The organism is Rhodococcus sp. Eu-32 (assembly GCF_003336925.1).
Lineage (GTDB): Bacteria > Actinomycetota > Actinomycetes > Mycobacteriales > Mycobacteriaceae > Rhodococcoides > Rhodococcoides kyotonensis_B.
This window is the reverse complement of sequence record NZ_QGNK01000001.1, coordinates 575,117-632,645: the sequence shown is the minus strand read 5'-3', so window position 1 is coordinate 632,645 and position 57,529 is coordinate 575,117. Positions and strand designations below refer to the sequence as shown.

The window sequence follows — 57,529 nt, the reverse complement described above, 5'->3', positions numbered from 1 at the left end:
CCTACTTCGCCCGTTTCCCCGATTACCCGCGTGGCATCACGGTGCCCGCGATCGTCGAGATCTCGACCGGCCAGGTCGTCACGAACAACTACCCGCAGATCACGTTGGACTTCTCCACCGAATGGACGCAGTACCACCGCGACGGTGCACCCGATCTGTACCCCGAGGCGCTGCGCAGCGAGATCGACGACGTGGCCCAGCGCGTGTTCACCGAGGTCAACAACGGTGTCTACCGGTGCGGCTTCGCCGGATCGCAGGAGGCGTACGACAAGGCATACGACCGCCTGTTCGACGCCCTGGACTGGCTCGCAGGCCGCCTCAGCGACCAGCGATACCTCGTCGGCGACACGATCACCGAAGCAGACGTACGTCTGTTCACGACACTCGTGCGTTTCGACGCCGTCTACCACGGTCACTTCAAGTGCAATCGCAGCAAGCTCAGCGAGATCCCGACGCTGTGGAACTACGCCCGCGACCTGTTCCAGACCCCGGGCTTCGGTGACACCGTCGACTTCGACCACATCAAGCGGCACTACTACGTCGTGCACAGCGACATCAATCCCACCGGCGTCGTACCGAAGGGGCCCGAGCTGCACGGGTGGCTCGAGCCCCACGGCCGCGAATCACTCGGCGGACGCCCGTTCGGCGACGGCACCGCGCCGCATCCGCCAAGCAAGGACGAGCAGGTCCCGGCGGATCACTGGGTGCCGGCGTAGGTGCCGAAGCTCCACGTGATGCCCTCGGGATCACGACACGTGAATCCGCGGCTGCCGTAATCCTCTTCTTTCATCGGACGGGTCACCCGGGCACCGGCTCGGGTGACCCGTTCGAGTACGGCGTCGGGGTCGGCCGTGACGACGTAGACGTTCCCGACGCCCGGATCGAGCGGGGAGTCGTCGCGTGCGCTTCCGAGCATGACGCCGCCGCCTTCCGGCCACCTGAGCTCGGCATGCTCGACGACGTCACCGTCGCCGTACACGGCCGCCTCGGTGAAGCCGAACACGTCGACGAGGAAGCGGATGGCGGCACGCGCGTCCGCGTAGGCGAAGCACGGCCAGATTGCGGTTGCGGTACCTGTTTCCTGTGTCATGACTGCGATCCTTCCCCGGTCACCCGTCCTCGTCTTGGACGAATGAGAACGACACGGCATTCATGCGTTCAGGGTAGAACCGACACCGAACGGGTACCAGCGGTTCGGTGCCGACAACCGGCACCGAAGGGATCGAACGGAGCGGGGCGTGGCGAGCAAGAAGAACGACCAGGTCGACGTCATCAAGGAGGGCGGACGCGTCGAGAAGGCCCTCGTCGGCATCCTCGACAACGCCAGCCGCCTCCAGGGACCGGCCGTCGAGAAGTACGTGGCGCACATGCGTCGTCAACACCCGAACGACACCCCCGCGCAGCTGATCGAACGCCTCGAGAACCGTTTCCTGCTCGCGGTGACCGGCAGCGGCAGTGCCGTCGGCGGCGCGGCGGCAGTTCCGGCGATCGGCACGATCGCATCGCTGACAGCGGTAGGTGCGGAGACGGCGTTCTTCATCGAGTCGTCGGCGCTGCTCACCCTGTCGGTCGCGTCGGTGCACGGCATTCCCGTCCACGACCACCAGCAACGACGCGCCCTCGTGCTCGCGGTCGCGCTGGGCGAATCCGGAATGCAGATCGTGCAGAAGACCGTCGGCACGTCGGCGAAGAACTGGGGAACGCTTGTCACGTCTCGCATTCCGGGTGGCGCGATGGCGAACATGAACCGGTCGCTCGTGAAGAAGTTCGTCTCGAAGTACCTCGCGAAACGGAGTGCCCTGCTGTTCGGCAAGCTGCTTCCCGCCGGAATAGGGGCGGTCATCGGCGGCGCAGGCAATCGTGCGATCGGCAAGGGCGTCATTCGCAATGCTCGGGACGCGTTCGGTCCCCCGCCTGCCGCCTGGCCTGAAAGCCGCATCATCGAGCCCGACTGAAATGTTTCGACCCGAAGCGAACGTTGGAGGGAACATGACGATCACCGACACACCCGCACTCGGCAGGCTCGGCATCTGGAGGCACTTCTCGGGGATACCGCCTGAGCTCGCCAAGCAGATCGAAAGCAACGGTTACGGCACGATCTGGCTCGGGGGCTCGCCTCCCGCCGATCTCGAGTCGGCCGAAGAGGTGCTCGACGCGACCGAGTCCATCGTCGTCGCGACCGGCATCGTCAACATCTGGTCGGCCGACGCAGCCGAGGTGGCCGAGTCGTATCAGCGCATCGAGAAGAAGCACCCCGGACGGTTCCTGCTCGGCATCGGCGCGGGACATCCCGAGGCAACGCAGGAGTACACGAAGCCGTACGACGCTCTCGTGACGTACCTCGACACGCTCGACGAGGGCGGCGTCCCGGAGAGCCGACGCGTTCTCGCAGCGCTCGGACCGAAGGTGCTGAAGCTGTCCGCCGACCGGGCCGCGGGCGCACACCCCTATCTGACGCCACCCGAACACACCGCCGAGGCACGCGCGATCCTCGGACCGGACAAGGTGCTGGCACCGGAACACAAAGTCGTCCTGGAGACGGACCCGGTGAAGGGCCGCGAGATCGGTCGGCCGCCGGTGAACAACCCGTACCTGCAGCTGCGGAACTACGTCAACAATCTGAAGCGCCTCGGGTACACGGACGAGGAAATCGGTGACGGTGGAAGCGATCGACTGATCGACGCCCTCGTCGCGCACGGTGACGCCGCGTCCATTGCCCGACGTCTGCACGAGCACATCGACGCAGGGGCATCGCACGTCACCGTGCACGCGCTGCCGGACCACGCGGACCCGGCGGTCACCTACCGCGAGGTAGCGGCGGCGTTCCTGGGCTGACACCCATCCGTCGGAACGAAGCCGTACTGTCTTGACGCATGACGTACGGCTTCGCTGTCAGTGCGCTCGAAGCGCAGGGTCTGACCAAGTTCTTCGGGGCGGTCCGCGCGGTGTCGGACCTCAGCTTCTCCGTGCCGCGCGGATCGATCACCGGGTTCCTCGGGCCCAACGGTTCGGGCAAGACGACGACCCTGCGCATGCTGCTCGGTCTCGTACGGCCCACCGCAGGTGCGTCGTATGTGGCGGGCGTTCCGTTCTCCGAGCTGACGCACCCGGCGCGCGCAGTGGGCGCCGTTCTCGATTCGCGCAGCCTGCATCCCAAGCGAACGGCACGCGGACATCTGCGCATCTACTGTTCGGCCGTCGGTGTTCCGGACGCGCGAGCCGACGAGATGCTGGGCCTCGTCGGGCTGTCCGACGTCGGTGACCGTCAGGTCGGCGGCTTCTCGCTCGGCATGCGACAACGGCTGACATTGGCCACCGCGCTAATCGGTGACCCGGAGATTCTCGTTCTCGACGAGCCCGCCAACGGCCTCGATCCAGAAGGTATCGCGTGGCTTCGCGACTTCCTGAAGTCCTACGCGGCCGGTGGCCGTACCGTTCTGATCTCGTCGCATCTGCTGCGTGAGGTCGAAGCGACGGTCGACCATCTGGTCATCGTCAGCGCCGGATCGCTCATGTATCAGGGCACCGTCGAGCAACTCCGCGCGTCGCGGCCGAGCCGAACACTCGTCGCCGTCTCCGACCCTGCCGCGCTGGCGTTGGCACTCGCGTCGAACGGAGTCACCAACGCACAACTGCTTCCCGACGGCAGGCTCGGCGTCGCAGGCAGCGACACCGACACGATCGTCCGAATCGCCGCCGACGCCGGCCTGACGGTGTTCGGCACCGTGTACGAGCACGTCGATCTCGAGCACGTGTTCCTGTCGATGACCGCAGGTCAGTACGCGAGCGCCCCGGTCGGACCGATGCAGCGGGGCTACCCGGCACCGCATCACGGACCCGGCTACGGACCTCCACCGAACCACGCGTCGTCGCCCTGGAACGGAGGCCGTTCATGACACTGCTGACCGCGGAACTCCGCAAGGTCACCACGCTGAAGTTCTGGTGGCTGTTGGCTCTGCCGCCGATCGTCGTGGGCATCTTCGCCAGCGCCATCTCGTCGGCGATCTCCGAAAGCGTGAGCGACCTCGACATCGAGGGCGGTTTCGCGATCTTCGGCCTGTACGCGGCGCTCGGCGTCGCAATGGTGTTCGCGGCCGTCTTCGCCGCGGTCAACGGCGGCACCGAGTTCCGGCACGACACGATCACGACGTCGTTCCTCACCTCCCGCGGACGCGACCGGGTGATCCTCACGAAGATCCTCGTCACCGCGTTGTTCGCTCTCGGATACGGGCTCGCGGTCGAGATCGGAAGCATCGTCTGCCTGCTGCTCTTCTCCCCCGCCACCTTCACCTTGAACGCGCACGTGATCGGTGTCGTCGTCGCCGGGTTGTTCGCCGTCGTCGCGTGGGCGGTCATCGGCATCGGCCTCGGATTGCTGTTCGGTTCACCGACGTGGTCCGCAATCGTCGTCGTCGCATGGTTCCCGATGGGCGAGACCATGCTGGTCTCGATACTTGCCGGACTCGGGATCCCGAACGGCTCGGTGCTTACCCCCGCGGCATCGTCGCTCGCGACGGTCACCGTGGGCGACACCGACGACGCTCCGTTCCTGATGTCGTGGCCGTGGGCGCCCGTCGTGCTGGCTCTGTGGGCGATCGGACTCGCTGCCGCGGGGTGGTGGCGCACCCGACAGCGCGACATCGTCCAGTAACGCTGTCGGTGGCTCGGTCTACCTTTGAGAGCGATGCCAAGGAACGGTAACGACCTACGCGCTGCAGACAGACCGATCGGCTGGATTCGCCGGCTCGGTGCGCAGTGCTGGCTACACCGGAAAACCGCGATCGGCGCCCTGGCGGTCACGATGATCGCCGCTGCCATCGACATCTCGTTCCCCCTGCTGACACGGGTCGCGGTCGACGACGCGGCCGCAGGCGACAACAGCACGATCGTCGTGGTCGCCGCGGCCATCGCTGCACTCGGTGTCGTTCGATTCGGTTGTCAGTTCGGACGTCGGTTCCTCGCCGGCCGACTGTCGATCGACGTGCAACACGACCTGAGGCTGGGCCTTCTCGCATCGCTGCAACGACTGGACGGCCGTGGCCAGGACGACATTCGCACCGGTCAGGTCGTGTCCCGGTCCATCACCGACCTGCAACTCGTGCAGGGCTTGCTCGCGATGGTGCCGCTGTCCGCGGGTGCGCTGCTGCAGTTCTTCCTCGCGCTGGGCGTCATGACGTATCTGTCGCCGCTGCTGACGGTCGTCGCGCTGCTGATCGTGCCCGGAGTGGCCTTCGTCGTGTACCGAATCCGGCCCACTCTGTTCGCGGCCACCTGGTCCGCGCAACAGCGAGCAGCCGATCTCGCGCAGCACGTCGAGGAGACGGTCACCGGTGTGCGCGTCGTGAAGGGGTTCGGCCAGGAATCTCGGTCCGTCGACCGTCTCGAGAGTCTCGGCCGAACGCTGTTCGCCGAACGAATGCGGTCGGCGAAGATCAACTCACGATTCGCACCGTCGATGGCGGCGATCCCGCAGCTCGGACTCGTCGGAGTCATCGCGCTCGGCGGCTACCTCGCGCTGCACGGCCACATCACGATCGGCACGTTCCTTGCGTTCGCGACCTACGTGGCGACGCTGTCGGCCATCACCCGGACGTTGTCGTCCGTCGTCGTCATGGCCCAGCTGTCGCGCGCGGCGGTCGAGCGCGTGTACGAGGTCGTCGACACCGAGCCGTCCGTACCCGAGCCGTCGCATCCCCGACGCCTCCCCGACGGTCCCCTCGGTATCGACCTCGCCGGTGTGACGTTCGGATTCGATCCGCAGCGCGACGTCCTGCAGAAGCTGGATCTCACGGTCGCGCCGGGAGAGAGCGTCGCCGTCGTCGGACATGCGGGTTCGGGCAAGACGGCACTGTCTCTGCTTCTCCCTCGCTTCTACAGCCCGGAATTTGGGTCGGTCGCGCTCACGTCCGACGGCGAGAGGTTCGACGTCGGCGAGATCAGCGCCGAGCAGCTACGCGGAGCCGTCGGGCTCGTGTTCGACGAGCCCTTCCTGTTCTCCGACACGATCGCCGCGAACATCGCGCTGGGCAGGCCCGACGCGTCGGCAGAAGAGATCGAGCGAGCAGCCGTTCTCGCCGAGGCACACGACTTCGTCGTCGAACTGCCCGAGGGCTACGACTCCACCGTCGGCGAGCGTGGCCTGACGCTGTCCGGTGGTCAGCGCCAACGCATCGCGCTCGCGAGGGCTCTGCTGACCGATCCACGCGTCCTGGTTCTGGACGACGCCACCTCCGCCGTCGACGCCGCGACCGAGGCGAAGATCTTCGACGCACTGCGCGCTCAGCGTGACCGGACGACCGTCATCCTCGCGCATCGTCGCTCGACGCTGTCGCTCGCCGATCGCGTCGCGGTGCTCGACGACGGCCGCATCATCGACACGGGAACCGTCGACGAGCTCGACGAGCGGTGTCCTCTGTTCCGAGCACTCCTCGCCGGCGGCGAGTCCGACGACCCCGTGTACGACGAGGACGCCGCGTGCCGCGGATGCGAGCCGAGCGAGGAGACGCTGTGGCCCGCAGTCACACCGTCCGAATCTGCCCGTGCACCGGGCGCCACCGCACCGGGCCGGGGCGGTGGGGGTGCACCGGGCCGGGGTGGCGGGGGTGCAACAGGAGCTCTCGGCAACGTCGCGTCGACGCCCGAGCTGCAGAAGGCCGTCGACGCTCTTCCTCCGGCGACCGAGGACCCGGCGACCGGCGGGCCCGCACTGCGCACCGCCGATCCGCACTTCCGACTCTCACGCCTGCTGAAGCCCGTGCGGTGGCTTCTGACGTTCGTCGTCGTCCTGCTCGCGCTGGATTCGCTGTCGTCGATCGCGTTCCCGTCGATCGTGCGGTACGCCGTCGACTCCGGCGTCGCCCGGGGCGACTCCGGCGCACTGTGGGTGGCCACCGGAGTAGGCGTCGTGCTGGCCGTCGTGGGGTGGTTCGTCATCTGCGCAACGACCGTCGTCACGGCCCGCGCGGGCGAACGCGTGCTGTTCGGTCTTCGCGTGCGTAGCTACGCGCACATCCAGCGTCTCGGCCTCGACTACTACGAACGCGAACTGTCCGGTCGCATCATGACGCGCATGACCACCGACGTCGACGCGCTGTCCTCGTTCATCCAGACAGGCGCGTCGACCGCCGTGGTCAGCCTGATCACCGTCCTCGGCATCTCGGCCGCGTTGCTGATCACCGATCCGACTCTCGGGCTCGTCGCGCTCGCCGTGGTCCCGCCGCTGATCGTGGCCATCCTCGTTTTCCGCAAGGTCTCCTCGGCCGCGTATTCGGCATCCCGTGAGCGCATCTCGGCGGTCAACGCGGATTTCCAGGAGAACATCGCGGGTCTGCGCTCGGCGCAGGCGTACCGGCGCGAGGAGTTCGCCGCCGAACGATTCTCCGAACGTGCCGACCGCTATCGCCGCAGCCGCATGCGCTCTCAACGCGCGATCTCGGTGTTCTTCCCGTTCATCACGTTCCTCTCCGATCTCGCGCTGGCGCTCGTCGTCCTCGTCGGCGCGCATCAGGTCGCGACCGGGGCAACCTCGGCAGGCACGCTCGTCGCGTTCGTGCTGTACCTCGGGTTGCTGTTCGGGCCCATCCAGCAGCTTTCCCAGGTGTTCGACGGCTACCAGCAGGCCAGTGTCGGCGTCCGCCGCATCGGTGATCTTCTGCGCACTCCGAGTTCGATCGAGACCGCGTCGTCGGGTGACGTCGTCGAAATCGAGAACGGGCATCTCCGCAGTGACATTCGTCTCGACGACGTGGGCTTCCGCTATGGCGGTGCGGACACCGAGGCGCTGCGTGAGGTCAATCTCACAATCGAGCACGGTACGACCGTCGCGCTCGTCGGACAGACCGGCGCGGGCAAGTCGACGGTCGTCAAACTGCTTGCCCGGTTCTACGATCCGACGTCCGGATCGGTCCGCGTCGGCGGCACGGATCTTCGGCGCTATCGGCTCGCCGAATACCGAAGCAGGCTGGGCGTCGTGCCGCAGGAAGCGCACCTGTTCACCGGAGACGTCGCGAGCAACATCGCCTACGGAAAGCCCGACGCGAGCCGCGAGCAAATCGAGTCCGCGGCACGAGCCGTCGGCGCGCTCGACACCATCGCTGCACTTCCGAGCGGTATGCACCAGCCCGTCGGCGAGCGAGGGCAAGGTCTGTCGGCCGGGCAGAGGCAACTGATCGCGCTGGCCCGAGCGGAACTCGTCGACCCGGATCTGCTGCTCCTCGACGAAGCGACGGCCACCCTCGACCCGGCCACCGAACGCAAGGTCCTCGCCGCGAGCACTGCCGTCGCACGCAAGCGCACGGCGGTCGTCGTCGCACACCGACTGGCCACCGCGGCACGGGCGGATCTGATCGTCGTCGTCGACGCAGGCCGGATCGTGGAGGTCGGCACACACGCGGATCTGCGGGCCCGAGAGGGCCACTACGCGCGGCTGTGGGATGCGGCCGAAACACGCGGCGGGAATAATCCGATACACCAAGGAGTCGTCAGCAGAGAAGCCGACAGTTACTCGTGAGTACATACCACAGCTATGTCCCGGACGGCGGTAACTCACCGACGAGGTCTAGCCTGGACAAGTACGCGCGCTGATCGGGAACGAAGAGAAGAGAAGAGGCGAACTACTGCCGTGAGCAGCAGCTCTACTACCCAATTCGGACAAAACCAATGGCTGGTCGACGAGATGTACCAGCGATTCAAGGAAGACCCGTCGTCTGTCGACGCGAGTTGGCACGAATTCCTGACCGACTACGACCCGGACGCGCCCGCGGGTGACGACACCGCGTCGGCTCCGAACGGCAGTACAGCGCAGGGCAACGGCAAGACTCCTCCGGCCCCTCCCGCTCCCCCGGCGAAGGCTGCACCGAAGGCAGACGCTCCCAAGGCCGAAGCGCCGAAGACAGCGGCTCCCAAGGCAGAGGCACCCAAGGCGGAGCCGTCCAAGCCCGCTGCGAAGCCCGCTCCCACGGCGAAGCCCGCGACGTCCAAGGCTGCAGGCGCCAATCAGACCGCGGCCCCGGCGAAGCCCGCCGCCACCACGAACGAAGAGTCGAGCAAGGTTCTCCGCGGCGCCGCTGCTGCCGTCGCCAAGAACATGTCCGCGTCGCTGCAGATCCCGACCGCGACCAGCGTTCGTGCGATCCCGGCGAAGCTGATGGTCGACAACCGCCTCGTCATCAACAACCATCTCGCTCGCACGCGCGGCGGCAAGATCTCGTTCACGCACCTGCTCGGCTACGCCATCGTGCAGGCCGTGAAGGCGTTCCCCAACATGAACCGCCACTTCGCCGAGGTCGACGGCAAGCCCAACGCCGTCACCCCCGCGTCGACCAACCTCGGTCTCGCCATCGACCTTCCTGGCAAGGACGGCAACCGCTCGCTCGTCGTCGCCGCGATCAAGAACACGCAGGACCACACGTTCACGCAGTTCTACAACGCGTACGAGGACATCGTCCGTCGTGCACGCGACGGCAAGCTGACGGGTGAGGACTTCCAGGGCGTCACCATCTCGCTGACGAACCCCGGCGGCATCGGCACCGTCCACTCCGTCCCGCGTCTGATGAACGGCCAGGGCGCCATCATCGGTGCAGGTGCCATGGAGTACCCGGCCGAGTTCCAGGGCTCGTCCGACGAGCGCCTCGCCGAACTGGGCGTCGGCAAGCTGATGACGCTGACGTCGACGTACGACCACCGGATCATCCAGGGTGCCGAGTCGGGCGACTTCCTGCGCACGATCCACAAGCTCCTGATCAGCGACGAGTTCTACGACGAGATCTTCCACTCGCTGAAGATCCCGTACGAGCCCATCCGCTGGCGCAAGGATCTGCCCGAGGGCACGGTCGACAAGAACACGCGCGTCCTCGAACTGATCGCGGCGTACCGCAACCGCGGCCATCTGATGGCCGACACGGACCCGTTGCAGTTCACCAAGGACAAGTTCCGGATGCACCCGGATCTCGACGTGATCAGCCACGACCTGACGCTGTGGGACCTCGACCGTGAATTCAAGGTCGGCGGATTCCACGGCAAGGACAAGATGAAGCTGCGGGACGTGCTCAGCGTGCTGCGCGACTCCTACTGCCGCCACGTGGGCGTCGAGTACACCCACATCCTCGAGACCGACCAGGTCGGTTGGCTGCAGGAACGCGTCGAGGCCACACACGTCAAACCGACTGTGGCGCAACAGAAGTACATCCTCAGCAAGCTCAACGCCGCCGAGGCGTTCGAGACCTTCCTGCAGACCAAGTACGTCGGCCAGAAGCGCTTCTCGCTCGAAGGTGCCGAGTCGGTCATCCCGATGATGGACGCCGTCATCGACCAGGCCGCCGAGCACGCCCTCGACGAGGTCGTCATCGGCATGCCGCACCGCGGCCGCCTGAACGTTCTGGCGAACATCGTCGGCAAGCCGTACTCGAAGATCTTCACCGAGTTCGAGGGCAACATGAACCCGGCGGCCGCTCACGGCTCCGGCGACGTGAAGTACCACCTCGGCGCCGAAGGCACCTACATCCAGATGTTCGGCGAGAACGACATCGCCGTCTCGCTGACCGCGAACCCGTCGCACCTCGAGGCCGTCGACCCGGTCCTCGAAGGCCTCGTTCGCGCGAAGCAGGATCTGCTGGACAAGGGACCGGGCGAGGGTGGATTCTCGGTTCTGCCCCTGATGCTCCACGGCGACGCGGCATTCGCGGGCCAGGGCGTCGTGGCGGAAACGCTGAACCTCGCGCTGCTGCGCGGCTACCGCACCGGTGGCACCGTGCACATCGTCGTCAACAACCAGGTCGGCTTCACCACTGCTCCCGAGCACTCGCGCTCGTCCGAGTACTGCACCGACGTCGCGAAGATGATCGGCGCGCCGATCTTCCACGTGAACGGCGACGACCCCGAGGCGTGCGTCCGCGTCGCCCAGCTGGCCGTCGACTTCCGTGAGAAGTTCAACAAGGACGTCGTCATCGACATGATCTGCTACCGCAGGCGTGGCCACAACGAGGGCGACGACCCGTCGATGACGCAGCCGGCGATGTACGACCTGATCGACACCAAGCGCAGCGTTCGCAAGAGCTACACCGAAGCTCTCATCGGCCGCGGTGACATCTCCCTGAAGGAAGCGGAAGACGCACTCCGCGACTACCAGGGCCAGCTCGAACGCGTCTTCAACGAGGTGCGCGAACTCGAGAAGTTCACCCCCGAGCCCAGCGAGTCGGTCGAGCTCGATCAGCAGCTGCCGACCAAGCTGACCACGGCCATCGACAAGTCGATCCTGCATCGCATCGGCGACGCCCACCTCGAGGTCCCCGAAGGCTTCAACGTGCACCCGCGCGTCAAGCCCGTCCTCGAGAAGCGTCGCGAGATGGCGTACGAAGGCAAGATCGACTGGGCCTTCGGCGAGCTGCTCGCTCTCGGATCGCTCGTCGACGAGGGCACGAACATCCGCTTCTCCGGCCAGGACACGCGTCGCGGCACGTTCACGCAGCGTCACTCGGTCATCATCGACCGCAAGACCGGCGCCGAGTACACCCCGCTGCACAACATCGGCAGCGAGAACCCCGGCAAGTTCATGGTCTACGACTCCGCACTCAGCGAGTTCGCGGCCGTCGGCTTCGAGTACGGCTACTCCGTGGGCAACCCGGACGCACTCGTCATGTGGGAGGCGCAGTTCGGCGATTTCGTCAACGGAGCCCAGTCGATCATCGACGAGTTCATCTCGTCCGGTGAGGCCAAGTGGGGACAGCTGTCCGACGTCGTGCTGCTGCTGCCGCACGGCCACGAAGGCCAGGGACCGGACCACACGTCCGGCCGTATCGAGCGCTTCCTGACGCTGTGCGCCGAGGGTTCGATGACCGTCGCCGTTCCGTCGACGCCTGCGAACTACTTCCACCTGCTGCGTCGTCACGCACGCGATGGAATCCGTCGTCCGCTCGTCGTCTTCACTCCGAAGTCGATGCTGCGCAACAAGGCCGCGGTGTCCAACATCGAGGACTTCACCGACGGCAAGTTCCACTCGGTATTCGACGAGCCGACCTACGACACCGGCACCGGCGATCGCAGCAAGGTCAAGCGCGTCCTCATGGTCAGCGGCAAGCTCTACTACGAGCTGCTGGCGCGTAAGCAGAAGGACGGTCGCGACGACGTCGCCATCGTGCGTATCGAGCAGCTCTACCCGGTTCCGACGCGTCGGATCACCGAGGCGATCAAGAGCTACCCGAACGCCACCGAGTTCCGCTGGGTCCAGGAGGAGCCGGCCAACCAGGGTGCGTGGCCGTTCTTCGGCCTCGCGATGCCGGAACTCATGCCCGACGTGCTCAGCAACATCAAGCGCATCTCGCGTCGTGCCATGTCGGCCCCGTCCTCGGGTTCGAGCAAGGTCCACGCCGTGGAGCAGCTGGAGATCATCGACGAGGCCTTCTCGGGCGTCGGCGAGGACTGACAGTCACTTCTCGGAGCGAATGGCGCCTTCGGTCACTCACAGTGACCGAAGGCGCCATTCGGCGTTTCTAGGAACCTGCGCCCAGCAGCGTCGCGATCATCGTCGGCGCCAGGGCGACGGCGGGGAGCGCACCGACTTCGAGGTCGATCAGCTCGTCGCGCGTGATCTTCGGGTCCTGCAGCCACGAGATGGTGGCTTCCTCTACGAACGCGATCCAGCCGCGGACGGCGAGTTCGGTGGTCGGATTCGCGTCGACGTCGAGTTTGTAAAGATTCGCGACGGTCCGCTCGGCCATGGCACTGCGGGTCTCCTCGAACACCGCACGCATGTCGGGGTCGCCCGTCGCCGATCCCCGCAGCAGGGAAATGAACGTCTCCCGGTTCTCGGTGACGTAGTCGACGTAGTTCGCGATGGAGTCACGCAGGATCTCGTACGGTTCGAGGCTCGTGTCCGGCGCGGTGCGTTCGAGCATTTCCCGGCTCGCTTCACGCACGATGGCCAGGTGGAAGTCCTGTTTCGACGAGAAGTAGTGAAATAGCAGCCCTCGGGATACGCCCGCCTGGTCGGCGATGTCTTCCACCGACACCTGTTCGAGAGGACGCTCGGACAGCATCTCGGTGCCCAGAGAGATCAACTGCGCACGACGCTCCTCGGGACTCATGCGCGTCCGCTTCACCACTGCGTTGTTCACACTCGCCATGAGACCAGCCTACTGAATGGTAGTCAATAACTATTGACTCACACTCAACAAGCTCTTACGCTCACTTGCATGAGTCTTTCGGTAACAGATACTTCCGAGCGCGTGACGGCGCCGCGCCAAGTCGACACCGTGATCATCGGCAGTGGATTCGCCGGTCTGGGTGCCGCGATCAAGCTGGCGCAGAAGGGCAAGAGGAACTTCCTCGTCCTCGAGCGCGGCACCGACGTCGGTGGCACCTGGCGCGACAACACGTACCCAGGTGCGGCGTGCGACGTGCCGTCGCACCTGTACTCGTACTCGTTCGCGCTCAACCCGGACTGGTCTCGGTCGTTCTCGACCCAGCCGGAGATTCAGAAGTACATCTCGGCCGTCGCGCGTAAGTACGACGTTCTCGATCGGCACGTGTTCGGTTCCGACGTCAAGACCGTCGTCTGGAACGACGACACGAACCGGTGGGACATCACGGCCACCACGGGCGAATACTCGGCCAAGGTCGTCGTCACCGCTGTCGGCGCACTGTGCGAGCCGAACCTGCCCGACATCAAGGGCATCCAGAACTTCCAGGGCGACATCTTCCACTCGGCACAGTGGAACCACGACGTGTCGCTCGAAGGCAAGCGCGTCGCCGTCATCGGAACCGGAGCGTCGGCCATCCAGATCGTGCCGTCCATCGCCGACAAGGTGTCGCACCTCGACATCTACCAGCGCACTGCACCGTGGATCCTCCCGCGATTCGACCGCGAGTACACCGCACTCGAGAAGTTCGCGTTCAAGCGCATCCCCGGATTCCAGCGCCTGTCGCGCACCGGCATCTACGCCGCCCGCGAGACGCAGGTCGTCGGCCTCGCAAAGCAGCCGGCACTGATGAAGATCGTCGAGGTCATCGCGAAGCAGCAGATCAACAAGGGCATCAAGGACAAGGCCCTGCGCAAGAAGGTCACACCGAACTTCCGCATCGGCTGCAAGCGCATGCTGATCTCCAACGCGTACTACCCCGCCCTCGACCGCCCGAACGTCGACGTCGTCACCGACGGCATCGCGGAGGTCAAGGCGGGCTCGATCGTCACGAAGGACGGAACCGAGCGCGAGATCGACTCGCTCGTCGTCGCCACCGGTTTCCACGTCACCGACTCGCCGGCGTACCAGGGCATCTTCGGCAAGGGTGGCAAGACGCTGGCCCAGACGTTCGAGGAAGAGGGACAGCAGGGCTACAAAGGCTCCGCGGTCGCGGGCTTCCCCAACATGTTCTTCCTCGTCGGACCCAACACTGGTCTCGGCCACACGTCGATGGTCTACATGATCGAGTCGCAGCTCAACTACGTCATCGATGCCATCGACACGATCGACAAGCACGACATCGGCACCATCGAGGTGCGCAAGGACGTGCAGGACGAGTACAACGCCGACCTACAGGACAGGATGGCGAAGAGCGTCTGGATGAACGGCGGCTGCGCCAGCTGGTACCTCGACAAGCACGGCAACAACACGACGCTGTGGCCGGACTTCACGTTCCGCTTCCGTCAGCTGACCAAGAGGTTCGACCTGGCGGCGTACCGTAGCGTCGCAGTATCGGATCTTCCCACCCCGGTCGGTGATGTCGTCGCCGACTCCGAGAGCAAGGTAGCCGTACAGTGAGCGCTTTCGCAGGCAAGGTCGCCGTCGTCACGGGAGCCGGGTCCGGCATCGGACGTGCACTCGCACTGAATCTGGCCCAGCGTGGGGCCAAGCTCGCATTGTCCGACGTCGACGTCGCCGGGCTCGCAGAGACGGTCCGCCAGGTCGAGGCACTCGGCGGCGAGGTCGAATCGCAGTTCCTCGACGTGACGCAGCGCGAGACCGTACTCGACTACGCAGAGACCGTGAAAGCGCGTTTCGGCAAGGTCAACCAGATCTACAACAACGCCGGAATCGCCTACCACGGTGATGTCGAGAATTCGTCGTTCAAGGACATCGAGCGCATCGTCGACGTCGACTTCTGGGGAGTCGTCAACGGCACGAAGGCATTTCTGCCGCTCCTGCAGGAGTCGGGCGACGGGCACGTCGTCAACATCTCCAGCCTGTTCGGGCTCCTCGCGATGCCGTCGCAGGCCGCCTACAACGCCGCGAAGTTCGCGGTACGTGGCTTCAGCGAGGCGCTGCGAATGGAACTGCTGATCTCCAAGGCACCGGTGAAGATGACCGTCGTCCATCCCGGCGGCATCAAGACCGCCATCGCACGCAACGCCACCGTCGCGGAGAACTACGACCAGGCGTCCGTCGCGAAGTTCTTCGACGCCAAGCTGGCGAAGACCACACCCGACCAAGCGGCCAAGACCATTCTGAAGGGCGTCGAGAAGGGCAAGGGCCGCGTTCTCATCGGTTCGGACGCCATCGCGTTGGACCTCTTCCAACGGATTACCGGGTCGAAGTATCAGCGGGTGGTCGCCACCATCTCCAACCGCGTCATGCCCAGAAAGAAGTAGGACGATGAAGTCCTTCTACCTGCCCCTCCCGGTGGTCGCCGCGGCGCTGAAACCGTTCTACCGGTTGGCGCTCGACGCCCGGTTGCCGGTCTCGGTGCAGCGCCGGATCCTCGATCTGGCCGCGCCGCTGCAGACCATGCCCGACGGCGCCGTCAGCCTGAAGACGACCCTCGCGGGGCGTCCCGCCGAGCGGATCACCGTCGGGGCAACCGAGCGAAACACGGCCGTGTTGTACTTGCACGGTGGTGCGTACACGATCGGATCGATCGCGACGCACCGCTCGCTCGCGGCACACCTCGCGCGCGAATCAGCCAGTGCCGTTTACGTTCTCGACTACCGTCTGGCGCCCGAGAACCCGTATCCCGCCGGCCTGAACGACGCGGTCGCAGCGTTCCGCGAACTCGTCAAGGCACACGGATACTCACCGGACAGGATCGCCATCGCCGGTGATTCCGCGGGTGGCGGGCTGACCGTCGCAACGGCGCGGCATCTCGTCGACGACGGCGTGAAACCCGCTGCGCTCGGCCTCATCTCACCGTGGGTCGACCCCGGTGCACGCGACGCGCCGTTTCCCCGGGACATCGTCGTCAACACCGCGTGGTCCTTCGCGGCCGCGGAGGCCTACCTGGGCGACGGGGATCCCCTCGATCAGGGATTCGCGCCGCTGCACGGAGACCTGTCCGGCCTCCCGCCCATCGTCATGCACGTCGGCAAGGCCGAGGTGCTCTACTCGCAGATCGTGGATTTCCACGACCGGCTCCTGACGTCGGGCAACGAAGTCGAGTACGTCGAATACGAGAAGCTGTGGCACGTCGCGCATCTGCAGACCTCGATTCTGCGCGAAGCCGCCGAAGCAACCCGCCACCTCGGCGCGTTCCTCGGGGCGCGCCTGCGGTCGTCAGAGGTTGTGCTCCCCGAGCCAACGAGCAGCGACATCGCCTGACGACGCACCACCGCGGACCTCGCCGATCATGTCGGCGAGGTCCGCTGTCGTCAGCTCCCCTGCCACGACTGAAAACGACCGAATCTCGCTGTCGCTCAACACTCCGTCACGAAAAAGCGGTACGACGTTTCGAGCCGCGAACACCTCGTCCGTATCCGTCAGCGCCGTAAGGTCTTTCGTACCGGGGCCTGCCGACGCCGTTCGGATGATCCCGACCTGGGCCGAACCGTCGGCCAGCGCGTCGACGACACTTTCGTCGTCGGTCACCGTGTCGACGGACCCGAACGTGCAGCCGTAGCGCTGGGCCAGAACGTCCACCGCGGACGCGTCGGCCTCGGTGACGACGAGCGTCGAAGCGCCGCAGCCGGATGCGATGTCCGCCGCCGCGGTCGCGTCGGCGAAGGGACCGGACGTCGTGACCGCGACGGCCTGCCTGTCCTCGGCCGTCGCGTAGTCCGTCACCGAAAGTCCCGCGGGCAAGGCCTTGTTCAGGTCGACGAACACGTCGTCGGCGCCGGTCGCGGTCGACGTGGAGTCGAACGAGACCAACAACTCGCCCGTGAGCTCCGGTACGACGTCGACATCGCCCTTGTCGAGCGCGGCGAGATAGTCGGAGCGATCGCCGATTCGCGTCTCCGTGCGGACGTCCGCTCCCACCGAGCGCAACGCTCCGGCGTAGATCTCGGCCACGAGTTCGTCGCGGACGTCGTCACCCGACCCGACGACGATCGGCGACTGTTGTTCCGTCCCTCCGCACGCCACCGCGAGACAGGACAACAGAACGGACAGCGACACGACGACGGGCGCTCGCAGGCCACGCACTTTCACGAACAACACTCCACTCCTACTGCACTGTGTCGGTGGTCGGGTTTACGGTTCTCGCACGCTGGGAAAAAAGGGGCGAACGAGATGATCACCGGGGCAACCTCAAGGCTAAGCTAGCCCCGATCACCATCGGTGAGCGTCGAGGCACCCACCCGGGCCGGTTCACACGCTGGAACAGATGGAAGGAACCCATGAACATCACCCGTACCACGCGCGCCTTGGCTGCGCTCACATTGTCGGCCCTGGCTTTGACCGCGTGCGGCGGCAATTCCGATCCACTGTCCAGCGGCGGCGGTGAAAGCAACGACGACCCGAACTCCATCATCGTCGGTTCGGCCAACTTCACCGAGTCGGAGACCATCGCCAACATCTATGCCGAGGTGCTGCGCATCAACGGTTTCGACGTGAGCACCACCCTCAACATTGGAAGCCGCGAGGCGTACATCCCGGCGGTCAAGGACGGGTCGATCGATCTGATCCCCGACTACACCGGCAACCTGCTGCAGTACCTCGACCCCGAAGCGACGGCAACCTCCGCCGAGGACGTCGAAGCCGCGCTTCCCGACGCACTCGGCTCCGAGCTGGCCATCACCGAGCCTGCACCCGCGGAGGACAAGGACGCCATCGTCGTCACCCGCGAGACGGCCGAGCGGTGGAATCTGAAGACCATCGCCGACCTTGCACCTCACTCGGCCGAGATCAGCATCGGCGCACCGCCCGAATTCCAGGAACGCGCGTACGGGCTGCCCGGCTTGAAGACCAACTACGGCGTCGACATCGACCCGAGCAAGTTCGTCCCGATCGCCGACGGCGGTGGCCCGGCAACCGTGGCCGCTCTCGCCGAAGGTCAGGTCACGGCTGCGGACATCTTCTCGACGTCGGCGTCCATCGCGGAGAACGACTTCGTCGTGCTCGAGGATCCCAAGTTCAACTTCGCAGCGCAGAACGTGGTGCCGGTGATCAACGCCGGCAAGAATTCCGACAAGCTCACCGAGGTTCTGAACGCGATCTCGGCCAAGCTGACCACCGAGGGATTGCTGGCGCTCAACCAGTCCGTGTCCGGTGACACGAAGACAGAACCCGCCGCGGCAGCGAAGCAGTGGGTAGAGGAACAGGGACTGAGCACGCCCGTCAGCTGAGACCACCTCTGCCGACACACTTTCCGACCGATCGGAGCGCTCCACCCGTGATCACGTTCGAGAACGTCACCAAGCAGTATCCCGACGTAAAGGGTCGTTCCGCAGGCTCCACTCCCGGCGTCAGGGGTCGTTCCGCAGGCTTCACTCCCGGCGGCACCACTGCGGTGGACACGTTGAACCTGCGGATCGAACCGGAGTCGTTCACGGTCTTCGTCGGGCCGTCCGGCTGCGGCAAGACCACGTCGATGCGCATGATCAACCGAATGATCACACCGACGTCGGGCGTCATCACGGTGGACGGAAAGAACATCGCCGACACCGATGCCGTGGCACTGCGCCGCGGCATCGGCTACGTCATCCAGAGCGCCGGACTGCTCCCCCACCGAACCGTCGTCGACAATGTGGCGACGGTTCCGGTGCTGCGCGGCGAATCCCGTCGATCCGCGCGCAAAGCCGCGTTGACCGTGTTGGAGCGGGTCGGTCTCGATCCGGCGATGGCCTCGCGATACCCGGCCCAGTTGTCGGGCGGACAGCAGCAACGCGTAGGCGTCGCACGAGCACTCGCAGCCGATCCGCCGATTCTGCTGATGGACGAGCCGTTCAGCGCCGTCGACCCCGTCGTGCGCGAAGATCTGCAGACCGAGATGCTGCGCCTGCAGGCCGAATTGAAGAAAACCATCGTCTTCGTGACACACGACATCGACGAGGCAGTGCGGCTCGGCGATCGGATCGCCGTGTTCGGCACCGGCGGCCGTTTGCAGCAGTACGACCGGCCCGAGGTCGTACTCGCTTCTCCTGCAACGGATTTCGTGGCGTCGTTCGTCGGACGCGATCGGGGGTACCGCGGCCTGTCGTTCCGGACCGCAGACACCGTTCCGCTGCACGACATCGAGACATCCACCGCGGACAACCTGAAGAACCTTCGGCTCGAACAGGGCCAGTGGGTCCTCGTGGTCACCGACGCGAACACGCCCCTCGGGTGGATCGACGTCACCGGCGTCGAGGGCATCCGCGCGGGCGACACCGTCGAGCGGAGCACCGCTGCCGGCGGGTCGCTGTTCACCGTCGGCGGAGATCTCCGACTGGCGCTCGACGCGGCCATCTCGTCACCGTCGGGCATCGGTGTCGCCGTCGACGACCAGGGTCGTGTCGCAGGTGGCATCGACGGATCCGAGGTGCTGGAACACCTTGCAGCGCAACGTAGAGCCGAGGACCAGGACCGCAACAAGCACTACTTCGGCGACGCCCCGCTCGTCGGGGACGGGCTTCGCTGATGCGGTGGCTCGTCGACAACTTCGACGTCGTCCTCGATCTGACCGAGACCCACCTGTATCTCTCGCTCGTTCCACTGCTGATCGGACTGGTCGTCGCGGTGCCGGTCGGAACGTTGATACGAAACGTGTCGTGGGTTCGTCGAATCACGTTGACCGCGGCCAGCATTGCGTTCACCATCCCGTCGTTGGCATTGTTCGTCACCATTCCGGCGATTATCGGGACGCGGGTACTCGATTCCGTCAACGTCGTCATCGCGCTCGCGGTGTACTCGACGGCCCTGCTCGTCCGCGCAGTACCGGAGGCGCTGGATTCCGTACCGGCTGCCGTCGTCGACTCCGCCGAGGCAATGGGCTACACCCCGCTGCGTCGAGCGCTCGGCGTCGAACTGCCTCTGGCTCTACCCGTCCTCGTCGCGAACGTGCGCGTCGTCGCGGTCACCAACATCTCGATGGTGTCCGTCGGATCGGTCATCGGTATCGGCGGTCTCGGCCAGTTGTTCACCCAGGGCTATCAACGTGACTATCCGGACCAGATTCTCGCCGGCATCATCTCGATAGTGTTCCTCGCCTTGGTCTTCGACGCGGCGCTGTACTTCGTGGGCCGTCGACTCACGCCGTGGACGCGCCTCGGGACGGCACCTGCGAAGCGGAAGGCCGCCAAGTGAACATCTTCTCCGGAGCATTCTCGTACATATTCGACGCCGCGAACTGGCAGGGCAGCACCGGAATCGGCGCGCGCATTCTCGAACACGTCTGGTACAGCCTGCTGGCCGTCGTTGTCTCGGCAGCGATCGCCGTTCCGATCGGACTGATCATCGGCCACGTCCGTCGTGGTGAAGTTGCCGTCGTCGGACTCGTCAATGCGCTGCGTTCGCTGCCGACGCTGGGTGTACTCGTCTTCCTGGTGTTGCTGATCGGTCTGGGGCTCGTGCCGCCGATCCTCGCGCTCGTCCTGCTCGGCATTCCTCCGTTGCTCGCCGGAACGTACGCCGGTATCGCGAATGTCGACGACAACGTGGTCGACGCCGCCCGAGCAATGGGTATGACCGAGCTGCAGGTGCTGTTCCGGGTCGAGGTGCCCAATGCGCTGCCGCTGATCCTCGGAGGCCTGCGCAACTCGACGCTGCAGGTGATCGCAACCGCAACCGTCGCCGCGTACGTGAACCTCGGCGGGCTCGGCCGCTACATCTTCGACGGTCTCGCGCTCTACCAGTACGACCGAGTCCTCGTCGGCGCCATCCTCGTCGCGGTGCTCGCTCTGGTGATCGACGGCCTGCTCGCCCTCGCCGTGTACGCCTCGGTCCCGGGGACCGGCCGATTCCGCCGGCCGACCCAGTTCGGACCGAGGGCGTCCCGTGCTCACTCTGAGTGACCGAATGTCACCCTCGCTCCCAGCCCAGCCCGGGCAGTTCGGACCGAAGGCGCCCCGTGCTCACTCTGAGTGACCGAATGTCACCCTCGCTCCCGGCCCAGCCCGGGCAGTTCGGACCGAGGGCGCCCCGTGCTCACTCTGAGTGACCGAATGTGACATTCGGTCCCGAGCGGGGGGCGGTCCCGAGCGGGGGGCGGTCCCGAGCAGGAGCGGCCCCGGATACGAAAGCACCCCGAGCCGTAGCCCTGTTGGGGGCGGCTCGGGGTGCTTCCCCCTACTGTCCTACGCGACGCCTTCTGCTCGCGCTGCTGCCGCAACTGCGTCCGCAACGGCCGGGGCGACACGCGGGTCGAGTGGGCTCGGGACAATTTTGTCCGTCGCCAACTCGTCGCCGAGAACCGAGAGGATTGCCTCGGCAGCGGCGAGCTTCATGCCTTCGGTGATGCGGCGTGCTCCGGCGTCGAGTGCGCCCTTGAACACGCCGGGGAAGGCGAGCACATTGTTGATCTGGTTCGGGAAGTCACTGCGTCCGGTAGCGACGATCGACGCGTACTGCGCCGCGCGGTCCGGGTGGATTTCCGGGTCCGGGTTGGACAGAGCGAAGACGATCGACTCGGGCGCCATGGACGCGATGTAGGTTTCGTCGATCTGGCCGGCCGAAACACCGAGGAACACGTCCGCTCCGGCGAGCGCATCAGCCGCAGTTCCGGTGACGCCGCGGGGGTTGGTGCGGGCCGCGAGCTCGGTCTTGACGATGTTCAGGTCGGCGCGATCGGCGGAGACGACGCCCTTCGAGTCGAGCACGACGACGTCGGACACGCCCGCGGCGAGAAGAATGTTCGCGCACGCGACGCCTGCCGCGCCTGCACCCGAGATGACGACCCTCAGTCCTGCGGTGTCACGGCCCTGCACCTTCGCTGCACCGTTGAGGGCAGCGAGGACGACGATGGCGGTGCCGTGCTGATCGTCGTGCATGACCGGGCAGTCCAAGGCTTCGATGACGCGTCGCTCGATCTCGAAGCAGCGAGGGGCCGAGATGTCCTCGAGGTTGACCGCGCCGAAGCTGTGGCGCAGACGCACGATGGTCTCGACGATCTCGTCGACATCGCCTGTGTCGAGGACGATCGGGATGGAATTGAGTCCGGCGAAGTTCTTGAACAGCGCTGCCTTGCCTTCCATGACGGGAAGCGATGCGCGCGGGCCGATGTCGCCGAGGCCGAGGACGGCGGACCCGTCGGTGACGACGGCGACGAGACGGTCGGTCCAGGTGTACTGCTTGGCCAGCGCATCGTCCTGCGCGATGGCGCGGGACACCTGGGCAACACCGGGCGTATAGGCGATGGACAGGTCGCGCTGCGTCTCGAGGGGTGTAGTCAGCTCGACGGAGAGCTTTCCACCGACGTGTCCGAGGAAGATTTCCTCCTCGGTGATGGCAGACAGATCAGCGGAGTTGTTGGTCGGTTGCGTCACAGTCGTCACGTTAATAGCTCCTCAGGAAAATTCATCTCTCTCGGCGACGCGCGACGCGTCGAAGAGATGATTCGAAAGAAGATGTCTCGGTGCGCGCCTTGGGTGGCTGCGTCTACCGAAAAACTTCGATGACGTGAGGCGGGTGAGCCGTCACGAACGAACGTGGCGCTGTAGCGCGCATGATCCCGGACAGCCTACGTCAGCCCCACCACTGAGTCCACAACAGCACCCCCGCGAGGGCGAACACCAGCAGCGATGCGATCACCGAGACAGCGCGTGACCGATGGTCGGCGATGCGCTGGAGGACGATCGCGACGATCGCAGCCCCGATGTGCGATGCCACCGACACCGTGCCGGGTCCAGGAAATCCTCGTTGACTTCCCAGATACTGCGTGCCGATGACCACGACGGCCAACACGACGAGTCCCGCCGTGACTGCTCCACTCAGACCCCGAAGCAACCGTCATCCTCCTGTGGTGGTCGTGACTCGCGCGTCGGACTGCGCGACGAGCCGTTCGTACTGATCCACGGCGGTGGTGTGTTCACCGAGCCGCAGCGTCTTGTTGTCGCCGTGGTAATCCGAGGATCCGGTGACGACGAGATCGAGTTCCTCGGCCAGCTCGCGCAGGACACGCGTGTCGTTCTCGTCGTGGTCGGCGTGTTCGACTTCGAGTCCGTCGAGTCCGAGAGGGACGAGGTCACGAATGTGCGCGAGGTCGAGCAGCCGTCCGCGAGTTCGCGCTCGTGCATGCGCGACGACGCTGACGCCTCCTGCCGCGCGAATCATCTCGACGGCCGTGTCGAGCGGCGTGTCGATCTTCGCGACGTAGTACGGGCTGTCGGTCTTCAGCGGGCCGTCGAACGCTTCCTGCACGGACGCGACGGCACCCGCGTCGACGAGTGCGCGTGCGAGGTGCGGCCTTCCCGCCGACTCCCCCGTCGCCGCGAGAATCGCGTCGGGCTCGATCATCGGATAGTCGACGGCGAGACGCTCGGCCATGACGCGGATGCGGGCGACGCGTTCGGCACGCAGCCTGCGTCGTTCGGCGGCGAACACCGGATCCTCGGGGTCGAACAGATACGCGAGCAGGTGCACCGCGACGGGAGCGCCGTCCTCGCCGCGTCCCTCGCACGACATCTCCATCCCGCGGACGAGCGTCAGGCCGACGCGGTCCGCCTCGTCGGCGGCGTCGTCCCACCCCGCGGTGGTGTCGTGATCGGTCAGTGCGACGACGTCGAGACCCGCCTCGGCGGCGGCCCGCACCAACTCGGCGGGACTGTCGGTGCCATCGGACACGCGAGAATGGGTATGGAGGTCGATACGCACGAGTGCCAGTGTCTCAGGCGCCCGAGCCGTACATCTGTCAGGCGTACAGTTGCGCGTCGCGCGCCCCGGACCCGCGCCCGCTCGACACGAAAGAGAGCAGCCCATGCCATCGCTACCACCACGGCCGTCGCTACCGTCGCTGCATTCTCTTCGACCGGCCTCTCGCGGACAGGCGAGCGGGCCGAAGGTGCCTGTTCCGACGGCTCGCGCGATCGTCGACTGTGCCGTCTACGTCGACGGTCACCGGCTGCCGGGCAGGTTCACGCATTCGGCCGCGATTGCCGAAGTCCGGGGGCGCGGTGAGGGCTTCGTCTGGATCGGCCTGCACGCTCCCGACGAGGGCCAGATGACCGGCGTCGCCGAGCATTACGGCTTGCACGAACTCATGGTGGAGGATGCCGTTCAGGCCCACCAGCGACCCAAGTTGGAGCGGTACGACGACATCGCCGTCCTGGTCCTGCGCACGGTCAGCTACGTCGAGCACGAGTCGGTGACGACGGCCAACGAGATCGTGGAAACCGGAGAGATCATGGTCTTCCTCGGGCGCGATTTCGTGCTGACGGTTCGGCACGGCGAACACTCGGGATTGTCCGGGGTCCGACGCGACCTCGAAGAGAACCCGGAGCGTCTGGCTCTCGGGCCGTCGGCGGTGCTGCACGCCGTCGCCGATCATGTCGTCGACCAGTATCTCGCGGTGACGTCGTCGATCGAACGCGACGTCGACGTCATGGAGGAGGAGGTCTTCTCCCCCGCTCACCATGTGCCGATCGAGAACATCTACATGCTCAAGCGAGAAGTCGTCGAACTACGGCGCTCGGTCAGCCCGTTGTCGACGCCGCTGAGCCAGCTCGTCCAGAGCGCCGACACGCCGGTCCCGAAAGCCGTGCGACGGTACCTGCGCGACGTGCTGGACCACCACACGACCGTCGCCGATCGGGTCGCGGAATTCGACGAGGTGCTCAGTTCCCTCGTCGACGCGGCGCTGGCTCGCGTGACGATGCAGCAGAACATGGACATGCGCAAGATCTCCGCGTGGGTCGCGATCGCCGCGGTACCGACGATGGTCGCGGGCATCTACGGCATGAACTTCGACAACATTCCCGAACTGCACTGGACGTACGGCTACTACCTCGTCCTGGGGGTGGTCACGCTGTTCTGCGGAGGCCTGTTCAGGACCTTTCGCCGCAATCACTGGCTCTGACGCACGACTACAGCGTCACGGCCGATCGGTTCGGGTCGCGGACGTCGACGCCAGCCTCGGCCCAGGCCTCGCGCAAGGCGTCGGCTCCGCGTAGACGCACCCACGCCGCTTCGGTTCCGGTGAGCGGTACGACCGACAGGAAGCGCACCGGATCCGCCGGTTCGGGCAGGGCGAGGTCGGCGACGTCGCTCGCACCGAGCAGGACCGCGGTGAACGGCGCGTTCACCCACAAGGGTTCACCGAGGTCGAGAAGTGCATCCTCGACGAGCACGAGCCCCTCCACCGCAGGCGACGCGGCCAACACCGCGAGCGTCTTGTGCACTCCCGACGCGACTCCCGCGCCCCCGACGAGCGTCAGGATCAGCTCGGCCCGTGGGCCGCGGTTCGGGTCCGCGACGAGCTCGTTCGGGTCGGCCATCGGGTGCCGGGAGCAGCCGAGCGTCGCGTAACGAATCAGGTCGTCGCTGGTGCCGGCGAAACGCAACACGTCGAGGGGTTCGAGCCCGAGGAACGTCACCGACGCCGACGAGGGACTCTCGTCCCCGATCTCGGCGATGAGGTGTGCGCGTACGGACGGGATCACATCGCTCACGAAGTACATCCAACACCACAGGCGACCGGTAGCGTCGTGCGCGTGGTCTCTGTCCTCGCCGTCGCCGACGAAACGATCGAGAGTCTGTGGAGTGCCCAGGTTCGATCGATGGACGTCGACCTCATCCTCGGAGCCGGGGATCTCCCGTTCGACTACCTCGAATACCTGACCGACGCGCTGAACGCCCCGTGCGTGTTCGTCCCAGGCAACCACGACCCGGATCTGACGGGTTATTCGGCAGGACGTGCAGGCTGGATGCGCGCCGGATTGCCGACGACGTGGCCCGGCCCGGTCGGGGCCGTCAACGCCGACCGCAAGATCGTTTCCGCGGCCGGTCTGCGCATCGCCGGCCTCGGCGGATCCATCCGCTACAACGGCGGGCCGAACCAGTGGACGCAACGACAGCAACGGCGTCGAGGAAAATCGCTGACGCGTACGAAGACGTGGGCCGAGAAGGTCCGCGGTGATCAGCGCGGCGTCGACGTTCTGTTGACCCACAGTCCCCCGTTCCGTGTGGGCGACGGCACCGACCCGGCGCACGTCGGCTTCGACTGCCTGCACGACGTCACCCGCATCCTTCGGCCACAGATATTGCTGCACGGCCACATCCATCCGCACGGACAGACGCCCGAGGACCTTCGCCTGCACAGCTCCGACGTCGTCAACACCGTCGGATACACGTTGCTCGACATCGAGCCCGACGGGGAACGCAGAGAACACGCACCCACGATCGTGAGGCGACGCCATGGCACGTGACACCGGATTTCCTGCAGCCGACGCCGAGAACGATTTCACCCGGCAACGCCGTCGCGCCGACATCGCACGACTGGTCGGATGGCTGCGCCGTCAGCCCGACGACGTCAACACGATCCTGCCGTTCGACGAGGTCGTCGCCGCCCTCGGCAAGGTCGGCGAGCGGCACCTCGGCCTACAGGTGATTCGCGTCGACTCGATCGTCGGCAGCGTCGATCGGACGCGTGACTTCGACCGGTTCTTCCGTCCGACGTCCGCGCGCACCAGGGAACGCTGGCAGCGGCTCGCGGCGGCCCAGCGCCGGGGCGAAACGATGCCGCCGATCCAGGTGTATCGCATCGGTTCGATGCACTTCGTGCTCGACGGCCATCACCGCGTGTCGATCGCGTTCGCGATGCACCGGACGACGATCGACGCGTCCGTCACCGAGATCGTGACGCGAATCTCACCCGAGGGAATCACCCGTCGCGGCGACCTCCTCATCAAGGATCACCGACGGATCTTCCTGTCGCGCGTGCCGTTGACGGGCAAGGCGCGCGAGGCTGTCACCGTCACCGATCCGTACGACTATGCCGAGCTCAGTGAGTCCGTCGAAGCGTGGGGGTTTCGGCTGATGCAGGAGGTGTCGGAGTTCGTCGACCGCGCCACCGTGGCCAGACGCTGGTTCGGCGAGGAGTTTCTCCCCGTCGTGCGCATGGTCCGCGCGGCCGACATCCTCGAGGGCCGCACGGACGCCGAGGCCTATCTGTGGATGATCCGCGAGCGGTATCGCCTCGTGCGCGAGCACGTCTGGAACGACGAGATCGTCTCCGAACTGCGCGAGCGTGCGCAGCACACGCGAGGACGGTAGGTACTTCTCGGCTTTCGTCGCGGCGTCGAACCTGATAGGTAATTAGATGCATATATCAAGCAATTGCATTTCTTTCTTTCGGTTCACGTAACGAGGTAGCTTTCATGTCCCGCCCCGGCCGGTTGCTCGTGCCTTCGCTCTGTTTCGTCGTGATGACTCTCGCTGTCCTACAGACCATGGTCATCCCCATCGTCGGAACCATCGGTAGCCAACTCCAGGTGAGCACGACGGCCGCCGGCTGGGTTCTGACGGCCAATCTGCTTGCTGCCGTCGTCGCAACGCCCGTCATCGGTCGGCTCGCCGACCTGTACGGAAAGCGGCCCGTTCTGATCGCCGTCATGGGACTCGTCCTGCTCGGCTCGCTGATCGCCGCGCTCACGCACTCGCTACCGCTGCTCATTCTCGGGCGTGTTCTGCAGGGCGTCTCGTACGCGCTGTTCCCCATCGCGCTGGCGGTGCTGCGCGACGAGATGCCACCCCGCAAGCTCGTCGGCGCGATGGCGATCCTGTCGGGCACGTTGGGCGTGGGCGGCGGGTTCGGCCTCGTTCTGACCGGACTGCTCACCGCCGACGGCGCCGACTACCACCGCGTGTTCTGGCTGACGGTCGGCTTCGTCGCCGTCGCGATCACGCTCGCGTGGTTCGGCATCCCCGCTCGCCGACGCACCGGCTCGGGTTCCGTCGACTGGTGGGGTGCCGCGCTGCTCGCCGTCGCTCTCGTGCTGCTGTTCCTCGCGCTGACGCAGGGACGTACATGGGGTTGGGGTTCGTTGCCGACGCTGGGAAGCGCGATCGTCGGCGCCGTCGTCCTCGCCGGGTGGTGGGTGTTCGAGAACCGGATCACCGCTCCTCTCGTCGCACCTCGGATGCTGACGCACGGGCCGTTGCTCGCGACCAACGTCGCGACGCTGTTCGTCGGAATCGGCATGTTCGTGAATTTCCTGGCATGCAGCTACTTCGTGCAGACGCCGCGCGCAGTCGCGGGCTACGGGTTCACCGCCGATGTGCTCGCCGCTAGCGTCGTCTATCTGTTGCCGGGGGCGGTGGTCGGCGTCGTGGCAGCCACCGCGAGCGGGGCCCTGATTCGACGCTTCGGTCCGCGCCCGATTCTGATCTCCGGCGGCGTCGTCGGTTTCGTCGGCTTCGTGTTCTTCGTGTTCTTCCACGCCGCGACGTGGCAGGTGATCCTCGCGTCGTCGGTCATCAACGTGTTCGTCTCGCTGGCGTTCGCCGCAATCCCGAATCTCCTGATGGCCGAGGTGGCACCCGCGGACACCGGAATCGCCAACAGCGTCAACTCGATCGTCCGCACCGTCGGAACGTCCATCGCGAGTGCGGTGCTGACGACGATGCTCGCGACGTACACCCTCGCGGGCACATCGGTGCCGCGGGAGGCCGTCTACACCGCGGCCTTCGCCGTCGGCGCAGTGGCGTGCGCGATAGTCACGTTGTCCGCCTTGGCAATTCGCGTACCCGCGAAAACGATCGCCGAGCGCAGCACGGTCGTCTCGCCGCGCCGCACCGAGCCCACCAGACTCACAGGAAACTGTGTGGATCAGCGGGTATCGACCCAGGGGAAACAGCCCGAAACCGCTGGTCCGAGCACCCTGGCAAAGGACTGCTGACCCTCTGGGAGAACAGGATTTCCCCTGTCGGAGGACGCGGTGCGCGACCTACGTTGGTTCGCATGAACACACGAAAGATACTGACCCGCACCGCAGTCACGAGCGCACTCGTCGCCGTCCCACTCGTGGCCGTTGCCGGCACCGCGTCCGCGGATCCGATCGGCGACAACCACGACGACCGTGGCCAGAACCAGCCCGTCCCGCAGTTCCAGCTTCCGCAGTTCCAGTTGCCGCAGCTGCAGCTCCCCGACCTGGCACCGCAACCCGATCCGGCCCCGCTGCCCGCACCGACCGCGGTCCCGCAGTTCGGGCCGAATTTCTGGCAGGGAATCGGTACCGGTTCGGCCGGCTGACCGACCCGTGCGTGGGAATGTACAGCCCGCTGTACATTCCCACGCACGTGCGCCGCAGTCGCCTACAGCGTCAGATTCGCACCCGACGCGTGATCGAACACCGACACCTTCGCCGGGTCGAACCACAGCTCGGCCTGACGCCCCACTTCGGCTTTCGATTCGGCAGCCAGACGCGCGACGACCTGTGCACCACCGAGATCCGAGATACCGGCGTCGGCTGCGAGCTCGGCCAGTTCCGCGGACTCGACCTTGTTGCCCTTCAACGTGAAGTAGGCGTACTTGTCGCTACCCATCGATTCGAGGACGTCGACGTCGACGGTGATCACCGTGCCGCTCATCTTCTGATACGAATCGATCAGCGAGGCGTCCTCGAAGTGTTCGGGCCTGATGCCGACCACCACTTCCTGACCGGGGTTCTTCGACTTGATCGTCTGCATGCGCTCGGACGGTAGTTCGAATTCCCCGAGGTCGGTCTTCACGCCGTGCGCCGTCAGCTGTCCCGGAACGAAGTTCATCGACGGCGATCCGATGAAGCCGCCCACGAACAGGTTTCGCGGCTTGTCGTACAGCTCCTGCGGCGAACCGATCTGCTGCACGATACCGCCGCGCAGCACGACGACGCGGTCACCGAGCGTCATGGCCTCGGTCTGATCGTGGGTGACGTAGACGGTCGTCGTGCCGAGTCGCTTCTGCAGCCGCGAGATCTCGGCCCGCGTCTGCACACGCAGTTTCGCGTCGAGGTTCGACAGCGGCTCGTCCATCAAGAACGCCTTGGGCGTGCGAACGATGGCGCGTCCCATGGCAACTCGCTGACGCTGGCCGCCCGAGAGGTTCGACGGCTTGCGGTCGAGGTGCTGACTCAGGTCGAGAATCTTCGCGGCTTCTTCGACTTTCGTATTGATCTCGTTCTTGCTCATCTTCGCGAGCGTCAACGGAAACGCGATGTTCTGACGCACCGTCATGTGCGGGTAGAGCGCGTACGACTGGAACACCATCGCGATGTCGCGATCCTTCGGTGCACGCTCGTTGACGCGTTCGCCCGCGATCCGCAGCTCACCGGACGAGATGTCCTCCAGACCGGCGATCATGTTGAGCGTCGTGGACTTTCCGCAGCCCGACGGCCCGACGAGAATGATGAATTCGCCGTCGGCGATGGTGATGTCGACGTCGCTGACGGCGGCGGCACCGTCCGGGTACAGCTTGGTGACTTTGTCGAGAACGATTTCGGCCATGACGGTTATCCCTTCACTGCGCCGGACGTCAAGCCCGCCACGATACGTCGTTGGAAGAAGAGCACGAAGATGATGATCGGAATGGTGATGACTACGGCCGCCGCCGCGATGGACCCGGTCGGCTCCTCGAACTGGGAGCTACCGGTGAACTGAGAGATCGCGGCCGGCACCGTGATCGACCGTTCCGTCGCCGTCAGCGAGATGGCGAGCAGCAGGTCGTTCCACGCGAAGATGAACACCAGAATCGCGGCGGTGACGATGCCCGGCGCGGCGAGAGGCGCGATGACCTTGCGGAACGCCTGGGCGGGGGTTGCACCGTCCATCTTCGCGGCTTTCTCCAGCTCCCACGGGATCTCGCGGAAGAAGGCGGAGAGCGTGTAGATCGCCAACGGCAGTGCGAACGTGATGTACGGGATGATCAGGCCCGGCCATGTGTCGAACAGTCCGAGTGCGCGTTCGATGTCGAACAGCGGTGTCACGAGCGAGATCTGCGGGAACATCGCGATGAGCAGCGCCGCGCCGACGAGAAGTTTCTTGCCGGGGAATTCGAGTCGTGCGACGGCGTAGGCCGCCATCGTTCCGATCACGACGGCGATGAACGTGGTGATCAGGCCGATACCGATCGAGTTGATCAACGCCGACGTGAACTGGTTGGTCGAGAAGATGCCCTTGTAGTTGTCGAACGTGATCGAGCTCGGGATGAACTTGCCGTCGGCGATGGTGGCCGTCGACTTGAACGACAGACTGATGATCCACGCCAGCGGAACCAGCGCGTACAGCAGCACCAGCACGTTGACGACGGTCCAGCCGACTTTCTTGCGAGGCGTTACGGTCGTCATTACTTGCGGCCTCCGTCGTCCGAGCCCGGCGCCGAGGCACCGAACAGCTTGATGAACACGAACGCGATGATGGCGACGCAGAAGAAGATGAGAACGCTGATCGCCGAACCGAGTCCGAGGTTGAATGCTCCGAACAGGTTGTCGTAACCGAGAATCGACACCGATCCGGTTCCGTTGCTGCCCTTGGTCAGAACGTAGATGTTGTCGAAGATGCGGAATGCGTCGAGCGTGCGGAACAACAGCGCGACGAGGATCGCCGGCTTCATCAGCGGAATCGTGATGCGTATCAACCTCGTCCATGCGCCTGCGCCGTCGACCTGTGCCGCCTTCAGCAGATCGTCCGGTACGAGCGCGAGGCCGGCGAGAAGAAGCAGAGCCATGAACGGCGTCGTCTTCCACACTTCGGCGAGAACGACGATGGCGAGGGACGGCAACTGCTCGGTCAGCGGCGCACTGCCGTCGGGAAGCAGGTTGGCCAGGTAACCCGTGCCGGGCGTCCACGCGTAGTACCAGCTGTACGCGGCGGCGACCGTGACGATGCCGTACGGGATCAGCACGACGGTGCGGACCAGTCCGCGTCCGAAGATGGTGCGGTGCATGATGAGTGCGACGGCGAGACCGAGAACGAACTCGATGACCACCGAGACGATGGTGATACCCGCGGTGACGGCGAACGCCGTCCACCAGTAGCCGTCGGTCAGAACCGTCACGTAATTGGAGAGTCCGACGAATTCGCGGTCGTCGGGGAAGGCCAGGTTGTACTTCTGCAGGCTGAGCCAGAACGCGTAGACGATCGGATAACCCGTCACCGCGATCATCATGATCGCGGCGGGCGCGATCAACAGCAGCCCGAGTCGACGCTCGGCCTTCTTGCCGTCGGACATCTGCTTCAGGACGGCCTGCTTGTCGTAGGTCGTCTCCCGTTCGGTGGTGGGTGCGCTCATGGAATCAGCCCTTCGGAATTGACTGCCTTGGAGACGAGGTCGGCGAGCTTGTCCACGTCCGCCACCGGGTCGATGTTCTGAGGCGGATTGAGCGCGTCGGCGAGAAGGATCGAAATGCTCTGGTATGCAGGCGAAACCGGGCGCACCGCGGCGTTCTCGATGGAGTCGAGCACGCCCTCCCACGCGGGGTACACGGCCTGGAACTCGGGATCGGAGTACAGCTGCGCGAGCACCGGCGGCACACCACCGTTGACGGCGTTGTTGCGCTGGTTGTCCTCGTTGGTCAGGCAGGCGACGGCCTCCCACGCGAGGTCCTCGTGCTGCGTGGTCTTGGCGACACCGATGTTGAATCCACCGATCGTGACCTTGGCGGGCGTGTCCGGAATGACCGCGGGATACGGTGCGCTACGGAACACTTCGGCGACCTTGGCGTCCTGCTGATCCGCGGGCACGCCGGTGAGATCGAGGAACGGCACCGCGCCTGCAGCCGCGTTCTCCTTGAGACCGGGAAGCACGAACGGGTAGTTGACCTGGAAGGCCGAGTTGCCCGCCTCCATACCCAATCGTGCTGTGGCTTCGTCGGTCTGCGAGATCGACGGATCGTGCCCGTCGGCGGTGGCGACGCGCTTCATGATCTCGAGCGTCTTCTCCGTGGCCGCCCGATGCTCGGGAGTGTCGTTGAGCGTGACGGTCGTTCCGTCTTCGGCGACGACCTGTCCGCCCGCGCTGACGAGAAGGCTGTTGAACCAGACCATCAAGCCCTCGTACTGCTTGGCCTGGACACCGATGTACGCCGGTTTGCCCTGGGCCGCATTGGCCTCCGCCTCGTCGATCATCTGATCCCACGTCTGCGGCGGCTCACCGCCGGGCACCTGGTCCGGTCGGTACCAGAGCAGCTGCGTGTTCGAGTTGAGCGGCACCGCGTAGAGCTGATCCTGCCACTCGGCCGTCGCGAGCGGCCCTGCCAGCGTCGACCCGTCCGTCAGCTTCGCGGCGAGGTCGTCGGGAACGGGTAGTGCCCACCCCGCCTCGGCGAACTCGGCCGTCCAGACGACGTCGAGCGTCATCAGATCGAGCGTGCCGTCGTTGCCCGCGAGCCTGCGGGCCAACTGGAGTCTCTGATCGTTGGCACTCTTCGGGAGCGTCCGCTGCTCGACCTTGTAGCGGCCGTTCGACGCGGCCGAGCAGGCTTCCGCGGCTTGCGCGTACTGCTCGGCACCGTCGGCTGCGGTGTAGAAACTGAGCACCGGCGTGCCGCCACCTGACGACGAACACGCGGTCAGCAGCGGGCCCACTATCAGCGTGGCCGCCGCCAACACGCCTATCCTGGTTGCGTTTCCGGGCCTCGAACGACGCTGTCTCGGCACTCTCGCCTCCCACTGTTCGACTACTCGTGCAGTAACTCCGTTACCTATTGCCCTGCACGTAAAGAAACGTAACCGAACCGAGGGTGCTCGAGGCGAAATTGGGACTATTCCGTAACAACGCCCAGTTACAGCGACAGCTTCGCGAGCATGTCGCGGGCCTTTTCGGCGCTCTTCGGTTCGCAGAGAACGTCGTAACGACCGGCCACCAACTGCATGCTCGACGCGAAATCCCGTTGTCCCTTGGTCGCCGCGTACGGGATCGCAGTGGAGATCAGACCGAAGATGATGCCGCCGACGATGCCGATGACGAGCGCGCCGAGAATGTTGCCGTTCGTGAAGATCCCCAACACCAGACCGAGGAAGACTCCGAGCCACGCGCCCGAAACGATTCCTCCGCCAATGACTTTGGGCCATGTGAGGCGTCCGAGAACCCGCTCGACCTGCATCAGGTCGACGCCGACGATGGTCACGTCCTGCACGGAGAACTCTTGATCGGACAGGTAGTCGACGGCCTTCTGTGCTTCTGCGTACGTCGGATAGGAACCGATCGGCCAGCCCGACGGCGGCGTCGGAAGCCCTTGGCCACCGCGGCCCGGCTGCGAAAGTGGGTTCGTCATGCCCCCTATTGTGCCCCCGATGTCCGGTTCGCACCCTCACTGCGTGTCATTCCGGCGGCGCGCCCCTTGGCCGAGACGACGAGAGCCATCTTGCGGCTGGCTTCGTCGATCATCTCGTCGCCGAGCATGACGGCGCCGCGGGCGCCGCCGGCGTCGGACGTCGAGTACTCGTAGGCCTCGAGAATCTCCTCGGCTTTGTCGAAGTCGGCCTGGCGCGGACTGAAGATCTCGTTGGCGGCGTCGATCTGCGTCGGATGCAGCACCCACTTGCCGTCGAAGCCGAGGCCCGCGGTGCGGCCGGCCGCGCGTCGGAACGCGTCGACGTCGCGGATCTGCAGGTAGGGCCCGTCGATGGCCTGCAGACCGTGCGTGCGGGCCGCGAGAAGAATGGTCATCAGGATGTGGTGGTAGGCGTCGCCGGTGTCGTACCCCTCGGGCTGCTCCCCGACGACGAGCGTGCGCATGTTGACGCTCGCCATCATGTCGGCGGGACCGAACACCAACGTCTGTACCCGCGGGCTGGCCGTGGCGATCTCGTCGATGTTGCGCAGACTCGTCGCGCTCTCGATCTGCGGCTCGATGCCGATCGCGCCGACCTCGAGTCCGGCGTTCTTCTCCACCTGAGTCAACAACAGATCGAGCGCCTGCACGTGCGACGCCGTCTCGACCTTCGGCAGCAGAACGGCGTCGAGGTTGGCGCCTGCACCGGACACGACGTCGACGACGTCCAGGTGCGTCCACGGCGTCGTCCAGTCGTTGACGCGCACGACCTTGATCTGGTTGCCCCACCCGTCGGAGTTGAGCGCGTCGACGATGCGTCCGCGTGCCTCCGCCTTGGCGATCGGCGCGACGGCGTCCTCCAGATCGAGGAAGATCTCGTCGGCGGGCAAGCCTTTCGCCTTCTCGATCATCTTCGCGGAACTGCCGGGCACGGCGAGGACCGAGCGCCGAGAACGACCGCTTTCAGGCGAACTCATCTCCGCTGGACTCCTTCGATTCTCTGGTTGGTCCTTCAACGCTCTAACCTTGCCATCATGGCAGCACTGAGCAAGGTATTCGCGGCCAGGCTCGCAGGTCTGGTGGTACTCGGACCGGACGGTGAATCGATCGGCCGCGTCCGCGATCTCGTGGTCACGATGAGACTGGGACGCGCGCAACCACGCGTGCTCGGCCTCGTCGTCGAACTTGCCACGCGCCGAAGAATTTTCGTGCCCATGCTGCGCGTGACGAGCATCGAGCCGAACTCGGTGCAGCTCACCACGGGAAACGTCAGTCTGCGGCGATTCTCGCAGCGCGCGAACGAGATTCTGGTGTTCGCGCAGATTCTCGACTCGAAGGTGCGCGTCGACGATCCCGAACTCGAGGAACTGCACGACACCGATTCCGTCGTCGTCGATCTCGGCATCGAACTGACCCGTACCCGTGACTGGCTCGTCGCCCGTGTCGCGGTCCGACGCCTGCGCGGCAGGCTTGCGCGACGCGGGTCGATGCACGTCGTCGACTGGCAGCACGTGCAGGGTCTGACGCAGAACGCACTGTCGCTGCCGGGCCAGGGCGTCGCACAGTTGCTGATGCAGTTCGAGGATCTCCGTGCCGCCGACGTCGCCAACGCGATGCGCGAACTCCCGGTGAAGCGACGGATGGAGGTGGCGTTGGCGCTGGACGACGAGCGTCTCGCCGACGTCGTCCAGGAGCTGCCCGACGACGACCAGGTCGAGATGATGCACTACCTCGGCAGCGAGCGCGGCGCGGATGTGCTCGAGGCGATGGACCCGGACGACGCCGCCGACCTCCTCGGCGAGCTTCCCGAACCGGAGGCCGAATCGTTGCTGCGCTTGATGGACCCCGAGGATTCTGCGCCGGTCCGCCGTCTGCTCGAGCACTCCCCCGACACCGCGGGCGGTCTGATGACTCCGGAGCCGGTCGTGCTGTCGGCGTCGACGACGGTTGCCGAGGCCCTCGCCCGGGTGCGCAACCCGGACTTGACGCCTGCGCTGTCGTCGCTCGTGTTCGTGGTGCGACCCCCGACGGCGACGCCCACCGGCGCGTACCTCGGATGTGTGCACCTGCAGCAGTTGCTCCGTGAGCCCCCTGCCAGTCTGGTCGGCGGCGTCATCGACAAGGCTTTGCCGCGGCTGTCGCCGGAGGACAGCCTGACGGCCGTCACGCGATATTTCGCGACGTACAACCTCGTCTGCGGCCCCGTCGTCGACGACGAGGATCATCTGGTCGGGGCCGTCACGGTCGACGACGTACTCGATCACCTCCTCCCGGAGGACTGGCGAGATCAGGAGGTGGCAGGTCAATGAAGGAATCCGCACGCGCCCGGATGGACACCCCGCAGGGGTCGCGGTTCTTCAACTGGCATCTCGACGTCGATCTCGGCAGTTCGGGTGAACGCGCCGCCCGATTCCTCGGTACCGGTCGTTACCTGGCCATCCAGACGATCGTCGTCGTGGTCTGGATTTTCCTGAACGTCGCCGCGGTCAGTCTGCAGTGGGACCCCTATCCGTTCATCCTGTTGAACCTCGCGTTCTCGACGCAGGCCGCCTACGCGGCACCGCTGATTCTGCTGGCGCAGAACCGTCAGGACGACCGGGACCGCGTGTCGCTCGAGGAGGACCGGGCTCGCGCTCAACAGACCAAGGCGGACACCGAATTCCTTGCGCGCGAACTCGCGTCACTGCGCATCGCCGTCGGCGAGGTCGCGACGCGCGACTACCTGCGTCGCGAACTCGACGAGATCCGCGAAATGCTCGAAGGCCTCGACGGCCAGGCGACGACGTCGAAGAAGTCACGAAAGAAGGCGCGGCAGAGCCAATCGGCGGAATCCATCCTGGGAGAACACCCCGAACTGTAACGTGTATCACTTATGCGGACCCGGGGGAGAATTCGCAGACGAGCGAGCTCTCCCGTGCTGTGCGCGATCGTCGTGGGCGCAGTGGGCGCCGCGGCGGTATCGGCGTCGGTCGGCGTCGTCGAACAGCCCGTCCCCGTGGTCTCGCCGGCCCCACTCCCCCTCGCGGACACGGTTCCCGGCCTGACCGCGCCGAGTCCGAAACCCGATCGCACGCTCACCGTGTTCGTTCCGGAGGAACCCGACGAGCCCGACCCGGAACCGGGCCCCGTCGACCCGCCGAGCGTTCCGGAATCGGTAGCGGTGGCCTATTCCAACGCCGAAGCCGCGCTGGCATCGGAGAACCCGTCCTGCCACCTGCCGTGGTACCTGCTCGCCGGGATCGGGCAGGTCGAGTCCGGTCACGCGTACGGCGGCCAGATCGACGCCGACGGCACCACGGTCACGCGCATCGTCGGCCCCGTTCGGGGCGGCGACCCACGACACGAGCGGGCCGTCGGGCCGATGCAGTTCATTCCGTCGACGTGGGCGCGGTACAGCTCCGACGGCAACGACGACGGAGACAAGGACCCGAACAACATCTACGACGCCACCCTCGCGGCAGGCCGGTATCTGTGTGCGGGCGGGCTCGACCTGTCCGACCCGGCAGACCTGACCGCGGCACTTCTGCGCTACGGCAACTCACCGGTCTTTGTCGCGGACGTGCTCGCGTGGTCACAGGCGTACTTGCTGGACGGCGAATCGGTGACCCACATTCCGAGCGCGCCCGCGTCCGGCGCGCCGGTGGAGGAGTACGGCACTTCGCCGTCGACCATCCCCGCGCCGGTGCCCGACACGCCGCCGCCGCCAGCCCTGTTTACGTTCGCACTTCCCCCTCTGCCACCCTTGCCATGTCTCGTTTCGTGCACGGCCCCCGCGCCTTGATAACAGCGAGGTAACGGAAACGTCTCGAATCAGGTAGCCTCGACTCCGGTTCAGTCACGGAGGCCCGAAGAAGCCGGGCAATTTGGAGGTTACGAGGCGTGGGACGTCACAGAAAAGCATCGAATTCCAAAGCCCGCCGGAACTCGGTGATTGCTCTGACAGGACTGGTCCCCGCCGGGCTCGTCACCGCCGCCACGTCGGCAGGTGCGGCCGAGCACATCCCGTTCATGACGTCGGCGTCGCAGCAGAGCGCCGAACCGGTCGTCGAGACCCCCGAGCCCCTTGCGGAACAGACCGACGCACAGCCGGTCGCCGCGGCCGAGGCTCCCGTCGCGCAGGAAGTAGCCGCTCCAGCGCCTGCTCCCGAGCCCGAGGTCGCACCGACACCCGAGCTGCCCACGAACCTCGCAGCCAGCCCGATCGCGATCCCGACGGTCAACGTCTCGGCGTACAAGAACGCCGAGAGGATCCTCGCGACCGAGCAGCCGGGCTGCGGAATCAGCTGGACCATCATCGCGGGCATCGGCCGCGTCGAGTCCACGCACGCAAACAACGGCAAGGCCGACGATCTCGGCGAACTTCTCGAGCCGATCCTCGGGCCCCGTCTCGACGGCACCCTCGCCGGCAACAACGTCATCCCGGACACCGACGGCGGAGCCCTCGACGGCGATCCCCACTACGACCGCGCGGTCGGACCCATGCAGTTCTTGCCCGAGACGTGGAACCACTACCACGCCGACGGCAACGGCGACGGCATCTCCGATCCGCAGAACCTGTTCGATGCGGCCCTCGCCACCGGCAAGTACCTGTGCGACGGCGACCTGAACCTGCGCGATCTGGGCCAGACCACCAAGGCGATTCTGCGGTACAACAACTCGATGGCCTACGTCGCCAACGTGCTCGCGTGGTCCGCCGGATACCAGACGGGCATCGTCCCGACGTCGGACCAACTCCCCCGCATCCACTGACACTTTCGGTCCGCATAGCATGGAGAAATGGCAGTTCTGACGGAATCCGACGTTCGCGGCGCACTCACGAAGGTCGTCGATCCGGAAATTCGCAAACCGATCACCGACCTCGGAATGGTCAAGAGCGTCACGATCGGTGACGGCGGCGCCGTCGAGGTGGGGATCTACCTGACCACCGCCGGGTGCCCGATGCGCACCGAGATCAGCGACCGCGTCACGAAGGCCGTCGCCGACGTCGCCGGGGTCGGCACGATCACCGTCGAACTCGACGTCATGAGCGACGAGCAGCGCACCGAACTGCGCAAGTCTCTGCGAGGCGACTCCGCCGAACCCGTCATCCCGTTCGCGCAACCGGGCTCGCTGACGCGGGTGTACGCGGTCGCGTCGGGCAAGGGTGGCGTCGGAAAGTCGTCGGTGACGGTCAATCTCGCCGCGGCGCTCGCGAAGCGCGGCCTGTCGGTCGGCGTGCTCGACGCGGACATCTACGGCCACTCGGTGCCGCGCATGCTCGGCAACGACGCGAAGCCGACACAGGTCGAGAAGATGATCATGCCTCCGCAGGCGCACGACGTGAAGTTCATCTCGATCGCGCAGTTCACCCAGGGCAACACTCCCGTCGTCTGGCGCGGACCGATGCTGCACCGTGCGCTTCAGCAGTTTCTCGCCGACGTCTTCTGGGGCGACCTCGACGTCCTGCTCCTCGATCTGCCGCCCGGCACCGGTGACATCGCGATCTCGGTCGCGCAGTTGATCCCCGGCGCGGAAATTCTGGTCGTCACGACGCCGCAGCAGGCTGCCGCCGAGGTGGCCGAGCGCGCGGGCGCGATTGCGCTGCAGACCCGTCAGCGCATCGCGGGCGTCGTCGAGAACATGTCGTGGCTCGAACTTCCCGACGGTACGCGCATGGACATCTTCGGATCCGGTGGCGGACAGGACGTCTCGGATCGCCTGACGAAGGCCGTGGGCGCGAAAGTCCCTCTGCTGGGCCAGATTCCGCTGGACACCGCGGTTCGAGAAGGCGGCGACGCGGGCACGCCGATCGTGCTCGCCGCTCCGGAAACACCTGCCGCGCAAGCGCTCGAATCGGTCGCACAGAAGCTCGCGGTGCGTGAACGCGGACTCGTCGGAATGTCTCTGGGAATCGACACGACTCGGCATCTGTAGATCGGGCGTGTGACTCGCGTCGCAACCTGAGACTTGCCTGAGAGCCGCTGTTGGATGAAGAGTGGCAGGCATGAAAATCCCGCACACGAAGGGCCGCGGCGTCATCGCCGCGGCCTTCGTCCTGTTTACCCTCATGCTGGGATCGGTTCTCGCTCCCTCGATCGCGTCGGCGCAACCGGCTCCCCCGCCGGGCCAGAACTACACCATCGCCACCGACGTGACGTTCGCGCCGTTCGAGTTCCAGGACGAGAGCGGCAATCTCGTCGGCATCGACATGGATCTACTGAAAGCCATCTCCGAGGACCAGGGCTTCACCTACAGCGTCGACGCCGTCGGCTTCGACGCGGCACTGCAGGGCGTCACCGGTGGACAGTTCGACGGCATGATCGCCGGTATGTCCATCACGGACGCGCGCAAGGCAACGTTCGACTTCTCCGATCCGTACTTCGAATCCGGCGTCCAGATGGGCGTTCTCGACAGCGACGATTCGGTGACGTCCTACGAGGATCTGCGCGGTAAGACCGTCGCGGTCAAGAACGGCACCGAGGGTGCGACGTTCGCCGAGTCCATCAAGGACCAGTACGGTTTCACCACACGCTACTTCGCGGATTCGTCGTCGATGTTCGACGAGGTGCGCACCGGTAATTCGGCTGCGGTGTTCGAGGACTACCCCGTTCTCGCCTACGGCATCAAGCAGGGCAACGGATTCAAGACCGTCACCGAGAAGGAGCCGGGCGCCAGCTACGGATTCGCCGTCGCGAAGGGTCAGAACCCGGAGCTTCTTCAGCAGTTCAACACCGGCCTCGCGAACCTGAAGGCGAGCGGACAGTACGACGACATTCTCGACACGTACCTCAATTCCGACGCCAGCACCGACGACAACTCGATCATCGGGCTGATCAAGAGCACATGGAAGTTGCTGCTCGAAGGTCTGTGGCTGACGATTCTGCTCACCGTCATCTCGATCGCGATCGCCCTCGTACTCGGTGCGATCTTCGGCCTGTTCCGTGTCTCGACCAACATCGTGCTGCGCGGTATCGGCACCACCTACGTCGACATCTTCCGCGGCACTCCGCTTCTGGTGCAGGCGTTCTTCATCTACTTCGGTATCCCGGCAGCGCTCGACTTCCAGATGTCGGCGTTCACGGCAGGCATCATCACGTTGTCGCTCAACGCAGGCGCCTACATGGCCGAGATCGTGCGCGGCGGCATCCTGTCCGTCGACAAGGGCCAGATGGAAGCGTCGCGCAGCCTCGGCATCAGCTACCTGAAGTCGATGCGGAAAGTCGTGATGCCGCAAGCAATTCGGACGATGATTCCGTCGTACATCAATCAGTTCGTCATCACGCTGAAGGACACGTCGATCCTGTCGGTCATCGGCCTCGCCGAGCTGACTCAGACCGGACGCATCATCATCGCCCGAAACTTCCAGTCGTTCAACATGTGGCTGATCATCGGCGTCCTGTACTTCATCATCATCATGGCGCTCACCAAGTTGAGCAATCGCATCGAGAAGAGGATCAACAAATGACGGTCGACGAGAAGGCCGGCGTCAAGATCGCCGTCAAGGATCTGCACAAGGCGTTCGGCGACAACCAGGTTCTGAAGGGAATCGACACCGACGTCGCGTCCGGTGAAGTCGTCTGTGTCATCGGCCCTTCGGGCTCCGGCAAGAGCACGTTTCTACGGTGCCTCAACAAACTCGAGGACATCACGTCGGGCACGGTCGTGGTCGACGGCTACGACCTCACCGACAAGAAGGTCGACCTCGACAAGGTTCGCCAGCACATCGGCATGGTGTTCCAGCACTTCAATCTGTTCCCGCACATGACGGCACTCGAGAACGTGATGCTCGCTCCTGTCGAGACGAAGCGGCAGTCGAAGGCCGAGGCCAAGGAAACGGCGCTGAAGCTGCTCGATCAGGTCGGCCTGTCCGACCGCGCGCACTACCGGCCGGCGAACCTGTCCGGTGGGCAGAAGCAGCGCGTCGCGATCGCACGTGCGCTCGCGATGAGCCCGTCGATCATGCTGTTCGACGAGGCGACATCCGCGCTCGACCCCGAGATGGTCGGCGAGGTACTGCAGGTGCTGCGCGACTTGGCGAAGGGCGGCATGACGATGGTCGTCGTGACCCACGAGATGGGCTTCGCCCGCGAGGTGTCCGACCGTGTCATCTTCATGGCCGACGGCGTCATCGTCGAGGAGGGAACGCCCGAGCAGATCTTCGGGAACCCGCAGCACTCTCGTACTCAGGACTTCCTGGACAAGGTGCTGTAAGGGGGCGCCCACCCCGCATCGATGGTCCGTGGCATCCGATGGACAGGTGCCACGGTCCATCGATGCCGGCGAAATCAGGTGGCGTCGGCGTCGATCGGCGGCGTCTGGCCGGGTGGGAGCTTCTTCTCGAGCGACGGCTTCGGCGACGAACCCGAGCCGTTGGTTCCCGGCTTCTTCGCGTCGAAGTTGCCGGTGAAGATCGAGTCGTCACCGTCGAGCAGGTGCTTGGTGATGACAGCGCGAGGCGTCATCCCGCGAAGCTGATTGAGGTCGGCCAGCGGTTTGCGCAGATCCTCGAAATCGGTGCCGAGCTCGTCCTTGAGCTGTTGGCTCGCGCCGTTGGCGTACTCCTTCACCTGACGCATGGTCTTGGTGACCCAGGTGATGGCACCGGGAAGCCGGTCGGGACCGAGGATGACGAGAGCTGCTACCAGGAGAATGACGAGCTCTCCCCAGCCGATGTTGCCGAACACGGGCCCAGCTTACGTGTTCAGTCCGAAATCGGCGTGACGGTGACGTCGACGAGACGTCCCGACCGCACCAACTGCACGGGCGTCGCCTGGCCGATCTCGCTGGCCTGCACCGCGACGACCAATTCGTCGGCGCTGGTGACGGCACGATCGCCGACCTTGGTGATGACGTCGCCCTCGACGATTCCCGCCTGCTGCGCCGGTCCGCCCGAGCGCACGTTGGCCACCTCGGCGCCGGAGGTGGCGTCGTTGACGACCGAACGCGCGTTGATGCCGATGTCCGGATGCTTCATCTCGCCGGTGCGGATAAGAGACTGTGCGACCTCGGTGACGTCGTCGATCGGGATCGCGAAGCCCAGACCTACCGAGCCGCCGCTCTCGCTGCGAATCGCCGAGTTGATGCCGATGACGCGTCCCTCGGCGTCGATCAGCGGTCCACCCGAGTTACCCGGGTTGATCGCGGCGTCGGTCTGAACGGCGTCGATGACCGCATCGGTGTCGGTGCCCTCGCCGGACAACCGCACCGGCCGATCGAGCGCGGAGACGATGCCCCGCGTGACGGTCTTGTTCAGACCGAGCGGAGAACCGACGGCGACGACGTCCTCACCGACTCGGACGTCCGCCGAACTTCCGAGTTCGGCGACGGTCAGGTTGCCGACGTCGGTCTTCAGCACCGCGAGATCGGTCTTGGTGTCGCGTCCGACGATCTGCGCCGGAACCTTGGTGCCGTCGGAGAACGTGACCTGCAGCGTGGCATTGTCCGGGTTGGTCGCGGCCATCGAGATGACGTGGTTGTTGGTGACGATGTAGCCGGCGCCGTCGATGACGACGCCCGATCCGGTGCCCGCGTTCTCGCCGAGCGTGACCTGAATGGACACGACGGACGGCAGAACCGCGTCGGCGACCCTGGCGACCTGTCCCGGCGGAAGATCCTCACCGGACGACTGCGTCAAGTTGACCTTCTGACTGGTCAGAGCGCCGGTGACCTCGGCGGTCTCGCGGCCGATCAGGCCACCGACCAGGCCGATTCCCAGCGCGATCACCCCGAGTACGACCAGCGCCTTCGGTGCGACGCGTTCTCCGAACAAGACTTCGCGCACACCGAGCTTCGGACCGACCGGCACCTCGGCTGGTGTCGGCGTCTGCGCACCGGCTGCGCCGAGACGGACGGCCGAATGCGGATCGCGCCACGGATCCTCGGGTTCGGGCTCGGTGTCGACGACGGTCGACGACGCGTCGGGATCGCGCTGGAGGGAGGACGTCGCATCGGCGGGACGGCCGAACGCCTCGGCCAGGACCGGGTCGGGTGTACGCACCGACATCGACGGCGACGGCTCGGACCTACGGGCGACCGGCGTGAACGAACCCGTGACGTCACGAGGACGAGAGAAAGCGGCAGCGGATGCACTGTCGACCTCCGGCCGGTGCACGGGCCGCGGTGGAAGTCGGGGCGCTTCGGGATCGGTGTGCGTGCTCGCGTCGGTCACGATCGTCCAGGCTACCGACGGCGCCGACGAATTCCGACCACCGACGTGACGATCGCCCGCTTTCTGCGTTCCAGGGCGTCTTTCTTGTCGGTCGGCTCGCACATCGGGATCTGGCTGAGCAGACCGAGCAACGAGTGCGGCATCGACAGGTCACCGGAACCACGAAGCGCGGTTCGGGCCTGCTGCTGAGCATCGACCTCGGCGGCACATTCCTCGCACTCGGTGATGTGGTGCGCGGCGCGCAGGTACGCGCTCATCCGCAATTCGCCGTCGACGAACGCGGCGATCGCCTCGCTGGCCAGGTGCTCGGTGGAGCTGAACTGCCGTGGCTTGCGGGCCTGCGTCATCCAACCCTCCTGATAGCTACTGGGCACTGGCGTGAGCCGAGTCGGCCTTTCCGTTCACTCGAAGGTACTCGCGTAGTGCCGCACGTCCTCGGTGGATCCTGCTTCGAACCGTACCGAGCTTCACTCCCAGTGTTGCACCGATCTCCTCGTAGGACAGTCCTTCGATGTCACACAGGACGATGGCGGCACGGAATTCGGGCGCCAACGAGTCGAGCGCAGACTGCAGATCGGGGTCGAGGCGAGCGTCGTGATAGATCTGCTCGGGATTGGGAACGTCCGACGGCACCCTGTCGTAATCCTCGGGCAGCGCTTCCATGCGGATGCGGTTGCGACGACGGACCATGTCGAGAAACAGGTTGGTGGTGATGCGGTGCAACCAGCCCTCGAACGTGCCCGGCTGGTAGTTGGACAGCGATCGGAAGACACGGATGAAGGTGTCCTGCGTCAGATCCTCGGCGTCCTGGGCGTTGCCGGACAGCCGGTACGCCAAGCGGTACACCCGGTCGCCGTGCTCGCGCACGAGCTCGTCCCACGACGGCATGGAAGATTCCTCGCCCGTGGCATCGAACACTGCGGTACCGGTGGCGTCCGCGGCGTCGTCTGCGACGGCGTCGGGCAACCGAGTCATGTCTCGGTCTCCGTTGACTGTGTAGATGGTTGGATCCTCCTGCTCAGGACCTAAGTCGGGGGTCCTGCTCCTGCCGCGTTCAACTCTCGGCGCGGTCGCATTTGTTCCCGTTGTCGGTCTTCTCGATCAAGCGATCACGAGTAGCTTCTCCCACCGGGGTGTGGGAGTCGTATGAATAACCTGAGGCGCCGCTGAGAAACCTGGGGCCTGGTACGCCGGGTCACTCCACCGGTTCCGTCCCTGGTCACGCTAACCTCGAAATGTGCCGACAAACGCCGAGAAGCTTCTTGCCTATGCCGAGGATTCCGTTCAGGAGGACGAGGTACTCGTCGCAGCCCGAGAACGGGCCGAGGAATTGGGAGCCGCACCCGTCGCACCGTCCGTCGGAGCGATCCTGAGCATCTTCACCCAGATGTTGAGCGCCAAGACCGTCGTCGAGATCGGCACGGGCGCCGGCATCTCCGGACTCTGGCTGCTCGACGGCATGCGCGAGGACGGCGTTCTGACCACCATCGACACCGAACCCGAACACCAGCGCGCCGCGCGCGAAGCGTTCCGCGCAGGTGGGATCGCACCGTCACGTACACGCCTGATCAACGGGTGGGCACTCGACGTCCTGCCGCGGCTCGCCGACGACGCGTACGACCTCGTCTTCATCGACGCAAGTCCCGTCGACCAACTCCATTTCGTGCAGGAGAGCGTCCGGCTACTGCGCCCGGGCGGAGTTCTGGTGCTGCACAACGCACTTCTGAACGGACGCGTCGCCGACGGCGCTCAACGCGACGCGACGACCGTGGCCGTGCGGGCCGCCGCACGAGCGATCGCCGAGGACGAGCGACTCACGACGGTGCTGCTCCCCCTCGGCGACGGGCTCATTTGCGCCTCGCGCAGCTAGGCGGCTGCGCCGAAGGCGCCTAGATCCACACGCCCTTGCCGACGGACACGACCCCACCTGCGGAGACGTTGAAGCGCTCCTTGTCGCGCTCGATGTCGACGCCGATGATTTCCCCGTCGCCGACGACGACGTTCTTGTCGAGGATCGCGCGTCGGACGACGGCGCCCTTGCCGATCTTCACACCGGGCATCAGCACGCTGCCTTCGACGGTGGCGCCGCTGTCGATCATGACGTTCGACGACAGGACCGAATTGCGCACGGTCGCGGCCGACAGGATGCATCCCGCGCCGACGACGGATTCCTGCGCGAGCCCGCCCTGCACGAACTTGGCGGGCGGGAGGTTCTCGGCGGCACCGCGGATGGGCCAGCGGCGGTTGTACAGGTTGAAGATCGGGTGCACGGACACCAGATCCATGTGCGCGTCGTAGAACGCGTCGATGGTTCCGACGTCGCGCCAGTAGCCGCGGTCGCGTTCGGTGGCGCCGGGGACGACGTTGTCGTTGAAGTCGTACACCGACGCGACACCTGCCTCGACGAGCGCGGGGATGATGTCGCCGCCCATGTCGTGGTCGGAATCGGAGTTCTCCGAGTCGGCTTTGATGGCGTCGACGAGCACTTTCGTCGTGAACACGTAGTTGCCCATCGAAGCGAACGTCATGTTGGGGTCGTCGGGCGTGCCGGGTGGGTGCGCCGGCTTCTCCAGGAACTGGGTGATTTTGCCGCTGCTGTCGCTGTCGATGCAGCCGAACGCGAACGCCTCACTGCGCGGAACGCGAATTCCGGCGACGGTGACGCCCGCTCCCGACTCGATGTGCTGCTGCACCATCTGTTCCGGGTCCATGCGGTAGACGTGGTCGGCGCCGAACACCACGATGTATTCGGGGTCTTCGTCGTAGACGAGATTCAGTGACTGGAAGATCGCGTCTGCGCTTCCCGTGTACCAGCGCGGACCGAGTCGCTGCTGGGCGGGCACGGGAGTGATGTACTCCCCCGCGAACCCGGACAGGCGCCAGGTCTGCGAGATGTGCCGGTCCAGCGAGTGAGACTTGTACTGGGTCAGCACGCAGAGCCGGAGGTAACCGGCGTTGACGAGATTGCTCAGAACGAAGTCGATCAGTCGATATGCGCCGCCGAACGGGACGGCCGGCTTGGCTCGATCCGCGGTCATCGGGTAAAGCCGCTTACCCTCACCGCCTGCAAGCACGATCCCTAGTACGTGCGGTTGTGTCCTCACATTGCCAACCTATCCGCACCGGGTGAACCTTGCTAGCAGTACACGCGTGTCGCGGCGGGAATGTAGGTTTAGCGGTGTGCGCGTGGCAATGATGACGAGGGAATATCCGCCTGAGGTCTACGGCGGGGCAGGTGTTCATGTGACCGAGCTGTCGGCGCAGCTGAAAGCCCTGTGCGAGGTGGACATCCACTGCATGGGCGCGCCGCGTGACACCGCGCAGGTGCACGACCCCGACCCGGCGCTCGCCGGCGCCAATCCGGCGCTCACGACGCTGTCGGCCGAGCTGCGGATGGCGAATGCGGCCGCGGGCGCCGACGTCGTGCATTCACACACCTGGTATTCCGGTCTCGCCGGGCACCTCGCCGCCGAACTCTACGGCGTCCCACACATTCTGACGGCCCACTCGCTCGAGCCGCGACGCCCGTGGAAGGCCGAACAACTCGGCGGCGGCTACAGAATCTCGTCGTGGTCGGAGAAGAACGCGGTCGAGTACGCCGACGCCGTCATCGCCGTCAGCGAGGGCATGGCCAAGGACGTGCTCGACGCGTACCCGCGCCTCGATCCCAGCCGAGTTCACGTGGTGCGCAACGGAATCGACACCGAGCGCTGGCACGCAGGCCCTGCCGCCGATCCACAGGACTCCGCGCTGGAGGCCATCGGCGTGGATCCGACCCGGCCGATGGTCGCGTTCGTCGGACGCATCACCCGTCAGAAGGGCGTCGGACATCTCGTCGCCGCAGCCCACGACTTCGACCCCTCAATCCAGCTCGTACTGTGCGCGGGCGCGCCCGACACTCCCGAGATCGCGGCCGAGACCGAGCGCGCAGTGGCGGAACTGGCCGCGAAACGATCCGGCGTGTTCTGGGTCCGCGACATGCTCCCCACCGAGAAGATCCGTGAAATCCTCTCGGCAGCAGACGTTTTCGTGTGCCCGTCGGTGTACGAGCCGCTCGGCATCGTGAATCTCGAAGCGATGGCGGCGGAGACGGCCGTCGTCGCGTCCGATGTCGGCGGCATTCCCGAGGTCGTGAACGACGGTGTCACCGGCAGACTGGTGCACTACAACTCGTACGAACCGCAGGCGTTCGAGCGGGCCCTGGCGACGACGGTCAACGAGGTCGCTCTCGACCCGGCGACCGCGACCGCGATGGGCAAGGCGGGCCGTGAACGGGCCGTCGCCGAATTCTCCTGGGCTGCCATCGCGCAGCAGACCGTCGAGGTCTATCAGGCAGCTCTGGCCCGACGCGGTTAGCGAGCCCTCGGGGTCAGACGGCCCGGTAGGTTCCGACCGTCACCGACACGGTGACGTGGACGGGCTCGGGCATCGACTCGATGGACGCCCGTCGCGCCGCCGGGGTCGTGTGGCGGGCGGACGGGCCCATCGCGACGAAGGCCTCGACGGCGTCGTGACTCAACTGCACCGCGTATTCGACGACGTCGCGTTCGACTGCCTCGAACTTGCCTGCGAGCGAATCACCGAGTCTGCGGGCCTTGTCCTCGTCGACGCCGATGAGACCGACGGTGGCCGTGAGTTCGCGTTGATGTCGTTCCGTGGGCGTGACGACGACCAATACCCCCTCGGGTGTGAGGACACGTCGTAGCTCGGACGCGTTACGCGGCGAGAAGACACACGTGACAGCGTCGATGGACCCGTCGCGCACGGGCAGGCCCTGCCACACGTCGGCGACGATCGATCCGACTCTCGGGTGCGCGCGTGCGACGCGTCTCGCCGCTGCCTTGGACACGTCGACACCGATCCCCCGCGCGCCGTCGGCTGCGTCGAGAACGGCGGCGAGGTAGTGCCCCGTTCCGGCACCGACCTCGAGGACCGTGCCGACGGATCCGACGGCCTGGGTGACCGCGTCCGCGATCGGCGCGAAATGACCCGCGTCGAGGAATCCCGCGCGTGCGGCGATCATGTCGGCGGAGTCACCGGTGATCTTCCCGGCGCCGCCGGACTGCAGGCTGACGTACCCCTGACGTGCGACGTCGAACGTGTGCCCGCGGTCGCACAGCAGGAACTTGTCGTCGTCACCGAAGTCGAGGTCGGATCCGCACAGCGGGCAGATCAACAGGTCAATCACATCAGCGAGCACGAAGCCTCCAGCACATCACGAAGCCCCGCCCGCCTGATCGGCGAGCGGGGCTTGGCGCAGAAACAGACGAGAAGTTAACCGGTGACGCCCTTCAGTTCTTCTCCCAATGCCGCAGCCTCGTCCGGAGTGAGTTCGACGACGAGACGTCCACCGCCCTCGAGCGGCACCCTCATCACGATCCCCCGTCCTTCTTTGGTTGCTTCGAGGGGACCGTCCCCGGTCCGGGGCTTCATCGCCGCCATCCTCTGCTCCCTCCACATCTGCGCCACACTGCATGCGCGTCGGCCTGTAAAGATGTTCCCGCCTCGTGGCGGAAAAGGTTCTTGCTGCCTATTCTTCCCTATCGCGGCCCGTACCGGGAACTGGAGTCGGTATTAGTGGGCTTCACCCAACAGCCGGACAGGTGATCGTCCACCATTCCGGTGGCCTGCATCAACGCATACGCCGTGGTCGGACCGAAGAATTTCAGCCCCCGGCGTTTGAGTTCCTTCGCCATCGCGGTCGATTCCACGGTCACCGCGGGCACATCCGTCACGTGGTCGAGTCGCTGCGCCCGGGGCTGCGGCGCGAACGACCACAACAGCGTGTCCAGGTCGGTTCCCTCCAGGTCGAGCACGACGCGCGCGTTGACGACGGCCGCCTCGATCTTCGCTCGATTGCGCACGATTCCGGCGTCGCCCATGAGCCGTTCGACGTCGTCGGCACCAAAAGTCGCAACCTTCTCGGGATCGAATCCGGCGAACGCGGATCGAAAAGCCTCGCGCTTCCGCAGAATTGTGATCCACGACAGTCCGGACTGGAACGCTTCCAGACACAGACGCTCGTACAGCGCGCTCGTGCCGTGGACCGGCTTGCCCCACTCGTCGTCGTGGTAGTCGCGGTACAACGCGTCGGACCCGGCGCCCCACGGGCAACGAAGCTTCCCGTCGGGCCCAGCGACAGCCGTCATTCGTCACTCGCTTCTGCGACGGCAGCGAGCTCGGACCGCAGCCGGTCGATCTCGGCGCTCAATCGGTCGAGCGCCCAGTCGACTTCGCTCGGCTTGTAGCCGCGCAGCGTCTGCTGGAACTTCAGCGCCCGGACGTCGTCGCCGGTGACGTCCTCGGCGGGAAGCACCGTCGCCGTCGTGCCCTCGGGGAGCGGTGCGAGTTCCTCACCACGTCCGAACACAGCACTGGCCACGAAGAAGAGCACGGCTGCGATCACGGCAATGATGACGACGTAGAGCAGGAGCGTCAGCATTGCTCGATGTTCTCACAGCGTGTTGATGGGAGGCCTGTCCGTCAACGACACCTCGGTCGAGAAGGGAACGAACGAGTCGCCTTCGGCGCGGAACTGCATCAACCCGGCACCGGAATCGACCATTCCGCACCGGCCGAGCATCGTGCCGACGATCTGACGGCTCATCGCCCCCAGTTCGACGAGCGGCCGATTACGGTGTTTGCGCACGCCGAGATTGACCTGGCCGATCGCATTCAGACCGAGCCGGTCGTACGTGTCGAGCAGCAAACCGATCTCGACGCCGTAGCCCGGTGCGAACGGCACCGCGGACAACAGTTCGCGGGTGCCCGCGTATTCGCCGCCGAGCGGCTGGATCACGCCCGTCAGTTCCGGTCGCAGCGCGGCCAGCAGCGGTCGCGCGACGAGTTCGGTGACGCGTCCACCGCCGTTGGCGTCCTCGGAGCCGCTCGTCCGCAGCGGCCGTCGGTAGTAGCCCTTCACGAGATGGATCCCGTCGCCCGTGAGCAACGGCCCGAGGAGTTTCGGCACGAACGCCGGATCGGGATTGATGAGGTCGGAATCGACGAACGCGATGATGTCGCCCGTCGACGCTGCGACGGAACGCCACAGGACCTCGCCTTTGCCCTTCACCGGGTCGAGCCCGGGGATGGCTTCCTCGCGGCTGATGACGCGTGCGCCCGCGGCCGTCGCACGTTCGGCGGTGGCATCGGTGGATCCGGAGTCGAGGACGATCAGCTCGTCGACGAGTCCGCCCAGAAGCGGATGGATGGTGTCGACGACGGCCGCGACCGTCTCCTCCTCGTTCAGCGCAGGCAGTACGACCGAGACGGTCCGTCCTGCTTTGGCCGCTTCGAGTTCGGCGAGCGACCAGGAGGGTTCGTCCCAGCTGTTCGTGTCGTTCCACGCCGTCGTCACCGACGTCGGTTCGGCAAGGGTCATGCGAGCCCCCTGACGGTTCGTACGGGACTTCTCGTTCCCTGGATCGCCGCCACCATGTCGACGACTCTTCTGGTCGACGCAACCTCGTGCACCCGGAACATTCGAGCGCCGCCTGCTGCGGCCCATGCTGTCGCTGCCAATGTTCCCTCCAACCGGTCGACGAGTTCTACACCCAGAGTCTCCCCGATGAAATCCTTGTTGCTCAGCGCCATGAGCACTGGCCATCCGGTGTTTACAAGAACGTCCAATCGACGCAACAACTCGAGCCCGTGGAACGTGTTTTTTCCGAAATCGTGGGTCGGATCGATCAGGATCGCGTCCTTCGCGACGCCGGCTGCGACGGCTTTTTCGGCCGCCGCGGTCACCTCGGCGACGACGTCCGCGACGACATCGGTGTAGCGGACGCGGTGCGGCCTGGTCCGCGGTTCGGCACCGCCCGTGTGCGAGCAGACGATGCCGACGCCTTCCGACGCGGCCACCCCGACGAGGTCGGGATCGGCCCCTGCCCACGTGTCGTTGATCATGTCCGCACCTGCCGCACAGGCGAGCCGTGCGACCTCGCTGCGCCACGTGTCGACGCTGACGAGCAGGTCCGGATACTCGTCGCGAATCGCTTCGACGAACGGCACGACGCGCCTGATCTCCTCGTCCGCGTCGACGACCGTTCCCGGTCCCGCCTTGACGCCGCCGACGTCGATCATGTCGGCACCCTCTGCGACCGCACGATGCACCGACGCCATCGCGGCGTCGTCGGTGAAGTTGGCACCCTGGTCGTAGAACGAGTCGGGGGTGCGGTTGACGATGGCCATGACCAACGCGCGATCGTCGGCCACCGGCTTGCCGCAGAGTGTGCTCATGATGCCAAGTCTGGCACGCTAACCTTTCGGCGCCTTGCCTGCTGCGACCTCGTCGACGTAGCCGTCGTACGCCTTGTCGTAACCGCCGGACTTACCTCGCAGTACGTACAGCTCGCTGTCCGGGTCGTCGCCGTAACCGAGCTTGCGCAGCGCGACCTTCTGGCTCTTGAACGTCGAGGTCTGCTCCAACGTGTCGACGACCCGCACGAACAGCGGTACCGCGTAGCTCGGGAGCTTGTCGTACAGATGCTGGGCGACGGCCTTGCCGTCGAACGTCTCGCCGTCGCGCAGCGTCACCGCAGCCATACCCGCCTTGCCGTCGGCACCGTCGATGTCGACGCCGTAGACGACGGCACCGTCGACCGCCTTGTGCGTGCCGAGGGCGCCCTCGACCTGCGTCGTCGCGACGTTCTCACCCTTCCAGCGGAAGGTGTCACCGAGGCGGTCGACGAACGCGACGTGCAACCACCCCTGCTTACGCACGAGGTCACCGGTGTCGAACCACGTGTCGCCGTCCTTGAAGCCGTCGCGCACGAGCTTCTTCTCGGACGCCTCGTCGTCGGAATAGCCGTCGAACGGCGCGCGGTCGGTGACCTTCGACAGCAGCAGCCCGACCTCGCCGGTCCCGACGCGCTTCAGCTTGCCGTTGCTGCCGCGCTTGGCCTTACCGCTCTCGTCGTCGTACTCGACGACGGCATACGGCAGCGGGCAGACCCCCGCGGTCTTCTTCATGTTGAGCGCGTTGACGAACGCGATGTTGCACTCGCTGGCACCGTAGAACTCGGCGACGCGCTCGATGCCGAACCGCTCGGTGAACTCTTCCCAGATCTCCGGCCGCAGACCGTTTCCGACGACGAGCTTGACCGTGTTGTCGCGATCCGTGGACTTCTTCGGCTGCGTCAGCAGGTACCGGCACAGCTCGCCGATGTAGGTGAACGCCGTGGCCTTGTTGGCCTCGACGTCGTCCCAGAAGTTGCTGACGGAGAACTGCCGTCCGATCGCCATCGTCGCGCCGCCCGCGAGCACCGACGACAGCGTCACCGTCAGCGCGTTGTTGTGATAGAGCGGCAGGCAGCAGTAGATGACGTCGTCGCCGCGCAGCCGGACACCCATGTTGCCCAGACCGGACATCGACTTGAGCCAGCGGAAGTGACTCATCAGGCTGGCCTTGGGCATCCCCGTGGTGCCGGAGGTGAAGATGTAGAACGCCTTTTCCTTCGCCTGGATCTCGGCCGTCACCGGCGGGTTCCGGTCCGAGGCGTTCTTCGCGAGTTCGGTGAGTTCCTCCAGAGGCAGCACGTCCGGCGGAGAGTCGAGCGAGTCCAGCGCTTCCTGTGCGTTCTCGTCGAGTACGAGGACCTTCGATTCGAGAATCCCGAGGCTGTGCTCGAGGACGTCGCCGCGCTGGTTGTAGTTGAGCATTCCCGCAGTCGCGCCCAGTTTGACGGCTGCCAGCGCGGCGAACAGCGCCTCGGGACGGTTCTTGCTGAGGATGCCGACGACGTCACCGCGCCCGACGCCTCGATCGGCGAACACGTGCGCGTAGCGATTGACGAGCGCGTTGGCGTCGGCGTACGACGTCGACTCTCCCTCGAAACGTACGAAGGGGTGGCTGCCGCGCTTCGCTGCGACATCCTGGAAGACCTGGCCGATCGATGCCTTGTGGGTGGGCTTGCGGGTGAAACCGGCGAGCCCCCTCAGCAGACTCGGGACCTCCGTCACCATCTTCGGCAATGCGATCGCGAGGTCGGTGACACCGATCTTCTGACGAGCATCGACAGCCATTGACTCCCCTTTTATGACGTTGTGATCTTTCTTACCCTACTCCAGAGTAACCTCTGGACGGGCCGACGCACAGGCGTCGAGCGCTTCCGTCACCGACGTCGTCCTGATCAGCGCGTCCAACGCCCTCTGCTGGACGAAGCCGGTGGTGGACAGGCCGTCGATCCACGCCAGCAACCCGGCGTAGTGATCGCCCGGATCGAGCAACACGACCGGTTTGTCGTGCATACCCAGGTACCCGGCGGTCCAGGTTTCGAACAACTCCTCCAGCGTTCCGATACCCCCGGGCAGCGTGATGAACGCGTCGGCGCGATCCTCCATGACCTTCTTGCGTTCGCGCATCGTGTCCGTGACGACCAGTTCGTCGGCGTCGACGTCGGCCACCTCGCGATGCACGAGCGCCTTCGGAATGACTCCGAGCGTGAAAGCGCCTGCTGCACGGGCGGATTCGGCAACCGCCCCCATCATGGACACGTTTCCACCCCCGGACACCAGCTGCCAACCACGACGGCCGATCTCGGTGCCGAGCTCGCGCGCGAGGTCGATGAATTTCTGCTCGACCGGCCCCGATGCGCAGTAGACGCACACCCGGAGCGCCTCGCCGTTCACCAGCTTTCTCCTGTCGTTGCGTCCTTCTGCGATTCGATGACGATGCGCACGGCCTCGTCGACACTGTCGGTGCAATGGATCAGGTCGACGTCACCGGGTGACACCTTGCCCTCGGTGACGAGGGTGTTCTTGATCCAGTCGAGCAGCCCGGACCAGAAGTCCGTGCCGAGCAGGATGATCGGGAAGCGTGTGACCTTGCCCGTCTGGACGAGCGTGAGCGCCTCGAACAGTTCGTCGAGTGTTCCGAAACCGCCTGGGAGACAGACGAAGGCCTGCGAGTACTTGACGAACATCGTCTTGCGCACGAAGAAGTAGCGGAAGTTGATGCCCAGGTCGACCCACTCGTTGAGGCCCTGCTCGAACGGCAGCTCGATACCGAGGCCGATCGAGTAGCCCTTCGCCGCGCTCGCACCGCGGTTCGCGCCTTCCATGACGCCTGGACCGCCACCGGTGACGATCGCGAACCCGGCTTCGGCAAGCGCGGATCCGAGAGCCCGCGCACGCTCGTACTCCGGATGCTCTCGCGGCGTCCGGGCGGACCCGAACACGGTGACTGCCTTCGGCACCTCGGCCAGTGCCTCGAAGCCCTCCACGAACTCGCTCTGAATCCGCAGGACACGCCAGGTGTCGGTGTGGATCCAGGCTCCCGTCCCACGCTGGTCGAGCAGACGCTGATCCGACGTCGACGTCTCGGTGTTGCGCCTGCGACGCAGTACGACGGGCCCTTTGTGCGTGGTCGGTTCCGGTTCCATGGCGTCCAGGCTAACGGGACGTCAGATAGCTCCGGAGGACGGTCGCGACGTGCGTGATCTGCTCGACGGGAACGCGCTCGTCGCGTTTGTGCGCGAGGTTGGGGTCGCCCGGTCCGTAGTTGACCGCGGGGATGCCCAGTGCCGAGAACCGGGACACGTCGGTCCATCCGTACTTGGCCCGGAACTGGCCTCCCGCAGCGTCGATCAACGCCGCGGCGGCAGGCGCGCCGAGACCGGGCAACGCACCCGCCGACGCGTCGGTGACCTCGAATCCCAGATCCACACCCTCGACGACCTCGCGCACGTGCTCGATCGCCTGGTCGACGCTACGGTCGGGTGCGAAACGGAAGTTGACGTCGAGTTCGGCCGCGTCGGGCACCACGTTGCCCGCGACACCACCGGATATTCGGACCGCCTGCAGCCCCTCGCGATAGACGCATCCGTCGATGTCGACCTCGCGCGCCTGATACGACGCGAGGCGATTGAGGACGGCACCGAACTTGTGAATGGCATTGTCGCCCAACCAGGATCGTGCACTATGCGCCCGAGTTCCGCTCGCCGACAACCGGATACGCAGAGTTCCCTGACACCCGGCTTCGATGAATCCGCCCGTCGGCTCACCGAGAATCGCGACGTCCGCCTGCAGCCATTCGGGCATCTCACGCTCGATACGCCCTAGCCCGTTGTACGACGCCGCGATCTCCTCGCAGTCGTAGAAGACGAGCGTGAGGTCGTGCGCGGGGTCGTCGATCGTCGCGGCGAGATGAAGGAACACCGCGTCGCCCGACTTCATGTCGACCGTTCCGCAGCCGTGGATGACGTCGCCCTCGGCGCTGTCCCGCTCGCGTGTGCTCGGCACGTTGTCCGCGATGGGCACCGTGTCGAGGTGACCGGCCAGCATGACGCGGCTGGGCAGCCCGCGATCGGTCCGTGCCAGCACCGCGTTTCCGCTGCGGACGATCTCGAAACCGCTGGTCTGCGCCCGCAGAGCCGCCTCGACCGCGTCGGCGATGATCGATTCGTCCTGCGAGACACTCGGTATGTCGACGAGTGCGGCGGTCAGGTCGATCGGGTCGGCGTGCAGATCCAACGCGGGGTGCGAACTCATCCGTCCACCTTAAATGCCGGGGCCGTATCCTTGTTTCCCGTGAGCGCACAGGGAGCATCTGCAATCGGCATTGCCAACATCACCACCGGTGGCGTCGTCCTCGACACCTGGTACCCGAGCCCCGAGCTCGGTGAATTCGGCGAAACGGGCACCGTCCGCCTCGAAGGATCCGACATTCCGGCCGAGTTCGCCGACCTGGTCGGACCGGACACCGCGCGCGGCGTCGACGTCGTCGCAGTGCGCACCACCATCGCGTCCGTCGACGACGCACCCGTCGACGCACACGACGTCTACCTGCGTCTGCACCTTCTCTCGCACCGCCTGGTCCAGCCGCACGGGGTCAACCTCGACGGACAGTTCGGCTTCCTCGCCAACGTCGTCTGGACCAACCACGGGCCGGCGGCGGTCGAGGGCTTCGAGACCGTGCGGGCGAAACTGCGTGCACGCGGACCCGTCACCGTCTACGGCGTCGACAAGTTCCCGCGTCTCGTCGACTACGTCGTTCCCACCGGGGTCCGAATCGCCGACGCCGACCGCGTCCGCCTCGGCGCGCACCTCGCCAGCGGAACGACCGTCATGCACGAGGGCTT

General features: G+C 65.7%; 57 protein-coding genes (2 of these 57 cut by a window edge). 29 read left to right on the top strand and 28 right to left on the bottom strand.

The genetic code is table 11. The annotated features are described in order from the left end of the window. Positions 1-716, top strand: partial view of a glutathione S-transferase C-terminal domain-containing protein gene (locus tag DK926_RS03140; RefSeq protein WP_114328494.1) — the 3' portion only. It extends 292 nt beyond the left edge of the window; 716 of the gene's 1,008 nt are visible here — the last part of the coding sequence; the start codon falls outside the window, past its left edge; its stop codon occupies positions 714-716. Here DK926_RS03140 and DK926_RS03135 read toward each other — a convergent pair. Continuing rightward, positions 698-1,090: a VOC family protein gene (locus DK926_RS03135; protein WP_068429050.1), complete on the bottom strand. Its 393-nt coding sequence runs from the start codon at positions 1,088-1,090 to the stop codon at positions 698-700. The two genes, DK926_RS03140 and DK926_RS03135, sit on opposite strands and share 19 nt — an antisense overlap. A 148-nt stretch (positions 1,091-1,238) precedes the next feature. Here DK926_RS03135 and DK926_RS03130 point away from each other — a divergent pair, with 148 nt between their 5' ends. The 6 genes from DK926_RS03130 (at position 1,239) to DK926_RS03105 (ending at position 12,418) form a co-directional block, all read left to right on the top strand. After that, positions 1,239-1,955 (top strand): hypothetical protein, encoded by a 717-nt coding sequence (locus DK926_RS03130; protein ID WP_068428138.1) that lies wholly within the window; start codon positions 1,239-1,241, stop codon positions 1,953-1,955. A 34-nt stretch (positions 1,956-1,989) separates the two neighbouring features. Continuing rightward, a complete protein-coding gene (locus DK926_RS03125; RefSeq protein WP_114328713.1) occupies positions 1,990-2,835 on the top strand; it encodes an LLM class F420-dependent oxidoreductase in 846 nt (281 codons plus the stop codon). 38 nt (positions 2,836-2,873) lie between these two features. After that, positions 2,874-3,896 (top strand): ATP-binding cassette domain-containing protein, encoded by a 1,023-nt coding sequence (locus DK926_RS03120; RefSeq protein ID WP_114328492.1) that lies wholly within the window; start codon positions 2,874-2,876, stop codon positions 3,894-3,896. After that, on the top strand, positions 3,893-4,651 hold the full coding sequence (locus DK926_RS03115) for a hypothetical protein (protein ID WP_114328490.1): 759 nt from the start codon (positions 3,893-3,895) through the stop codon (positions 4,649-4,651). The genes DK926_RS03120 and DK926_RS03115 overlap by 4 nt, the downstream gene beginning before the upstream one ends. Before the next feature lie 33 nt (positions 4,652-4,684). Beyond that, entirely contained in the window at positions 4,685-8,509 is a 3,825-nt protein-coding gene (locus tag DK926_RS03110; RefSeq protein ID WP_165839485.1) for an ABC transporter ATP-binding protein, read from the top strand. 111 nt (positions 8,510-8,620) lie between these two features. After that, the gene (locus DK926_RS03105; RefSeq protein ID WP_114328488.1) at positions 8,621-12,418 is read left to right on the top strand and encodes a multifunctional oxoglutarate decarboxylase/oxoglutarate dehydrogenase thiamine pyrophosphate-binding subunit/dihydrolipoyllysine-residue succinyltransferase subunit; all 3,798 of its coding nucleotides are present in this window, start codon (positions 8,621-8,623) and stop codon (positions 12,416-12,418) included. Between the two features lie 67 nt (positions 12,419-12,485). Here DK926_RS03105 and DK926_RS03100 read toward each other — a convergent pair whose 3' ends face one another. Next, positions 12,486-13,118 carry a TetR/AcrR family transcriptional regulator gene (locus DK926_RS03100; protein WP_114328486.1) on the bottom strand — a complete coding sequence of 211 codons (633 nt, stop codon included), beginning with the start codon at positions 13,116-13,118 and terminating at the stop codon, positions 12,486-12,488. A 69-nt stretch (positions 13,119-13,187) separates the two neighbouring features. Between DK926_RS03100 and DK926_RS03095 the strand changes: the two genes are divergently transcribed. From DK926_RS03095 to DK926_RS03085, 3 genes are read left to right on the top strand one after another with little or no spacing between them, the layout of a single operon-like run. Then, entirely contained in the window at positions 13,188-14,753 is a 1,566-nt protein-coding gene (locus tag DK926_RS03095) for an NAD(P)/FAD-dependent oxidoreductase (RefSeq protein ID WP_114328484.1), read from the top strand. Beyond that, a complete protein-coding gene (locus DK926_RS03090) occupies positions 14,750-15,580 on the top strand; it encodes an SDR family NAD(P)-dependent oxidoreductase (RefSeq protein WP_114328482.1) in 831 nt (276 codons plus the stop codon). The genes DK926_RS03095 and DK926_RS03090 overlap by 4 nt, the downstream gene beginning before the upstream one ends. 4 nt (positions 15,581-15,584) lie before the next feature. Then, positions 15,585-16,523 carry an alpha/beta hydrolase gene (locus DK926_RS03085; protein ID WP_114328480.1) on the top strand — a complete coding sequence of 313 codons (939 nt, stop codon included), beginning with the start codon at positions 15,585-15,587 and terminating at the stop codon, positions 16,521-16,523. Here DK926_RS03085 and DK926_RS03080 read toward each other — a convergent pair. Then, entirely contained in the window at positions 16,479-17,360 is an 882-nt protein-coding gene (locus DK926_RS03080; protein WP_243636605.1) for a glycine betaine ABC transporter substrate-binding protein, read from the bottom strand. The genes DK926_RS03085 and DK926_RS03080 overlap by 45 nt on opposite strands. Before the next feature lie 179 nt (positions 17,361-17,539). Between DK926_RS03080 and DK926_RS03075 the strand changes: the two genes are divergently transcribed. The 4 genes from DK926_RS03075 (at position 17,540) to DK926_RS03060 (ending at position 21,133) form a co-directional block, all read left to right on the top strand. After that, complete coding sequence (locus tag DK926_RS03075; protein ID WP_114328478.1) at positions 17,540-18,487, top strand: ABC transporter substrate-binding protein; 948 nt, start codon at positions 17,540-17,542, stop codon at positions 18,485-18,487. A 164-nt stretch (positions 18,488-18,651) separates the two neighbouring features. Then, a complete protein-coding gene (locus tag DK926_RS03070) occupies positions 18,652-19,761 on the top strand; it encodes an ATP-binding cassette domain-containing protein (protein WP_243636622.1) in 1,110 nt (369 codons plus the stop codon). Beyond that, positions 19,761-20,426 (top strand): ABC transporter permease, encoded by a 666-nt coding sequence (locus DK926_RS03065; protein ID WP_114328474.1) that lies wholly within the window; start codon positions 19,761-19,763, stop codon positions 20,424-20,426. The genes DK926_RS03070 and DK926_RS03065 overlap by 1 nt, the downstream gene beginning before the upstream one ends. Beyond that, positions 20,423-21,133 carry an ABC transporter permease gene (locus DK926_RS03060; RefSeq protein ID WP_114328472.1) on the top strand — a complete coding sequence of 237 codons (711 nt, stop codon included), beginning with the start codon at positions 20,423-20,425 and terminating at the stop codon, positions 21,131-21,133. Before DK926_RS03065 ends, DK926_RS03060 begins: the two co-directional genes overlap by 4 nt. A 282-nt stretch (positions 21,134-21,415) precedes the next feature. On the opposite strand, the gene DK926_RS03055 is transcribed toward DK926_RS03060, so the two are convergent. The 3 genes from DK926_RS03055 to DK926_RS03045 form a co-directional block, all read right to left on the bottom strand. Then, positions 21,416-22,612, bottom strand: a complete 1,197-nt coding sequence (locus tag DK926_RS03055) for an NADP-dependent malic enzyme (protein ID WP_114328470.1) — start codon at positions 22,610-22,612, stop codon at positions 21,416-21,418. A 190-nt stretch (positions 22,613-22,802) separates the two neighbouring features. Further along, on the bottom strand, positions 22,803-23,063 hold the full coding sequence (locus DK926_RS03050; protein WP_243636604.1) for a hypothetical protein: 261 nt from the start codon (positions 23,061-23,063) through the stop codon (positions 22,803-22,805). A 3-nt stretch (positions 23,064-23,066) separates the two neighbouring features. Beyond that, entirely contained in the window at positions 23,067-23,930 is an 864-nt protein-coding gene (locus tag DK926_RS03045; protein ID WP_114328467.1) for a PHP domain-containing protein, read from the bottom strand. Positions 23,931-24,033: 103 nt separating this feature from the next. Here DK926_RS03045 and DK926_RS03040 point away from each other — a divergent pair, with 103 nt between their 5' ends. Continuing rightward, entirely contained in the window at positions 24,034-25,131 is a 1,098-nt protein-coding gene (locus tag DK926_RS03040; RefSeq protein ID WP_114328466.1) for a magnesium and cobalt transport protein CorA, read from the top strand. 7 nt (positions 25,132-25,138) lie between these two features. On the opposite strand, the gene DK926_RS03035 is transcribed toward DK926_RS03040, so the two are convergent. Further along, a complete protein-coding gene (locus DK926_RS03035) occupies positions 25,139-25,732 on the bottom strand; it encodes a suppressor of fused domain protein (protein ID WP_114328464.1) in 594 nt (197 codons plus the stop codon). 33 nt (positions 25,733-25,765) lie between these two features. Between DK926_RS03035 and DK926_RS03030 the strand changes: the two genes are divergently transcribed. The 4 genes from DK926_RS03030 (at position 25,766) to DK926_RS03015 (ending at position 29,304) form a co-directional block, all read left to right on the top strand. Further along, positions 25,766-26,479: a metallophosphoesterase gene (locus DK926_RS03030; protein WP_114328705.1), complete on the top strand. Its 714-nt coding sequence runs from the start codon at positions 25,766-25,768 to the stop codon at positions 26,477-26,479. Further along, entirely contained in the window at positions 26,469-27,326 is an 858-nt protein-coding gene (locus DK926_RS03025) for a chromosome partitioning protein ParB (RefSeq protein WP_068428094.1), read from the top strand. The genes DK926_RS03030 and DK926_RS03025 overlap by 11 nt, the downstream gene beginning before the upstream one ends. 104 nt (positions 27,327-27,430) lie before the next feature. Beyond that, positions 27,431-28,951 (top strand): MFS transporter, encoded by a 1,521-nt coding sequence (locus DK926_RS03020; RefSeq protein WP_114328462.1) that lies wholly within the window; start codon positions 27,431-27,433, stop codon positions 28,949-28,951. Positions 28,952-29,013: 62 nt separating this feature from the next. After that, the gene (locus DK926_RS03015) at positions 29,014-29,304 is read left to right on the top strand and encodes a hypothetical protein (protein ID WP_114328460.1); all 291 of its coding nucleotides are present in this window, start codon (positions 29,014-29,016) and stop codon (positions 29,302-29,304) included. Positions 29,305-29,366: 62 nt separating this feature from the next. Here DK926_RS03015 and ugpC read toward each other — a convergent pair whose 3' ends face one another. From ugpC to DK926_RS02985, 6 genes are all read right to left on the bottom strand, one after another. Then, positions 29,367-30,536, bottom strand: a complete 1,170-nt coding sequence (gene ugpC / locus DK926_RS03010) for a sn-glycerol-3-phosphate ABC transporter ATP-binding protein UgpC (protein WP_068428087.1) — start codon at positions 30,534-30,536, stop codon at positions 29,367-29,369. Between the two features lie 5 nt (positions 30,537-30,541). Beyond that, entirely contained in the window at positions 30,542-31,375 is an 834-nt protein-coding gene (locus DK926_RS03005; protein WP_068428084.1) for a carbohydrate ABC transporter permease, read from the bottom strand. After that, on the bottom strand, positions 31,375-32,319 hold the full coding sequence (locus DK926_RS03000; protein ID WP_068428081.1) for a sugar ABC transporter permease: 945 nt from the start codon (positions 32,317-32,319) through the stop codon (positions 31,375-31,377). Before DK926_RS03000 ends, DK926_RS03005 begins: the two co-directional genes overlap by 1 nt. Further along, positions 32,316-33,638 (bottom strand): ABC transporter substrate-binding protein, encoded by a 1,323-nt coding sequence (locus DK926_RS02995; RefSeq protein WP_114328458.1) that lies wholly within the window; start codon positions 33,636-33,638, stop codon positions 32,316-32,318. Before DK926_RS02995 ends, DK926_RS03000 begins: the two co-directional genes overlap by 4 nt. A gap of 173 nt (positions 33,639-33,811) precedes the next feature. After that, positions 33,812-34,303 (bottom strand): general stress protein, encoded by a 492-nt coding sequence (locus DK926_RS02990; protein WP_068428075.1) that lies wholly within the window; start codon positions 34,301-34,303, stop codon positions 33,812-33,814. A 5-nt stretch (positions 34,304-34,308) separates the two neighbouring features. Then, positions 34,309-35,280: a CoA ester lyase gene (locus tag DK926_RS02985; protein WP_068428072.1), complete on the bottom strand. Its 972-nt coding sequence runs from the start codon at positions 35,278-35,280 to the stop codon at positions 34,309-34,311. A gap of 57 nt (positions 35,281-35,337) precedes the next feature. On the opposite strand from DK926_RS02985, the gene DK926_RS02980 reads away from it, so the two are divergent. From DK926_RS02980 to DK926_RS02950, 7 genes are all read left to right on the top strand, one after another. Further along, positions 35,338-36,612: a CBS domain-containing protein gene (locus tag DK926_RS02980; RefSeq protein WP_068428069.1), complete on the top strand. Its 1,275-nt coding sequence runs from the start codon at positions 35,338-35,340 to the stop codon at positions 36,610-36,612. After that, positions 36,609-37,163, top strand: a complete 555-nt coding sequence (locus DK926_RS02975) for a DUF1003 domain-containing protein (RefSeq protein ID WP_068428066.1) — start codon at positions 36,609-36,611, stop codon at positions 37,161-37,163. The genes DK926_RS02980 and DK926_RS02975 overlap by 4 nt, the downstream gene beginning before the upstream one ends. Positions 37,164-37,217: 54 nt before the next feature. Continuing rightward, positions 37,218-38,084: a lytic transglycosylase domain-containing protein gene (locus tag DK926_RS02970; RefSeq protein WP_243636603.1), complete on the top strand. Its 867-nt coding sequence runs from the start codon at positions 37,218-37,220 to the stop codon at positions 38,082-38,084. Positions 38,085-38,182: 98 nt separating this feature from the next. Then, complete coding sequence (locus tag DK926_RS02965; RefSeq protein ID WP_207890718.1) at positions 38,183-39,052, top strand: murein transglycosylase; 870 nt, start codon at positions 38,183-38,185, stop codon at positions 39,050-39,052. Between the two features lie 27 nt (positions 39,053-39,079). After that, positions 39,080-40,216 carry a P-loop NTPase gene (locus DK926_RS02960; RefSeq protein ID WP_068428057.1) on the top strand — a complete coding sequence of 379 codons (1,137 nt, stop codon included), beginning with the start codon at positions 39,080-39,082 and terminating at the stop codon, positions 40,214-40,216. 133 nt (positions 40,217-40,349) lie between these two features. Next, a complete protein-coding gene (locus tag DK926_RS02955; protein ID WP_240930828.1) occupies positions 40,350-41,747 on the top strand; it encodes an amino acid ABC transporter substrate-binding protein/permease in 1,398 nt (465 codons plus the stop codon). Further along, on the top strand, positions 41,744-42,493 hold the full coding sequence (locus tag DK926_RS02950) for an amino acid ABC transporter ATP-binding protein (RefSeq protein ID WP_114328453.1): 750 nt from the start codon (positions 41,744-41,746) through the stop codon (positions 42,491-42,493). Before DK926_RS02955 ends, DK926_RS02950 begins: the two co-directional genes overlap by 4 nt. 74 nt (positions 42,494-42,567) lie before the next feature. Here the strand turns inward: DK926_RS02950 and tatB are convergent, their stop codons facing one another. From tatB to sigE, 4 genes are read right to left on the bottom strand one after another with little or no spacing between them, the layout of a single operon-like run. Next, entirely contained in the window at positions 42,568-42,966 is a 399-nt protein-coding gene (gene tatB / locus DK926_RS02945) for a Sec-independent protein translocase protein TatB (protein ID WP_068428049.1), read from the bottom strand. 17 nt (positions 42,967-42,983) lie between these two features. After that, positions 42,984-44,450 carry a trypsin-like peptidase domain-containing protein gene (locus tag DK926_RS02940; RefSeq protein WP_243636602.1) on the bottom strand — a complete coding sequence of 489 codons (1,467 nt, stop codon included), beginning with the start codon at positions 44,448-44,450 and terminating at the stop codon, positions 42,984-42,986. Between the two features lie 11 nt (positions 44,451-44,461). Continuing rightward, positions 44,462-44,797 (bottom strand): hypothetical protein, encoded by a 336-nt coding sequence (locus tag DK926_RS02935; RefSeq protein WP_068429034.1) that lies wholly within the window; start codon positions 44,795-44,797, stop codon positions 44,462-44,464. Between the two features lie 16 nt (positions 44,798-44,813). Continuing rightward, the gene (gene sigE, locus DK926_RS02930) at positions 44,814-45,425 is read right to left on the bottom strand and encodes an RNA polymerase sigma factor SigE (protein WP_114328449.1); all 612 of its coding nucleotides are present in this window, start codon (positions 45,423-45,425) and stop codon (positions 44,814-44,816) included. A 262-nt stretch (positions 45,426-45,687) separates the two neighbouring features. Here sigE and DK926_RS02925 point away from each other — a divergent pair, with 262 nt between their 5' ends. Beyond that, positions 45,688-46,320, top strand: coding sequence for an O-methyltransferase (locus DK926_RS02925; RefSeq protein WP_068428043.1), 633 nt, complete (start codon positions 45,688-45,690; stop codon positions 46,318-46,320). Positions 46,321-46,339: 19 nt separating this feature from the next. Here DK926_RS02925 and glgC read toward each other — a convergent pair whose 3' ends face one another. Beyond that, positions 46,340-47,554, bottom strand: a complete 1,215-nt coding sequence (glgC, locus tag DK926_RS02920; protein WP_068428040.1) for a glucose-1-phosphate adenylyltransferase — start codon at positions 47,552-47,554, stop codon at positions 46,340-46,342. A 76-nt stretch (positions 47,555-47,630) separates the two neighbouring features. On the opposite strand from glgC, the gene glgA reads away from it, so the two are divergent. Next, on the top strand, positions 47,631-48,806 hold the full coding sequence (glgA, locus tag DK926_RS02915; protein ID WP_114328448.1) for a glycogen synthase: 1,176 nt from the start codon (positions 47,631-47,633) through the stop codon (positions 48,804-48,806). Positions 48,807-48,819: 13 nt separating this feature from the next. Here glgA and DK926_RS02910 read toward each other — a convergent pair whose 3' ends face one another. The 10 genes from DK926_RS02910 to dapE all read right to left on the bottom strand — a co-directional run bounded on the left by DK926_RS02910 (position 48,820) and on the right by dapE (position 56,939). Further along, complete coding sequence (locus DK926_RS02910) at positions 48,820-49,650, bottom strand: methyltransferase domain-containing protein (RefSeq protein WP_114328446.1); 831 nt, start codon at positions 49,648-49,650, stop codon at positions 48,820-48,822. A 74-nt stretch (positions 49,651-49,724) separates the two neighbouring features. Further along, positions 49,725-49,892, bottom strand: a complete 168-nt coding sequence (locus DK926_RS02905) for a DUF3117 domain-containing protein (protein ID WP_068369835.1) — start codon at positions 49,890-49,892, stop codon at positions 49,725-49,727. 98 nt (positions 49,893-49,990) lie between these two features. Next, positions 49,991-50,599 carry a DNA-3-methyladenine glycosylase I gene (locus DK926_RS02900; RefSeq protein WP_114328444.1) on the bottom strand — a complete coding sequence of 203 codons (609 nt, stop codon included), beginning with the start codon at positions 50,597-50,599 and terminating at the stop codon, positions 49,991-49,993. Next, a complete protein-coding gene (locus tag DK926_RS02895; protein ID WP_068428025.1) occupies positions 50,596-50,892 on the bottom strand; it encodes a DivIVA domain-containing protein in 297 nt (98 codons plus the stop codon). Before DK926_RS02895 ends, DK926_RS02900 begins: the two co-directional genes overlap by 4 nt. Positions 50,893-50,904: 12 nt before the next feature. Continuing rightward, positions 50,905-51,831, bottom strand: a complete 927-nt coding sequence (locus DK926_RS02890; protein ID WP_068428022.1) for a glucosyl-3-phosphoglycerate synthase — start codon at positions 51,829-51,831, stop codon at positions 50,905-50,907. Beyond that, on the bottom strand, positions 51,828-52,688 hold the full coding sequence (gene folP, locus DK926_RS02885) for a dihydropteroate synthase (RefSeq protein ID WP_114328442.1): 861 nt from the start codon (positions 52,686-52,688) through the stop codon (positions 51,828-51,830). Before folP ends, DK926_RS02890 begins: the two co-directional genes overlap by 4 nt. Before the next feature lie 18 nt (positions 52,689-52,706). Then, positions 52,707-54,473, bottom strand: coding sequence for a long-chain-acyl-CoA synthetase (locus DK926_RS02880; protein ID WP_068428018.1), 1,767 nt, complete (start codon positions 54,471-54,473; stop codon positions 52,707-52,709). Positions 54,474-54,509: 36 nt separating this feature from the next. Beyond that, a complete protein-coding gene (locus DK926_RS02875; protein ID WP_114328440.1) occupies positions 54,510-55,079 on the bottom strand; it encodes a TIGR00730 family Rossman fold protein in 570 nt (189 codons plus the stop codon). Further along, positions 55,076-55,831: a TIGR00730 family Rossman fold protein gene (locus DK926_RS02870; protein ID WP_068428015.1), complete on the bottom strand. Its 756-nt coding sequence runs from the start codon at positions 55,829-55,831 to the stop codon at positions 55,076-55,078. Before DK926_RS02870 ends, DK926_RS02875 begins: the two co-directional genes overlap by 4 nt. Positions 55,832-55,841: 10 nt before the next feature. Next, a complete protein-coding gene (gene dapE, locus DK926_RS02865) occupies positions 55,842-56,939 on the bottom strand; it encodes a succinyl-diaminopimelate desuccinylase (RefSeq protein WP_114328438.1) in 1,098 nt (365 codons plus the stop codon). Between the two features lie 39 nt (positions 56,940-56,978). On the opposite strand from dapE, the gene dapD reads away from it, so the two are divergent. Beyond that, positions 56,979-57,529 carry the 5' portion of a 2,3,4,5-tetrahydropyridine-2,6-dicarboxylate N-succinyltransferase gene (dapD, locus tag DK926_RS02860; protein WP_114328436.1) on the top strand. It continues 403 nt past the right edge of the window, so the window shows 551 of its 954 coding nt (coding positions 1-551); the start codon lies at positions 56,979-56,981; its stop codon lies beyond the right edge, outside the window.

What these genes read in the sequence shown, in the direction of transcription:
- DK926_RS03135 (WP_068429050.1), bottom strand. Translation starts at nt 1,090, where the DNA reads ATGACACAGGAAACAGGTACCGCAACCGCAATCTGGCCGTGCTTCGCC.
- DK926_RS03125 (WP_114328713.1), top strand. Translation starts at nt 1,990, where the DNA reads ATGACGATCACCGACACACCCGCACTCGGCAGGCTCGGCATCTGGAGG.
- DK926_RS03120 (WP_114328492.1), top strand. Translation starts at nt 2,874, where the DNA reads ATGACGTACGGCTTCGCTGTCAGTGCGCTCGAAGCGCAGGGTCTGACC.
- DK926_RS03115 (WP_114328490.1), top strand. Translation starts at nt 3,893, where the DNA reads ATGACACTGCTGACCGCGGAACTCCGCAAGGTCACCACGCTGAAGTTC.
- DK926_RS03110 (WP_165839485.1), top strand. Translation starts at nt 4,685, where the DNA reads ATGCCAAGGAACGGTAACGACCTACGCGCTGCAGACAGACCGATCGGC.
- DK926_RS03100 (WP_114328486.1), bottom strand. Translation starts at nt 13,118, where the DNA reads ATGGCGAGTGTGAACAACGCAGTGGTGAAGCGGACGCGCATGAGTCCC.
- DK926_RS03095 (WP_114328484.1), top strand. Translation starts at nt 13,188, where the DNA reads ATGAGTCTTTCGGTAACAGATACTTCCGAGCGCGTGACGGCGCCGCGC.
- DK926_RS03085 (WP_114328480.1), top strand. Translation starts at nt 15,585, where the DNA reads ATGAAGTCCTTCTACCTGCCCCTCCCGGTGGTCGCCGCGGCGCTGAAA.
- DK926_RS03075 (WP_114328478.1), top strand. Translation starts at nt 17,540, where the DNA reads ATGAACATCACCCGTACCACGCGCGCCTTGGCTGCGCTCACATTGTCG.
- DK926_RS03065 (WP_114328474.1), top strand. Translation starts at nt 19,761, where the DNA reads ATGCGGTGGCTCGTCGACAACTTCGACGTCGTCCTCGATCTGACCGAG.
- DK926_RS03040 (WP_114328466.1), top strand. Translation starts at nt 24,034, where the DNA reads ATGCCATCGCTACCACCACGGCCGTCGCTACCGTCGCTGCATTCTCTT.
- DK926_RS03035 (WP_114328464.1), bottom strand. Translation starts at nt 25,732, where the DNA reads ATGTACTTCGTGAGCGATGTGATCCCGTCCGTACGCGCACACCTCATC.
- DK926_RS03025 (WP_068428094.1), top strand. Translation starts at nt 26,469, where the DNA reads ATGGCACGTGACACCGGATTTCCTGCAGCCGACGCCGAGAACGATTTC.
- DK926_RS03020 (WP_114328462.1), top strand. Translation starts at nt 27,431, where the DNA reads ATGTCCCGCCCCGGCCGGTTGCTCGTGCCTTCGCTCTGTTTCGTCGTG.
- DK926_RS03015 (WP_114328460.1), top strand. Translation starts at nt 29,014, where the DNA reads ATGAACACACGAAAGATACTGACCCGCACCGCAGTCACGAGCGCACTC.
- ugpC (WP_068428087.1), bottom strand. Translation starts at nt 30,536, where the DNA reads ATGGCCGAAATCGTTCTCGACAAAGTCACCAAGCTGTACCCGGACGGT.
- DK926_RS03005 (WP_068428084.1), bottom strand. Translation starts at nt 31,375, where the DNA reads ATGACGACCGTAACGCCTCGCAAGAAAGTCGGCTGGACCGTCGTCAAC.
- DK926_RS03000 (WP_068428081.1), bottom strand. Translation starts at nt 32,319, where the DNA reads ATGAGCGCACCCACCACCGAACGGGAGACGACCTACGACAAGCAGGCC.
- DK926_RS02990 (WP_068428075.1), bottom strand. Translation starts at nt 34,303, where the DNA reads ATGACGAACCCACTTTCGCAGCCGGGCCGCGGTGGCCAAGGGCTTCCG.
- DK926_RS02985 (WP_068428072.1), bottom strand. Translation starts at nt 35,280, where the DNA reads ATGAGTTCGCCTGAAAGCGGTCGTTCTCGGCGCTCGGTCCTCGCCGTG.
- DK926_RS02980 (WP_068428069.1), top strand. Translation starts at nt 35,338, where the DNA reads ATGGCAGCACTGAGCAAGGTATTCGCGGCCAGGCTCGCAGGTCTGGTG.
- DK926_RS02975 (WP_068428066.1), top strand. Translation starts at nt 36,609, where the DNA reads ATGAAGGAATCCGCACGCGCCCGGATGGACACCCCGCAGGGGTCGCGG.
- DK926_RS02960 (WP_068428057.1), top strand. Translation starts at nt 39,080, where the DNA reads ATGGCAGTTCTGACGGAATCCGACGTTCGCGGCGCACTCACGAAGGTC.
- DK926_RS02955 (WP_240930828.1), top strand. Translation starts at nt 40,350, where the DNA reads ATGCTGGGATCGGTTCTCGCTCCCTCGATCGCGTCGGCGCAACCGGCT.
- DK926_RS02950 (WP_114328453.1), top strand. Translation starts at nt 41,744, where the DNA reads ATGACGGTCGACGAGAAGGCCGGCGTCAAGATCGCCGTCAAGGATCTG.
- DK926_RS02935 (WP_068429034.1), bottom strand. Translation starts at nt 44,797, where the DNA reads ATGACGCAGGCCCGCAAGCCACGGCAGTTCAGCTCCACCGAGCACCTG.
- sigE (WP_114328449.1), bottom strand. Translation starts at nt 45,425, where the DNA reads ATGACTCGGTTGCCCGACGCCGTCGCAGACGACGCCGCGGACGCCACC.
- DK926_RS02905 (WP_068369835.1), bottom strand. Translation starts at nt 49,892, where the DNA reads ATGGCGGCGATGAAGCCCCGGACCGGGGACGGTCCCCTCGAAGCAACC.
- DK926_RS02900 (WP_114328444.1), bottom strand. Translation starts at nt 50,599, where the DNA reads ATGACGGCTGTCGCTGGGCCCGACGGGAAGCTTCGTTGCCCGTGGGGC.
- DK926_RS02895 (WP_068428025.1), bottom strand. Translation starts at nt 50,892, where the DNA reads ATGCTGACGCTCCTGCTCTACGTCGTCATCATTGCCGTGATCGCAGCC.
- DK926_RS02890 (WP_068428022.1), bottom strand. Translation starts at nt 51,831, where the DNA reads ATGACCCTTGCCGAACCGACGTCGGTGACGACGGCGTGGAACGACACG.
- folP (WP_114328442.1), bottom strand. Translation starts at nt 52,688, where the DNA reads ATGAGCACACTCTGCGGCAAGCCGGTGGCCGACGATCGCGCGTTGGTC.
- DK926_RS02880 (WP_068428018.1), bottom strand. Translation starts at nt 54,473, where the DNA reads ATGGCTGTCGATGCTCGTCAGAAGATCGGTGTCACCGACCTCGCGATC.
- DK926_RS02870 (WP_068428015.1), bottom strand. Translation starts at nt 55,831, where the DNA reads ATGGAACCGGAACCGACCACGCACAAAGGGCCCGTCGTACTGCGTCGC.
- dapE (WP_114328438.1), bottom strand. Translation starts at nt 56,939, where the DNA reads ATGAGTTCGCACCCCGCGTTGGATCTGCACGCCGACCCGATCGACCTG.